The organism is Candidatus Nitrospira salsa (genome assembly GCF_965152625.1).
Genome location: NZ_CBCUCO010000002.1, coordinates 1,612,586 through 1,670,256 on the forward strand (window position 1 = coordinate 1,612,586; position 57,671 = coordinate 1,670,256).

A 57,671-nucleotide genomic window follows, 5' to 3' on the forward strand; every position below is an offset into this window, starting at 1 on the left:
CATACATGCTCCGTTTCTGATAAGCCTTTGTAGCGTACTCCGTATAGGCACTCGCCGATAACTGGCTAAAACCCTTGAAATATATAGCGACAGAGATGATGATTTCACGCATCTTTGACCTGTGAAGTGGCGTTAAAAACAAACAATCCATGGCTCAGAACTCAATGAATGAGCACAAAAGACTGTCCATGGTTTCTATATCAACACACAGCGAGAAGTGAAGACTAAAGAAGCGTGGGTGAGTTGCCAGTCATCAGTAAGCAGGAAGGTTACTGGCGAAATGTTTTAAAATTTCTCGAAGACAGACAAAAAGACAGTTGATGTTTTCTTTGCTGACCAATTTTCACTGCGGGATCTTAACAACAGAAATAGGGGATCCAGCCTTTAAGATGATGACTTCGAAGAAGATGAGGGTGGCGTGGGCGAAAAAGTATAATGAGATTCAATGGTCGATTTGATTTGCGCCAGGCTTTCAACAGCTCCCACGTCTTCAGCTGATTCAATTTTTTCGGCTTCCGCGGCAAGTTCATCGTCTTTAATACAATCCCTAAACCATGTGGAATAATCGTGCTGTTTCAGATGATAGTTCCACGTGTCGTGATCGATGCCTTCCGCTATCTGTAGAAAAAGCACAAGATTCTGGGCTCGTAGCTGTAGCTTGTTATCAGGCCCTTGAAAATAAAAGCTGTGTTCAGGGCTTAATTCCCCTTCTGCGTATTTTCGGCGATGACGTCGGCGCTCCCCTCGGTTCGACATGATCTCAAAATGTAAGGGCTCTAATCCATCATCACGATTCCAGTATAGAGCCTCACCCGGCGGAAGCGCGTCCGACCTGGTTGCCGGACAAGACTCTCCGACTAATTTAGTAAACGCCATTAACATTTCCGTCGGCGTCTTCCCAATAAAGACCACGGTATGCATCATCGAGAGTGCCTGCTGAGCCACTTGCTCCGGATGCACGGTAATCAGCAGCAATGAATATGGCAAAGGATTGAATAGTGTGGATGGGAGATCCCAATCCGCGGGCATTAAATGGTGAGCTTCATCCAGTACGATCCAATGAGGACGGCCCGTACGTGCACGATAGTCCTGAAGATCAGTATATATCTTATGAAAAAAATGGGGACGATCCTGAATCGGTAGACCGACAAGATTGATCACCACATTTGTTTCAGGATTCTCCAAAACCTGTATGACCTCTTTCACATTTGGTGTGTGCTCCATGTCTCCCAATATGACGGCTTGCTCCAACGATTCATAGTCGCCTTCTGGATCGATAATACAACATTGATAATGTTTATCTCCAAGACGTTCAATGATCCCTGTAGCAAGTGTGGATTTTCCACTTCCAGAGGTTCCAGCAATGAGCAGGTTGAGCCCATGTGGAGTAATCTGGATGTTCTCTCCCTGAGACGTACCTAGCAACACGTGATGCCGAGACAGTTGAGAATCGAGAGATAGTAAATCATCGTCCATGAGGCGTCTAATCAGTTCAGCAACGCCTTCTCCGCGCTTTCCCTCGGTCACAAAATCCGCTCGCTCTTTAATTGCAGGAAGGGCATTGCCCACAGCACTTGCGCATTCAACCATTGCTAAAAAGGCGAGGTCATTCTCCGCATCTCCGATTCCCACGATATTATGAGGAGATAGACCTGAGAATCTCAGCGCTTCTAGAAGTCCGGTTGCCTTATTACATCCGGCAGGCAACATCATGACGGCTTCTTTATTAAAAATAAGCTGTAAGTCTAATCCGAGATCACGGATAATCTCTAACACCGCAATTTCGTGTGGACGCACCGTGGACACAATGGTATGTCCAACCGAAATAGGGATCTGTCGGAAACGAAGCTGGGAAATAAACTCCTCGGATGGCGGATTTGCCAGTGTAATCGTTTCAGTCGATGCTGGTTTGTAGAGAAGAAGACCGTTTTCGGCGACTATCCATTCAAACAGGTGAGCATGAGGAAACACATGTAGCAAATCTTCTAATTCTCGACCCGTTACCAGAAATAATTTGCGGTGTGTTGCTAACAACCGTTCCAAAGCCCGTACTGTCTCTTCATAAACCTTACCATGATGAGCTAATGTCTCATCATAATCCGTAGCAAGCGCTAAAAATCGCATGCAACTCTCTTCTTCACTGGTTATAAAGGAATGTAGTACCGATAGCGTGCATGATAGCCGTCGCCCCTCAGCAAATCAGGAGACAACGCCCAATGAACATCTATGCGTGCAATTGGGGACGGTATGAGATGTATACCCAAAATATGGCTACTCTTTCATTCCATCGTCTGCGCGATCCCAAAACCGTAACTGACGGCAGATTTCTATAAATTTCGAGGCTGCTTTTGGCCCATCAATTTCGATAAATCCGCCGTCTTGATCCTCTTCATCAATCCCGGCCTTTCGCAAGAGAGGAGTCACCGCCTCGACATAGCCGATAAATTTCATATGCGCAAAGGCATCCGCGACAAAATCTCGCGCAGCTGCTTCTTTCATCAAAGACTTGGCTCCTTCCTCAGAAGGTAATAATGCGACGGCGTCATACAGAACGGATGGACCTCCATCAATTTTTTCATCCGCTTCTATCCACGTGCCGTCACTGGCTTTGACACCGCCGACCCCAGGAGCAACAATAGCCATGATTGCCCCTTCGGCCTTCACAGCAGCTTTCAGTGCTTTAAACACTGCCATATCAACCCCGTCAGTGATGAGAACGCCTAACTTACGACCTTTGAATGTTTCCAGACAATTGAGAAGAATACTAAGAGCTGGTGACGGTTCAAGATCGTCCCGTGTCGGTTTGGCCGCGTCAGCCGCTTCAGGCATCTTCTTGACTCGCAAGCCTTTCGCCACCTGTTCGGCCAACTCCTCATGGATATTCAGCAAATGAGAAACCATGCGAGTCCGAACTTCCAACCGCTCTACTTTGCTTAATTCAAAAATCAATGCCGCTGCGATATGACGTTGCTCGACGTCGGTCTGGCTGAGATAAAACTGACGGGCTTGACTATAGTGATCGGCGAAGGTCTCGGAGCGGATACGCAGTTTAGCGCCTTCTTCCACCGCAGGATACGAGTTAAATCCTTTCTCCGGCGATTCACGCGGTCCCCCAGCCTCACCTTCCCAAGAGTTCGGTTCATAGTTGGCTCGTCCTTGAGGATTATGCATAGCCATATGCCCGTCTTGTTGAAAATGACTGAAAGGACATTTGGGCGCGTTAATAGGGATATGGGTGAAATTCGGGCTGCCGAGCCGTTTGAGTTGAGTATCGAGATAGGAAAAGTTTCGTCCTTGAAGAAGCGGATCATTAGAAAAATCAATACCTGGCACTATGTTCTGTGTACAAAAAGCCACCTGTTCGGTCTCGGCAAAGAAATTGTCCACACAGCGATCAAGCACAAGCCGACCAACGCGTTGGACCGGCACTAGTTCCTCTGGAATAATTTTAGTGGCATCCAATACATCAAAATCGAATTGCTCGGCAAAATTATCGTCAAAGAGCTGAAAGCCTAGCTCCCATTCAGGGCTATCACCTTGTTGAATGGCATCCCATAGATCGCGTCGGTGGAAGTCCGGATCCGCGCCGTTAATCTTCACCGCTTCATTCCAGACGACAGATTGCAAACCCTGCTTGGGCTTCCAGTGAAATTTCACAAACGTGGACTTTCCCTCGACATTGATCAAGCGGAACGTATGCACGCCAAAACCTTCCATAAACCGAAATGAACGAGGAATCGCTCGATCCGACATGATCCACATGACCATATTCATGCTCTCGGGGGTCAAAGAAATAAAATCCCAGAAATTATCGTGTGCAGTTTGGGCCTGAGGAAATCCTCGATCCGGTTCAGCCTTGGCGGCATGGACAAGATCGGGAAATTTCATAGCATCCTGAATAAAAAAAACGGGGATATTGTTTCCGACAATGTCCCAATTTCCTTCTTTGGTGTACAGCTTGACGGCAAATCCCCGCACGTCCCGTGCCAAATCGAAGGATCCTTTATTGCCCGCGACAGTCGAAAATCGGACAAACGCGGGAGTCTTGTCGCCTGCACGCTGAAAAAGATCGGCTTGAGTGATATCCGCGAGCGATTTGTAATTTTCGAAATATCCATGTGCCCCAAAGCCTCGAGCATGAACGACTCGTTCGGGAATTCGTTCATGATCAAAATGAAAGATCTTTTCACGAAAGTGAAAATCTTCTAAAAGGGTCGGACCACGCGTTCCAATTTTCAGAGAGTTTTGATCATCCGAGACGGGAGTGCCCTGTTGGGTCGTTAATACGGGAGTCTTTTTGCCTGAGATCTGATGGGTTTCACCTCCCTCGCCGATGGGCACGGTCTGGTCTGAGAACTTTGCTGTGGAACGGTCCGTGGAATTGGATTGGGCGCGCTGTTTTTTTGCCATGTTTATTTCCTCATAATGATTAACAAGTATTAATTTCTGTTTAAATAAATTTTCAAAATGAAAACTGAGGCAACATATTCATCACCGTTAGTATACGCGATTTAAAAGGCACTCACACACTGGCAATAACCCTGGCGAGAATCACCGAAACTCATCATGTGAACAGGAAGGTATCGTGAAGGAAAAGGACTTCCGTCCTTTACTGACGAGAATAACCCGAGCTTTTAAGGCAGAAGGACGACTTTGATGCAGTCATTCTGATTATAGCGAAAGGCTTTGTACGCCTCGGGAGCTTCATCAAGACTGTAGCGGTGTGAGATGATGAAGGAAGGATCAATCTCCTCTTTTTCAATGCGCTTGAGTAGGGGGTTTAGATAATTATGGACATGTGTCTGCCCGCATCGAATCGTCACCCCCTTCCCAAAGATCGCCCCAATAGGAAATTTATCGGCAAAACCGCCATAAACTCCGGGTATAGAGATTATGCCATTTTTGCGTACAGCCCGTGCCGCTTGGCGGATGACGTGAATGCGGTCTGTCGCAAGCATACTGGCAACTTTAATCCGGTCATATAACGCGTCAAGAGTGGTTCCATGCGTTTCGAGACCTACTGCATCAATGCACGAATCTGGACCACGACCGCCAGTGGATTCCATAAGACGGTCGTAGACTTCCTCTTCATCAAAATTGATCGTCTCAACCCGTTCATCGTTTAGATGTTGCTCATTACCCTTCTGGCGAGAGAGGTCAAGCCGTCGCACATGATGATCAATGGCAAACACTTTCGCCGCTCCTAGCAGCAGCGCGCTACGAATGGCAAACTGTCCCACCGGACCACAGCCCCAGACGGCGACAGTATCACCTTCCTTGATCTGACAATTGTCGGCGGCTTGATAGCCTGTCGGAAAAATATCTGATAAGAAGAGTACGTCTTCATCCTTCAATCCGGCCGGAACCTTGAGGGGACCCGTATCGGCAAAGGGTATACGAACATACTCGGCTTGTCCGCCAGCATATCCCCCAAGCATATGAGAGTAGCCAAACAGCCCAGCGGGAGAATGTCCATATGCCTTTTCAGCCATCCATGCGTTGGGATTAGAATTATCACAACACGACCACATCTTCCCCTGGCAAAAGAAACATCGTCCACATGCAATGTTAAATGGGACAACGACCCGATCTCCTTTGCTCAGATTTTTTATACTAGAGCCGACTTCAACAACCTCTCCCATAAATTCATGGCCAAGAATGTCCCCAGACTTCATGGTCGGGATATATCCGTCGTATAAGTGGAGATCTGACCCACAAATAGCCGTGAGTGACACACGAACGATGGCATCGCGGGGATTAAGAATTTCAGGATCGGCTACATTTTCAACCCGGACATCATGTATTCCATTCCAACAAACTGCTCGCATAATATGAATTCCTTCTTCGCTTCATAGACTTATGAATATTGAAACTGAGCATATGAATCTTGGCTTCACTTCTCATTTTTCCCGTTAAACGCGATCTGACGTTTCAACTGGATAGGTTATGCCTAATTCATCGCTTACGCCTCGAGCCTGTTCTGCAATACGAGAGAATGTGCTCGCAGACGTGGTCTCATGATTCCGAGTAATTTCCCCCGTCTCAATCAATTGACGAAAACGACGAAGATCCTCCCCTACTTGTCGTGCGGGATCCTGAGGAAGAATCTTTGCTGCCGCTGCGCCGAATATCCCCCCAGGCGGAGACCATCGACAATTTAACTGAAGAATTGTCCCTCGATTACCAGGTGCTGGACGTAATGAAAAGGTCCCTTCATGTTCAAGATTGGACTCCGACTCTATCGTACGCCATTTAATCATTTCATTCTCGTGTTCTTCGACAATCTCGGCTTCCCAATAAAAATCTTTGTCCATTGGACCACGTGCCTGCCAACGCGAATGTCGTCTATCGAGCTCTTCGACCTTAATAATATTCTGCATGAACAGCGGCAAATTCTTAAAATCTCGCCAACATGCATAAATCTCTGCTGGGGAGCTATTGATAATGATTGAATCGCTAAAATGCACAGTTCTATTTAAAGGGTGTCTAATTGTGAAACCATGAGTCTCATCAATTCCCATTGCTTCATAGAGACGGCTGTGACTGGAAAGACCATGAATAAGTAACCCGCTGCCGACAAGAAACGAGACAGCTCCACTTTTCCGTCCTTGGGTGAGCCCAGATAGCATAAGGCCTCCTCCAATACAAACAGAAAGCAATTGTTCAATTGCTCCGACATTATTTTTCATCACGCTCCCCCTCTTCCAACCTCGGATCTTGTTATGGAAATTAATCTTTTCAATAAGTTTGTGATCCTGGGTTCAAGTTATCATCCTATCTCACTCACACAGCTTTCGGAACTAGCAGTATTCCTTATTCAGATCTATTGATACAAGATCATTTCATTAACGAAACACGATTAACCCCTCATTCCCACGCAGGTGAATGAATGCTTGCATATGTTCATCTTCTCTGTCCAAAAACGTCGAAAGACGCACACTGGCATGAAACGATGCGTCATGATCTAAGCATTGCGGCTCATTGCTAAAATTTAACAAAATAAGACAGTCTTCTCTCTCGTGCATGCGCCGATAGACGAGAAGAGGCCCTTGAATTGTGACCAGTTCGAGTTGACCAAGAATGGTCTCTCGTTGAAAGGTAAACAGTTTGCGATAAAGATTGAGCAGGGATCGTGGATTCGCACTTTGTACCGCGACATTCGCGGTGTGGAAGTCCTCAGCGATTGGCAACCACGGTTCATGCACGGAGAACCCGGCATGTTGTTCAGTGTTCCATTGCATCGGCGTTCGCTCCGGATCACGATTGCGTCCAACCCGACGCCCCTGAGGATCAATAGCCTGATCGGCCGGAATTGGCACACCTCGCATACCAATTTCTTCGCCAAAGTAATGAACTGGCGTTCCGGGTAGCGTGAACAAAAGCATGGCTGCGACACGCATTTGATCGCCGGGACATCGCATGGCCAGCCTCAAGCAGTCGTGAGTGCTGAGAAGCCACGACGGCCATCCGTTGGATGGCACATGATGAAGATAGGTTTTCAGGGAACTTCCTATTTCTTCAGCATTCCATGGAGTCCAGGAAAATTGCATATTAAGTGGAAGATGTAATTCAGGGGCCTCTCCACCATAATACGCCATGACTTTCTCAACTGATAAATAAAGTTCACCCGCCAGCAGTCTATCATCGCCGAACTCCTCAGCAACTCGTCGCATCGTAGCAATGATCTCATGGACCCCTTGCTGATCACGTGTGTAGTACGGCAATAATTGAGTGTCCGGCCCTTGTCCCTCCTGATACTCTGGATTGGATGGATTATTTCGAAACTGTTCATCTTTAAGCAATAAATCCAAAGCATCGATACGAAATCCATCCACTCCCCTGTTCAGCCAAAATCTCATAGTGTCAAACATCGCCGCTTGCACATCGGAATTCCGCCAATTCAAGTCCGGTTGTTTTTCATGAAAGGTATGCAGATAATATTGGTCGGTATTCGGATCCCATTGCCATACACTTCCACCAAAGACGCTAATCCAATTATTCGGAGGAGAACCGTCTGCGTTTGCATCGTGCCAAAGATACCAATCGCGTTTAGCACTTTCGCGATTCGAACGAGAATCAATAAACCAAGGGTGTTCATCCGATGTATGATTAGGCACCCAGTCCAATATGAGCTTCATATCACGTCGATGCACGTCGGCCAATAACTTATCAAAATCATTCAGAGACCCATATTGCGGTGCGATATGACAGTAATCCATCACATCGTACCCCAAATCGGCAAACGGTGACGGATAAATCGGAGATAACCAAATAGCCCGGGCGCCCAGCCATTGAAGATAGTCCAGACGCTCACTCAATCCAGATAAATCACCAATTCCGTCCCCATTGCTGTCGAGAAATGATGGAACTAAGACTTGATAAATGACACCCTCTTGCCACCAATGAAGAGCACGGGACATGGTCAGGATCTCCGACTTTGTACTGACTATCTGGAATGCATTTCACTATTACATGTGATTCTCTCATCATGTACCACCATCCAACGCTGAGAAGTTTCACCGTTCATAAATGAACACACTATCATAGGGGAAAACTTTCATCTCTCTACTAATTTCTCGCACCTATGACAAATTTATATCTTGAAAATGTCGATCCAGTTATGATTTTAAAGAAGGGACTTGAATAACGCTAAGTGTGAGATACAATGACCCACAGAGGTTACGAATGAAAGTGATAACTCGAAAAATTACACTGCAATCGAACAACGATTCGCCCCAACAATTCGCAACTCGTGAATGGCTAGTGACGAATGGGTTGGGGGGATATGCATCGGGTACGATAGCGGGGGTCGTAACGCGTCGGTATCATGGTCTCTTAATTTCCGGTTTGCCATCACCAATAGGAAGACAATTGATGTTTTCGCATTTGTCAGAACGCGTGCGATTAGCTGATAGGACCTTAGCCAAACTCAGCGATGAACAACCCCAAACCCACGACTCCTATCATGACGGCATACAATATCTGAGTGAGTTTCGTCTGGACATGGGATTGCCAGTCTGGCGCTATACCATCGACGGCACGATCATCGAAAAATGCATTATGATGCCCCATCACCACAATACCGTCATCATCATGTATCGATTACTCGAGGGCAAACCCGTACGGCTAAAGTTAATGCCATCGATTCACAACCGGTCGCATGATGCGCCGGTGAACACTCCTCTACCGGGTACTTTTCGATTAAGTGAAATCAATTCACGGTATGAATTATCCGTATCACCGGATCTTCCCACACTTCGAATGCTCGTGAATGGATCGAATCAGGCCTTTACGGTCCTCCGTCAAACCATCCCTGAAATTATGTACCCAATTGAAGAATACCGTGGATATGAACAAGTAGGGACGATGTGGAGCCCCGGTTATTTTCGTGTGGATTTATCGACATCTCAGTCCGTGTCGTTAGTAGCCTCTACCGAACCCTGGGACGACATCACGGCGCTGCAGATAGATGAGTCATTGGACATCGAACATGAACGCCGAAAGCGACAGCTGAGCATTGCACGTTCATCTGTTCGTACCGGAATCGCAGGCGAACTGGCGTTGGCAGCGGATCAATTTCTTATCAAGCCGGTTGGCCGTACTGAAGATGCAGCACGTATCCGTGCTGAAGGCCATGACATATGCACGGTCATTGCTGGCTATCATTGGTTTACTGACTGGGGTCGCGATACCATGATCAGTTTGGAAGGCCTGACCTTGACGACAGGTCGGTATGCCGATGCTGCGAATATCCTACGACTGTTTGCGCATTATATATGGGATGGCCTATTGCCGAACTTATTCCCGGAAGGTGGTAAAAAAGGGCTGTATCATACGGCCGACGCAACGCTGTGGTTTTTTCATGCCATAGACCGTTACGTGGAAATCACACACGACCTCTCGATGCTGAATGATCTGTTACCGCATCTTGTCAAAATCGCCGAACATCACCTTCGTGGGACTCATTTCGGGATTGGTGTTGATCCACAGGACCAATTATTAAGACAAGGAAAAGAAGGCTTTCAACTGACCTGGATGGATGCCAAAGTCGACGATTGGGTCGTGACGCCCAGACGAGGGAAGGCTGTCGAGATTAATGCGCTGTGGTACAACGCCTTGTGCTTACTGGCCGAATGGGTTCGGCAAATTCAAGGGTCCACCCATGCCGAGCCGTGGGAGACTCAGGCCAAACGAACACGAGCATCATTCAATTCCCGCTTTTGGTCCTCACGAAATGGTTATTTATTTGATGTGGTTGATGGAGAAGAGGGTGACGATCTGGCATGTCGGCCAAATCAATTATTTGCCATGTCGTTAAAATATCCAGTTCTTGACCAGGAATATTGGAAAGCCGTTCTCCAAACTGTTCAACAGCGCCTGTTGACACCGATTGGGTTGCGATCACTTTCAGCCGAACATCCTCACTATCACGAAAAATATTATGGTGACATCTATGCACGAGATGCGTCGTACCATCAAGGGACCGTGTGGGCCTGGCTTATCGGACCTTTTATTGACGCTTGGCTGAAAGTTTATCCTGATGATCTAGCGGGGGCGCGACAATTCCTTTCCGGATTCGAAGACCATCTTAACCAAGCGTGCATTGGGAGTATCAGTGAAATTTTCGATGCAGAATCGCCGTTCATCCCTCGCGGATGTGTTGCACAAGCCTGGAGTGTCGCCGAGGTTCTTCGTACCTGGGAAAAGACTGAACCGTCTGACCAGAACAATCCGGTTTCTAAATGATTGGCATCACAATAGCTTTGAGGTCCCACGAAATATCTGAAATTGGACATTTTCCTCTCTACACTTCCAATTTATCTAGATTTCTGCCAGACCTCTTTTTGCTATTCTTTTATATCTGTGACAGGCAGACCACGCTTGCCACCACATCTTTTCTTTTACTTTTATAAGATGGAGACTCGGTTGAAGCATCTCGTCGTGTCAATATTGTTGTTATGGTATGTCGTCTTTTTCTTTTTTATGGGAATGAATCCGGTTGATTCTCAAAATTGGATCTTCGCGAATATTCTTCCCATTCTTTTTGTTGGTTTTTTGACCATCACCTATCACGCTCTTCCTTTCTCGAGTACGTCGTATCTGTTAGTCTCGTTTTTTTTGACCTTGCACACCATCGGAGCTCATTATACGTACGCTCTAACACCTGTTGGAGAATGGATCGAAGACTTTCTCCATTTACCTCGGAATAATTTTGACCGTATTGTGCATTTCTGTTTCGGATTGCTCCTGGCTTATCCGTTCAATGAGCTGTTTGGAAAAATCAAAGGAATACCGTCCTGGCTTCGCACATATCTCGTCTTCATGACTTTAATCGGATTAGCCGGAATATGGGAAATTTTAGAATCCTGGTTTGCGCGAATCGTCCACCCCGATTTAGGACAAGCTTTTCTCGGAGCGCAGGGCGATATCTGGGATGCACAAAAAGATATGGCCGCAACCATGTATGGTGCCTTGCTCTGCTTATCATTCATGATTCTGATACGAAAGGTTCCAAAACCTTTATCGTGCTTTCGCACGGAGAGGCTTGTATAAGCAACCTATGCCCCTCACCACTGCAACGACTGCCACTAATCAAAGAGCCTTTCGAAATCATTACCTCCTTCATGGATTAATGACGTGGTTTGTCCTGATTTGGGGATTGCTCGCGATTGATCCGGTTGACCGCCATGATTGGGCTCTTGAAAACATTTTGGTCTGTGGCTTGATCATTTTCCTCATAGCGACATATCGGTGGTTTCCCTTATCCGATCTTTCCTATATTTTTATTGTCGTGTTTTTGACCCTTCATGCAATCGGAGCACATTACACTTATGCCAAGGTTCCTCTTGGTTTCTGGATCCAAGAGGTGTGGGAATTAGAACGTAATCCTTTCGATCGCATTGCTCACTTTTCATTTGGATTAATCTTGGCGTATCCGCTTCGTGAATTATTTCTACGTCGAGTTAAGGTCAAAGGATTTTGGGCCTACTATTTACCCATCAGTGGAATCTTAGCCCTTAGTGGACTTTTTGAGATTGGTGAATCTTGGATTGTTCGATTAGTCAATCCCGAATTGGGAGAAGCCTATCTGGGTACTCAGGGAGATGAATGGGATGCGCAGAAAGATATGACGGTCGCTGTTGTCGGTGCCCTACTAACGATGACCGCAACGTTTATACTTTCGTTGTTCTTCACACAGAAATCTCGCACGTTTTCATCGTAAAAACTTATTTTGTGACACGTATTACACAAAGACGCTCCTTCCATACTGTGCGTCCTCCCGCCTGGATGACGTTCAGTCATGCCTTCGTTCACGCTTCTCGAAAAATCTAGACAACACCACTCAACCTCACACTGAATACTCAGATGATCTCAGCCGTCACTCCACGACCTTAGGTCACTAGACAAATAATTAAAACAAATTTAAAAATTATTCATTGTTTTTAAAAATACTGACCTGAAACAATTAAGCAGAAAAGACAACACGGTATTCATGAGGACACGGGAAGCGAGTGAGACATCGACTTGGCCTCGTGACTCTTGATCAAGAATCGCAAGTGTTTTGTATTCACGCACCAGAACTGCATCGTAGGTGTGAGTTACATGCTGTCGATGAGTTTATAACTAATGAAGATCAAAAGCTGAAAGGAGAGCATGATGAAAAACCAACCATTTCTCACTGACATCAAGACGTTACGAAAGCGTGCACGAGAACATATTGAAAAAGGTGCGGTGACACCAGGCTATACGGCAGATCGTGATACCGTTATCAAGCTACTTAATGAAGCGCTCGCTACTGAAATCGTCTGTGTACTGCGGTATAAACGGCATTATTATATGGCCTCAGGTATCAATGCTCAAAGCGTCGCCGCAGAGTTTCTTCAACATGCCACTGAAGAACAAGGTCATGTCGATCAACTGGCACAGAGGATTGTCCAACTCGGAGGTGAGCCCAATCTCTCTCCCGATGGGTTACTAACCCGCAGCCATTCTGAATATGTCGAAGGCTCATCCTTGCTCGATATGATCAAAGAGGATTTGATCGCTGAGCGAATTGCCATCGATAGTTACCGGGAAGTCATCAATTACCTTGGCACTCAGGATTCGACGTCTCGCCGAATGCTGGAAGAAATTCTGGCCGTCGAAGAAGAGCACGCCGATGACCTCGTCTCGCTTCTGGAAGATATGGATTCATAAAGAATGCTTGAATGCAGAGATCGTGCGTTATTCAACCGTTACGACGACAACCATTGCCACAATTCATGATGACATATCGCTGTTTCTTCATACTTGGAGTACTTGGGATGTTGCTCGGGAGCATACACGTCCATGCCGAAACACCGGCTCCAAGTATTTATTGGGGTGGGCTTGCCTATCCTGATCAAAAATCGGCTTTGCTTACTGGTATCACGTTACTTCGCTTTACAGAGTTTGATGGCGATGATCGTCGCTATCCTTCTACGGTTGAGGAAACGATTGGACTCAATTTACTTTCTGCCTCTTGGACGGAACGGATTGGATCTTGGGGATTTAATCTCACCGGAGGTGCCGGGCCGACTCATAATCAACCGACGGAATTTCTGCAAAATGATTTCGTTCACAATTATGTGTTTGACTATGCGTCAGTTCCCGTCGGAGCTACTCGTGAGGCTGCCGACTTCATGCTCGGCGGTTCAATCACTCGATGGTTTAGTCTCTTTGAATCACGTGAAAACACATTTTGGGGAATCGGGGTCACATCTGGAACGCTCTATCATGAACCCTATGTTAGAGCTGGATTTCGACGCATCCCTTTTCCCAGCTCCACCTTCCTACGCTTATCGGCTCTGGGTCGCTATGGCCAACTCTATAATAGTTCGGCCTTTCCTTCGATTGCGCCTCAATCTTATCTCGGGCAAGCGTCCCTAAGCCTTGGCGATTACCGGGAGACGCCCGCACCACCATGGGAACTAGAATTTGGGATCACAATTCATTCCGGACTCTTCGTCACACGAACGGGAAATTCGCTTGAAGAAATACTTGGAACCGTAGCATTGAGTTTTCCGTACGGTCGAGTCGAAATGTGGAACGATTTAGTGAACTCCAAAGATCGAGGACCGTCATTTGGAGGAACGCTAATGATGGATGTCCTACCTTTCATTCGAGGCACGTAAAGGATGTGAATATCGTCACAATGGCAGGTAAGGTCTTGAAATCTTTCCAGACCTTCAACGTTGAATCCTCACTAGACCATCTGACATCTTCCTAGGAAATGTCCAGGTCCAAGCAATTAGTCAAATTATCTAACGTTAAACTCTTAGGATAAGAATAAAAATCCGCAGAATTCATGGACAGCATATTAAAGGAAGGACTAACAGCAATCGTCATGCGAGCCGCTACCTGATCACACGACCCCTCTCATAGATTCTTTACGTTTTGTTGTCGCGATAAACGTCACAAATGCCTCAATATAAGCTTGGAGTTTTTTCCGCATCGAATCTTCGATAAAATGACCATGCTCATCAAAGGCCTTGTGCGCGCGTGACACCAAAAATGGTGTTTCATCCGTCCACAACGACAACCCTAACGCGCGGATGGTTGGGAGCCAACCGGCCTGCGCCAATACCGTTCCAAAACTTCCCATACTCGCGCCCATCATGGCCAGGGGCTTACGAGCAAAAACTATGTCTATTTTTTCTGATGGGCGCGATAACCAGTCGATTGCGTTTTTCATCACACCTGGAACTCCATTATTGTATTCCGGTGAGGCGAGAATTAAACCATCAGCCTGTTCCAGCCTATCTTGCAACATCGTCACAGAACTTGGAGGACCTGTATTAGCTTCGATATCTCCGTTATAGAGAGGGATGTCAGCGATCGATGCCACTTCAATCGTGGCTGATTGACAAACGCTCACGGCTTCATGAATGAGCATCGTATTGAACGACGCTTTTCTGAGACTTCCAGAGATAGCTACAATGTTCATGGTTATCGTCCTTTCTTTTGCAAGGCTTTCTGCCCATACCTCTCACCCCACTCATGCATAGCCATTAACACGCCTTCAAGCGATTGGCCAAGAGTCGACAACCAATATTCCACGCGCGGAGGAATTTCTCGATAGTCTTTGCGCGTGACCAAACCCCAATTCGTCAAGCCGTCACTGACTTTAAAGCCGGACTCAAGGGGTCCAGGGCCGCCTGACTCGTCACAAAAGATGTGTAGGTCTGAAAATAATCTATTCATAACCTACATCAGACTCTCACACGCTTTCTTCTGACTGATTTTTCGTAGTCTCAACCGGATGGACTCTCGGCACGGATGAGGTTTGGCTTCTTAATTGGTGGACGATGCATGTGTTGTTTGAGATTCGGTCGACGCTTCCGTTCGATTTTTTTGAGTGTCATTGGCTTTCCTTTTTTGGCTGATTGATACAGAGCTTCAATGATCCGTACATCATGGAGCCCTTCATCACCTGCAGGTTCAGGGATTGTATCATGGAGAATCGCATCTGAAAATTTTAGGAGTTGAGGCGCAAATTGATCACGCGTAGCAAACGTTTTTGACTGTTTTTTCCCATGTATCGTCAGATGATAGGTAATGGGTGCCACATATTCATAGGCAGAAGTCAGTTGAAGTTGGCCCTTTGTTCCCACCACACGAAACTCCGACACATCAGTTGCGCCAAAACTACAAATAAAACTGGCCAATCGATTGTTGGAAAATCGTAAAATGACCGCACTCATTTCTTCCACTTCTTGAAATTTACCTGTTCCCTTGCCCATCGTGCTTGCAAAGACTTCGACCGGTTCCGCCCGAAACAGGTTTCGGGCTGCATTTAAACAATAAATACCGATGTCCCATAATGTTCCTCCACCGGTTTCCTGTCGTAACCGAATGTTCTTTTTGTTTTGAATGGGGAGACTAAACGCTGATTGAAAATAACGCGGCTCCCCAATTTTTCCAGAGTGAATCAGTTGCATGGCCTTGAGATTCGCCTCTTCGTAGTGAAGTCTGTAGGCCACCATGAGTTTAATCCGATGGTGATCGGCTGTCCGGATCATCCTTTCACATTCTGTGACGGACAGGGCCATCGGTTTTTCGCAAAGAACATGAACGCCAAGTTTGGCAGCACGAATGGCATATTCACAATGCAAGTGATTGGGGAGAGCGATATACACGGCATCGATCGCCTCATTTTTAAGACATTTTTCATAAGCATCATAAGAATACGTTCCTTCTACATGATATTTTTTACCTAATTCGCGTAATTTTTTTGAATCGTCCGATATCAGACCTGCCAATTCTGAATTCTTCTTGGCATGAACAAACGCTGGGAGGACAGCGATTTGAGCAATATACCCCAATCCAACAACCGCGTATCTAATTTTACGTGATGACCGAGGGCGTTTTTTAGCGATAGCCATACATGAATCCTTTCACATCATAATGATAAGACATGTTCAACTATCTAACAGATTTATTTTTTATCTGAACCTGGAAAGAACCCTTGATGAATGACCACAACGACGCAAAAATGAGTTTGAATATGGAAAGAGAAGGGAATACCCACATCAAGGGCTAGTATGCGTGTCACACCCCAGAAGACACGGATCGCCATTACTCATCATTCATAGTTCTGAGAAGTGCATCAACCTGCGCACGGGAGGGATAGGAAGGTTGAGATCCGTAGCCGGTGACAGCATGGGCTGACGCCGCGACAGCGAAACGCGTGGATTCGAACAGTGTGCGATTTTCCAAAAGTGCCACACTCAATGCGGCGGCAAAAGCATCTCCAGCACCAGTGGTATCAATAGTCTCCACAAGAGGGGGCGAAATGAAATATTGTTCGTTGGCTGACATCACGGCGCACCCACCCGACCCAAGTTTCACGAAAACCGCTTGCCCCCCTAATGAGACAAGACATTGAGCCGCCTCCATAGCTTGTTCTCGATTTTCTATGGTAGTGTCCGTTAAATGCTGCGCTTCAGACTGATTGGGTGTGAGAAAACAGCCTAATTCCAGCAATTCCTTATCGAGTCTCTGTGCTGGTGAAGGATCGAGTATCACCAGCATTCCGCGCTTGTTAGCCTCACTCACAGCATGTTTCACGAGAGGAACCGGTATTTCTAAATTGGTTGTGAGGATAGAGCCGGAAGGAGCATCTGTCAGGATATGACTCACGGCATCATAATCTTCTTTTCTCCATACTTCATTGGCATTCGCTGACAGAAGGATACCTTTCCGCCCGTCTTTGGGAACCACAATGAGTGAAACCCCGGTTGACTGCTTATCTATCTGAGAAACCGTGCATAAATTGACACCAATTTGTTGTAGAGGTTTCATCGCGATTTCCTGCAGTGAATCAGATCCGACATGAGCAACTAATTGCGCTTCTGCCCCCAAATTTCTCGCTAACCAGGCCACATTAGCCGATTTCCCCCCTCCTATCATCAGGAAATCCTGTCCCATGAGAGTTTCACCGGGTTCCGGCCATCGATCAGCTCTTAATTGAAAGTCTACATTAATGCTTCCCAAGGCAATAATTTGAGAAGTCATACGGTATATTCCTGTGTGCTGGCTTCATGGATGGTATACGTTCTATTTCGCACATGGATTTTCAAAGGGAAGTGAGGGCCAGCTGATATGTCGACATGAAGGGTTTTTTGAGAGATCAATACACAAATCTGATGGCCTCGATAATACATAGACGTCGCCACCTCATGTAATGATTCCGGTAAGCGTGGATTAATTATTAACATGTCATACTCCATATCTATTCCGCTATAGCAACGTTGAATCAAATCAACCGTTCCCGCCATGGCCCCAAGATGAATGCCCTGGCTGGTTGACCCGCCCTGAATTTCATGGACATCATTTCCTAAGGCTTCGACTAAACATTGCCACGACCCCTTCCTATTGGAACGCGCAAGAATCCATCCAAATACGATGCGACTGAGCGTTGACCCGTGAGTGGTTCGTGGTTGGTAATACTCAATATTTTTTTGTATCAGGTAAGGAGTGAAGAGATAGCCTAACTCAGAAAATATCGCTTCAAGTTCTTGCAACGGCAGGAGATAACACATCATCAATACGTCAGGTTGTTTTGAGACTTTGTAGCGATTCACGGTATCCCCTTCAGCTTCAAGGATTCGATCCATTCGACGAATGTCTCCATAACGGGTTCGATACTTGGGCCAATCCAACTCTTGAAGCTTTTCATATCCAGCAAATTGACTGATAATCTCCTTGTCCAAAAACGGCACATACATACGTCGAGCAATATCGGCCCAACGATCGAGAGTGTTTGGCTTGATCGATAATTCGTCCATTAATTGTTCTCGAGCATAATTGGGCAATTTCTGTATGAGGCGTGCGGCACAACGAAGCGTCCACACAGCCATAATATTAGTATAGGCATTATCGTCGAGACCGGGAGACGCGACATCTGGATAGCCGGTATGAAATTCATCAGGTCCCATGACGCCACGAATATGGTATCGACCGTCTTCTTCACTTTTTACGGCCATACTGGACCACAGTTGGGCAATTTCAAGAATTAGTTTTCCGCCGCAAGATTGTAAAAAATGGAAATCTCCAGTCGCTTGATAATATTTCCAGGCTTGATACACAATTGTTGCGTTGAGATGATATTGCAAGTACGTATAATCTTTGGTCCATTGCTGAGCGCGCGGATTCCATTGAAGACGAGGGGTTTGCTCTGATCCGTCACTCGCACTTCTCCAAGGGTAGAGCACACCGTCATATCCAAGCTGATCCGCACGGTTTCGAGCAATTAATTGTCGTCGCGTCCTATAGAGTACCAACGCGCGGGATACGTCTGGAATACGAAGAGTTAAAAAAGGGAAAGCAAAAACTTCATCCCAAAAGATATGCCCGTGATACATTTCGCCGGTCAGTCCACGAGCAGGTATCCCAGCATCACAATCCACAAGATGAGGCGATGCCGTTTGTAAGAGATGAAAAAGATGAAGACGTAACATTAATTGATCTTCCGGTCGACTGCGAATGCGAATATCGCCAATGTTCCACAATCGCCTCCACGCTTTCTCATGAGAATCCTGCAATAGCTCGCACGTCTTTGTAGAGGCCAAGGCTTGCTGCACGGCTTCAAGTGGTTCCGAAACGGCATGATCTCGTGAATGGCACATCGCAATAATTTTCTCAAATTTGACCGGCGAACGTGAGGAGACATCAATGAAAAATTCTTTCGCGACCATATTGAGGTTTTGTATGATGCCTTGATTGATAATCGGAGCCCCTGAACATTCTGCTCGAAAACTTTGAGCCGCTCGAATATGAGATTGTAAAGTCTCCGCGACCACGTAAGGGCCATACTCCTGAAAAAATCCTGATTTCACAATGTGAACATGTTTTCCATGCATCTCTTTATCGCGCTCCACATTCTTATTGATGATGCCAGTATCGATCCCTGCCCTGACTTGTAATTGCCCAGACCAGTTATGTGGAAAGATTTCCCACTTTACTGCCGCAAGATGTCGGAAACGCATGTGGAGAAAACGGGTGCTATGAAGCGTCGTCTCGCGCCCGGCAGGTTCAATAAAATGAATACGCCTGCTGAGGAGCCCTCGGTGAAGATCAAGTTCTTGGCAAAACTCCTGGACATGAACCTTTTCCAAGTCAAACCACGAGCCGGATTCCATTTTGAAGGACAGGAAAAGGCTATTGGGCCAATTCACCAGAGTTTCATGATTCACGATTTCGCCGGCAATGGTTTTCTCCAAACGGTTGTATACGCCAGACAAATAGGTACCAGGGTAATGACAGCCATGTTGGGTAGATTCTTCCGCCGCTCCCCGCATACTCCAATATCCATTTGTGAGAGTGCAAAGCGCCTCTCTGACCTGTTGAATTTCAGGGTCCCAACGATTAAATTGTAATTTCCATTCGTTCATAGAGTGTATATCAGGTGATGACAGAGATTTCTGAGAGTCAGCAATTCGCCCTCTCTACTCATGGACTTAAATCAGGTAAGGAAAACACGTCCCCCTATTTCATGCTCTCTGTATTGGCCTCAACCCGTCCTATGACATCGGGATAACATCGAGACTCGAAACACGTGGCCGATTAGATGAGTTGAGATTAACCGCAGACATTAAAAAAAAACATGCCGGATTCCATAATAACATTATGTGCCAATTCGCCTTTGGCATTTTCTTCACGTCATAATCGGAGATAATGTAGAAGCTTGGTCTCATTTTACGACGCTGACTACCCTAAAAAACCCTTGAATACGTTGTTTTTCTACTAGGGTTTTATCCAGTTATTTCCCATTGATAAATAGAGTATATATTTTTAGAAGAAATGATGATGCGAGAAATGCCTCCTGCAAATTTCGAAAAGGAGTTCCCTATGCAGATTCCACGCACAACAACACGAGTTGCCGAACATACCGATCCGCAAATCAATGAAGATATCCTTAACCGAACAAAACATAATATCGTTTTATATGCTTCTGCCGGACGTTCGTCCCTCGATCGTCGCTTGATGGAGCTTGATGAAGAATGGGATATAGAACGAGTGCTCGAAGCTAATGCGGCATCGTTTTCGCTTGTGGGATTGGTATTAGGGACGTTCGCTCATCGCCGATGGTTTCTTCTTCCTGCTGCTGTTTGTAGCTTTCTCCTGCAGCACTCCATTCAAGGCTGGTGTCCGCCTGTTCCACTTTTTCGACGATTGGGGGTACGAACATCAGCTGAGATTCAACAAGAACGTCATGCATTGAAGGCACTGAGAGGTGATTATCAAGATATTCAAGGTTTACCAGACCAAACAGATCATGCACATGCGCCGAAGGCATCCGCCGCATTTGAAGCTGCAGGGAACCATTCTTCGAACATGTAAAAATAAAATAGATACGTTGAAGTGATTGACAAGTAACAGGCTATAAGTCAGACGCCAATTCTTCAAACTTCCGCGGACGACTATATCGAAGAACTCACAGCATTCGTTGAAAAGGAACCTTTGATAAGAGAGCCCCAAGCAATAAGCTCAGCTCAATGAGAGGAAGAATCCATCACCACATCATACATCACCTTACTCAGCTCTACGAGTGTGTAAGGTTTGCTGACGACTCCCTGGAAACCATGAATTTGATAATTGGCCATGACCGGATCATGAGAGTAGCCGCTTGAAACGATGGCTTTCACGTCTGGATCAATCTGTTGCAATCGTCTCAACGTCTCTTTCCCACCAATGCTCCCCGGAATCGTCAAATCCAATATGACTACCGAAAAACGCTCTCCGCATCGCACCGCATGTTTATAGAGGGTGATGGCCTCGTAGCCGTCCTTGGCTAACTCGTAATGATACCCACAGTGAGTCAAAAGTTCTCCTGCGACCATTCGAACATGTTCATCATCATCCATCACCAACACTTTCCCACGGCCTTGCATTGGCTGAACAGCTGCCGCATTACTGGAAACGTGCGCGTGGGGGACCGCTGGAAAGAATAACGTAAACTCCGTACCAAAGCCGAGTTTGCTATCGACGGCAATCAACCCTTCATGCTTTTTCATAATCGAGTACGCTGAGGCCAACCCGAGACCATGCCCGTCAGTCTTCGTTGTATAATACGGATCAAAAATTCGCAACAAATGCTCATCAGGAATTCCAGGACCTTCGTCACGCAGAGACACCCTGAGATATGGACCTGGGGGCAATGGAATACTCCGGCCTAACTTTTTTGTGGGGAGAAGCATATTTTCAGCACGAATGATAATGGTGCCCCCATGAGACATCGCCTCCACCGCATTGATCACGAGATTATGGATGACTTGACTAATCTGTCCTGGATCCACATCCGTTGGCCAAAGATTTGGTTGAAACACATACTCACAGGCCACGGCTGACCCAGATAGTGAAAAACTTGAGCTTTCCTTAATCATCGTATCCATTGATATCAGTTGCTTAATGGGTTCCCCCCCTTTTGCAAACGTGAGAAGTTGCTGTGTCAAATCCTTTGCGCGTAATGTGGCTTGTTCAGCCTTGGTTAAGAATTCTGACCGTAACTCACTGGAAGTCGTGGTCTCCTTAGCGAGCACAATATTCCCCAAGACACTCGTCAAGAAATTATTAAAATCGTGAGCGATTCCACCTGCCAACGTACCGACTGCTTCGATTTTCTGAGAACGCAGAAGTTGCGTTTCAAGAGTTTGTTTTTCTTCATTCATTTTTCTTCGTTCAGTGACATCGCGAGTCATCCCCACCATGCCAATAGGCTGTCCCTGTTCATTACGCAAAACACTTCCCCTCACTTCCGCCCATACTGTCGATCCGTCTTTGCAGTAATGCTCCAACTCCAACAGACGCGATCTAAAACGGTCAGCATAACGAGACGGTTCAAGATTTAACTCTTCTTCAAGAACCGCTCTGGCTTTTTGAACAGAATCGGGCGTCAGCGTTTCTTCCAAGGAAAGAGCCATCGCTTCTTCAGGAGTATAGCCTCGGAACGACATGATTGAAGGACTGATGTAGGTAAAGTGACTTCCATCTGATGCCATCACCCAAATGACATCCGTCACATTGGTAGCCAAAAGCCGATAGCGGGATTCTGAGGTTTGCAATTCGGCGGTTCGAGCCTCCACAATCGATTCAAGATGATCTCGAGCCCTAGTGACTTGATCGAGAAGCTGAACATTCTCATGCTGCAACGTGATGCCCTTCGTGACCAGGAGATGATTCCGACGAGCAACCACCCCCATCATACTCATAAACAATAAGGACAATATTCCCATGGCCACATGCAGATCATCTCCCTGTTGAAAAAACTTGAACGTAAATGGCATCGCCGTAGGGACACTAAAGGCCCAAAAAGCTTTTGGTAGCGCCGAATGCATCGCCGTCGATCCAGCAACCATTCCTCCCAGCACGAAGATTAACCCGAATTCATGCGGTAGCGAGTCGGGAGGATACAAAAAGAACCCTGCTGCTCCCCAGACAATGCCTGTGGTCAGATTGCCTACGATAAACCAATCACACCAACGATGAGTGTCTTCTATCAACACAGTCGCGCGTCGATAGCGAAAAACAAGCCATCCCCTGATGAGATTAATCAGCGTCAGGCTAATCACCCACGCAATTAGCAGAACATGACCGATCACATTCCATAGAATGAACACAAGAATTAGAGCATTGAGACATGATGCCATAATTCCAATAGGCGCAAGTGCATACAGCTGAGCGACCTGTTCACGAAAGAGTTGCGTCTTCAGTGGAAGGTGAGAGGAAGAGGAAGGAGAGGAAGACGACATACGATCTGCAGTCGGTACCATGATCAAATTTTAGCTCGAGGTGATTCTGTATAGGATACGGGGTTTAGAATCTTTTTTCCATGCTTAATATCATTACTCCTTCAAAATATTTGTTAAGTGATGTCATAACCAAAGAAACAGACTTCCGTGTAGAACATTCTTCTTCAGCCATTCACGATTCATCTTTTTGTCATGTTAATCTATTTTTCTTTTTCACGGAATGCTAAGGTAGGAAAAATATACGATCGCGTCGTCGTGAGAGATATCCATTCGAATTCATTTAGGAGAAAGACTATGGCCGAACAATCTCGTGATCCGCAGCATATTCAAATCACCGAAGCCCTGATTCACGTCTATTTAATCCTGACTCAGTACCTTGACCATGTTGTGGATGAACGAAAAAGCCCTGAACTGTCGAATCAGGAAATTGAGACGCAATTGGAAGAGGCTCGCAGCAAGCTACAAGCTTTTCTAGCAGCCAATCCTGTTGTCCAAGCCAAAGTGGGAGAGGAGAGTGATCGAATCTTGTCAGAAGCGACTCAGGTCAGAAAAGAGGGACAGAGTACCAAGAATGTTGACATGCTGACATCTGAACGAAACCTCCTTCAAACGAAAATTGTGACACTAACTGATCTGATTGCGGTCTTTCGCGCACTCTAAACACGGCAGGCTCTGCATTCGACCGTACACGGCGCATGGCATGATCCAGGATTTATTCTGGAAGAACATGATGTTTGTTGAGCTGCATTTTTCTCATACGTGCCAATAAGGTTGTGGGTTTCATCCCCAACAATTCAGCTGCTCCACCAGCACCATACACTTTCCATCGTGTCTGCTTTAAGGCTGCGAGCGTATTCTGACGAATGACCTCTTGCACCTCTTCTTCAGATAAGACCACCGGAGACTTTAGATCTTCACCCACGTTTCCCGAAAGACGCCGCTTGGTTTTACTGGGCAACTCAAAGTAGAGCTCTCCAGAATTGGCCGTGATTAATGCGCGTTCGATAATATTTTGCAGCTCTCGAATATTCCCAGGCCAATCATACCCTCGCAAAAGACTGACATGTTTTTTGGTTAAGCGGGGGCGTATACAATGGAACTTCTTTGCTCCAATTGTGAGAAAATGATCTGTTAATAGTGGAATGTCTTCCTTACGGTCACGAAGCGGTGATATTTCCAATGGAAATACATTCAAACGATAATACAGGTCTTGTCGAAAGCGACCCAGTTCAACCTCTCGTTTGAGATCACGATTCGTTGCAGCCATGACCCGCACATTCACCTTGCGCGTGTATTCATCCCCGACCCGTTCATATTGCTGTTCTTGCAACACCCGCAAAAATTTACTTTGCAAATCCAGGGGAATTTCTCCTACTTCATCAAGAAATAAGGTTCCGCCATCTGCCGCCTCAAATCGACCAGCTCGATCTTTGACGGCTCCCGTAAAGGCGCCCTTCACATGACCGAAAAATTCACTTTCGTAGAGTTCCTTGGGAATTGACGCACAATTGACTCGAATGAGCGGACGCTCATGCCGGTGACTTCGTTTGTGTATTTCTCGAGCCACCAATTCTTTTCCAGTCCCAGACTCGCCAAGAATTAACACGGTCGCTTCGGTTGGAGCCACCAGATCAATCTGGCGAATCACATTTTCAAGCGCCGGACTTTGCCCCACAAGATCACCGAACGCGCAGGCTTCAATAACTTCTTCTTGTAAATACCAATTTTCCGCCTCGAGCCGAGTTTTTGTTTTTAATAACTCTTCGGCTTGCTTGCGTGCACTAATGTCTACTACAGACCCTTCGTACCATTGAGGAAGACCTTGAGCATCCTTAATGGCTCGAGCATTTTCGGAAATCCAGATAATCGTGCCGTCTTTTCGGTAAACCTGCGACTCGAATTCAGTCACGACATCGACTTCTTCCACGAGCTGACAAAATTGGCTTCGTCGCTCCGGCTCCACATAGAGTTGCACGCCAATTTCCTGGACCGTTTCGATGAGTGTTGATGACGAATCGTAGCCTAATAAATGACTCAGGGCCGGATTGGCATTGAGAAACATGCCGTTCAGGGTTGTTTGATAAATACCTTCAACGGCCTGATTAAATATGGCGCGATATTTTTCTTCTGATTGCCGAAGAGCTCCTTCCGCAGCTTTCCGTTGAGAAATGTCTCGAATGATTCCGCTAAAAAATTGTTGCTGATGCTCCATCCACGCAGACAGCGTCAGTTCCAAAGGAAACTCTTCCCCTGTTTTTCTAAGACCATGAAGCTCAAACGTCTTTCCAATGAGGTGCGCCTCACCTGTCCCACAAAATCGAGCCATCCCCCGCAGATGGGCAAGACGATAACGCTCAGGCATCAATAATGTCAGCGACTTCCCTACGACTTCGTCACTCTGGTAGCCAAAAATTGCTTGAGCTCCGCTATTCCAAAATAAAATGTTTCCGCCTTGATCCCCGATAATGATGGCGTCATTGGATGACTGAGCCACCGCTCGAAACCTCCTTTCGGCATCATAGATGTGTTGTTCTGCGTTCATGGGTATGAGGCTTTCACAATATGTATCTTCAAGAAAAATCTTGTTGATGGTCCATCAACACACTCAATGCCAACCGATAGCAAGAGGTGCAACAGATGATAGGGTAAACAAATTATTGCGTTTTTACAACATTATTTTGCTATTCATTAAAATAATGATTAATCATGAAATGGTTAAAGTTAAAAAAATCAAATAATATCAACAGCTTAAGAAAATTACATGATTGGCATATTTGATGCTATATCTGTTGGCATAATCAAGAGATTATTTGAATACACTCATTACTCATTAGCGCATTTATTAATCGAGGAGGAAGAATATGAATCGGACTCAGCTCACGTCAAAGCGCATACCTGGACTGGCAGCTCTAGCCGTGACAGGTGCTTTGCTCTGTACCTTTGGACAGGCGGAAGCCAAAACCGTCAACGTCGAAATGACCGCCGTGGAAACGGAAGTCGTAATTGACGGCAAAGGCACCAAAACCAAGGCTTGGACCTTTAATGGACAATTCCCGGGCCCAGTGGTTCGTGTCACCGAAGGCGATACCGTTCACTTCACGCTCATCAATTTACCAACTAATAGTCGGCCACATTCCATGGACTTTCATTCGGCCGAAACCAATTTCCTGGATAATTATTCAGAAGTGAATCCTGGAGAAACCAAGGAGTTTGACTGGGTTGCCAAACGCCCGGGAGTCTTTGCCTATCACTGCGGAGCCTTTCCGATGATTCAGCACATTGCCCGTGGCATGTTCGGAGCCGTGATCGTGGACCCGAAAGATGCCTCTGCCATGCCAAAAGCTGACAGAGAATATGTCTTGGTTCAATCTGAATTATTTTTAAAAGACCCGGATGATGTGCAAGGCATGTTTGACGAAAAATACGATCATGTGGTCTTTAATGGAGGCGTATTTAAGTATGACCCAGTCCATGCCACACAGGGCGGCGATTTTTTACAAGCCAAGCCAGGTGAACGCGTGCGGTTCTATTTCGTCAATATCGGGCCAAACCGATTTTCCGCTTTACATCCAATTGCAGAAATTTGGGATGACGTCTGGCCAACTGGAACGCCAGCCAACCGGATGCAAAGCGTCCAAACCCAAGTGGTTGGTCCAGCCGATGGGGCGATCCTTGACATGATTGTCGATGAAGAAAACATTATTCCAATTGTCACACATTCGCTCACCGATGCCCTTCGCGGCGCCATCGCGTTACTTGAAGTAAAGAAAGATGCAGAGCAATTACCACTCATGCCATTCGTGGCACCATCGGTGGCGAAGTCCCCCTCCGACGCCACACAGGAATCCCACCACTAAAAACGGGCGACGGTGTCACACCTCACGGAAGGTCAAGACTCTTGGCCTTCCGTGAAGAGACTAACGCAAATTATTCCCCACTGCTTCCTCTCTTCATCACATCACCTGAGACTCAACCAACCGTTCGAAATCACCATCTCGACATTTCGGCAGCCTCTTCTAGAAAGCTGCCCGATATGAATATTCACTCCTTGCGCTTCACATCGCACGTCCCCATACTGACATTGCACACACGGAGTCATCGGTCACCCCTAAAGAGCCCCTCGTTTCTGAGCACACAATCACACGAAAGCTAAAGCTCCACAACGATTGAAACCTGAGAACACTACGCCAAGGGCGGCTAAAAGCATTCGAGGCATGACTCACGCCAAAAATTCCATACGATGAAGTCATCTGCGTTCTTGCGGATGCAGGAATTAGGATCTCCGCTTACATCTTTTACTACGGTAGAGACGATTGAGGAAAATATTGAGGCAAACGGAATTTGAAAGAGGCAAAGAAGATACGTTAACGAATCCAATTAAATTCCAGTTTAAGAGAAGGGGAGACCTAGGCGACAGTTGCGATATACTTCACCAGAATTGAAGTGATTGCCAACAGTGAGACCTGCTTGTTACTGGAGAATTTGACTCCTTGACAACGCTTGCTCCATACACCTGTGCCATCCTGATGTTGAAAGCTGTACTGTTTCTAGGTGGCGGCTTTTAGAAATAATTACCGATTTAGTGAGATGAAATTCTCACTTATCCATCTAGTCAAAGTGATCTTTTCTCAGCACAAAAGCATCGATGACAAAAACGCTTCCAGAATGACGCTCCAGAAACGGCTTAAGCCCCGACAGTATGAGCTCGACCTTTCCCTCCGGCACCACGGTCAACACCATTTGCAGACTGCTTGTGTCATTAAACATCAAATGTCCTTCGTGGAACCCGCTATGTCCTTTTCCCGAAAGGTTGCTGAAAATCGTATAGCCACTGGCTTTGATTTGATCGAGCACGTCCGTCACGAAGTTAATGTGCTCGCCATCAATGATGACTTTGATTTCTTTCATCGGGTAAAGCTTGATGGTACTCATGATGTCCTCCTAGCCCTCCTCAATCTGATAGATTACTGAATACGTTGCCAATCGTTCCGCGAATCATGAATAAAGAATTCCCTGGAGGCCGGATCGAGAGCCACGAGATTGATCCAATGATTGCCGATGAGGCGTTGAAGAATATCATGCCGAGCAATGATCATACTAATTCGTTCACGCGGTGCCTCGATAATCACGAACAATCGCATCGGTTCGTGATAGGGTTTGTCTCCATCAAGAACTGTTTGGACTGGCAAGCCAACACAGATATCACTTTGGGATCCATACATGACCCCGACACGGCTGACCACATTGTGATAGACCTTGCTCCCGGCACCATACACGTATGGGTCCACCGTGGAAAAATAATGCTCCATGTTGATCCAATTGCCTACGATCATCGGCGCGGTCATGATGATTTCCAAATATTTTCCCGCCTCGTCTTGCGAATAATCGTACGAGTGTAAAAACGTTCGCCCTTCAAGATCAATCCCTTGCGTAAGAAGTCGTCTTCCCACAATAAATGTGGTATGTCGAGAAAGGCCCCACTCGGGCCGAACTTGAGACCAATCGATGCTGCGTTGTTTTGTCCGTTCAGCGGCCTCATCCAATGATTCGCAGCCTTTGTCGTCGGGCAAGCGAGTAAGCCGTTCCCGACTATTGCGGCGAGTGGCTTCCGACAGGTCGTGTTGCAATCTCAGTAAATCTTTGCGATGGGTGGCCGGGACATCTTCCAAGTCAAACAACTCAACTTCGTCTGTCGTGGTGTCGTGTTGACCAGGCAGGAAATGCGTATCAGGCGGAATATGAATGCCTTTTTGCGCCAGAATTTGTCGCACCTGTGCTTTATTGGCCATCGAGGCAAACGTGCGTGCATTGGAGACCCCGTGGTTTCCTCCACAGGCTCCACAATCTAACGCCGATTCAAATGGATTGTTATCTGAAATGCTGCCGTGACCGCATAAGAGAAAGAGTCTGGAGAATGTTTTTGTGGATCCAATAGCCCGAAGAGCGGTTTCCACAAAAAGCGCTTGTTCCGTGATGGTAAATCCCGTCTGCGTGATGCGATGCATCCGATTGGTAACGGCGCGGTCGTGTACACCATACTGGCTTCGCAAGTCTTCAATAAATTGCGTGTAGTCAGATTCCGTCCACTGGAGTCTGCTGAGTAATTCCTCGTCCTCGACCGGATCAAAGGCCATTTGGTCCAATGCTTGCTTGCGTAGTCGTTCGACTTGGTCATGAGAAACAGCCATTCCTGGTCGGCCGCATCGTTCGATGAGCATGCGATAGATCGCTGCGCGGTGCTCTGAGGCCACCATTTCCTCTGCTTCCTGGGCGGTCAACTTGTCAACAGTCAACGTCGTCCCTAGAGGAATGTCAAATCGCTCTGAAAACCAGGACGTGATCCGTTTAAACCACAAGGGGCTCAAGGTTTGACCAAACAGCCGAAATCCGAAAAACCAGCCAATGGCTTCGACCATGATATAGGGTGTGATGACATTCTCTTTTAAATCATGAAGCAGGGTATGCCCGGCTTTGGCTAATTGCTGTCGTTCCAAAAATTGCTGAGCCGCCTTGCCTTGATAGGCTCGAGGAATTTCTTTGATAACATGCTTGGGCTTAAGCAGCACCGGACATTGATCGGTTTCCAACTCGCTACCAAACCCCTGATAGGAAAGAGGAACGCCAAAAAATCCGGCAAATCCAAAAGTCTCATTCCCTCCGACCTCTTCGAAATGTCGACGAAAACCTTCGGACCGAACATCGATGCAGAAAACCCCTTGAGCCAACGGACGTGATTCAGCGGGTTCTTCCTCTGACTCATCGATTTTTGCGAGCTTCTCAAGATTCGGAGCAAACCCTGGGAGAAACCCTTTGATGAACGAGAGTTCAAAAGCATTTAGCCAAATTGGCCCATGGTGTAACTCTGGAAACTGCGACACCCATTCCAATAGTCCGACCAACGTTTCTTGAGGACTCGCGATTAATTCGTTGACAGAGAAGTCAAGGGATTTGGCGAGATGCAATGCAATTAAGGCCTTTTGGTGAATGTCTTGTTCTCGGCGAATGGACTGCCATGTTTCACTGATGCGGACGGCACTTTGATCCAATTCAGCAATCGGTAAGGGGTGTTGAACCAAATATGAAAGCCCAAGATCCTCGACAATCTTTTCCGGCAAACCTGTGAGCTTCCATTCCTTGTACAGTCCATATCCAGAGGGGTGGCTCTCGAGATAAGACTGAATGGCGGGGTAGGTTCCTGGAATGCCAAGCTTGTCTTGGCAAGCCAATGCGACCAGTTCTTTTTCGTAAAACAAGCGCACCGCGAGGTATTTAACCAGATCAATGCGATTGGCATTTTGCCATTGATAATCCAGTTGTTCAGAACGCCACTTGATGAATCCAGCCCATCCTGAAAGCTGGGCAAAATGCATGGTGAAATAATCCATCCACAATTCACGAGGGATGGCCATGGCCTCGAGGCATTCGATAATGGCATCTTCTGGACGATCCGGAAGATGTTGAACTTTTGACTGCCATTGTGCAATGCCTAACATCGAACCAGACTGATCTCTCTGGGCTAAGGCTTTCCATCCACCATAAAAAGCTTCTTCTCGAAAAGGCATAGACCAGGGAGCATGCCCTTCATCCAAAAAACCGCCACACCATTTGATGAGTTCATAGTTCGTGAGATCCTGAACCGTGGTGCCCAGTGTTTGATCGCACCAGGCGGAAAGGATGTAGGACGACCCAAGTTTCTTTCGCTCCGAAACGGCATGATCATTGAACGAAAACGTCGGTGGGTTAGCTTGGTACAGCACGTGGAGTCTCTCAATGAGCATCTTCACGTCCTTGTCGTCTTGATGCTCTTGCAGAAGGGCTGAGGCGACATCCGGAGCGGTGTATCCAGTTCCATTGATGAGAATAGAGCGCAATGCTTCGAGATGAGAAACCTTTCGATTGCTAATAGCGATGAGTTGATTGTCACTCTGATCTTTTAACGCTTCATCAATGGCATCTAAGGTAATGCGTCCTTGCTGGTAATAACTCCGATATTCGGTATTGGTGAGATATCCTTTGCCACCAAGAAATCTTGTTCCTTCCTTTATGGCCTCATCAAATGACAAGTGTTCTAATCCGTGCAGAGGATTGTGGTGAATGAAGGTTTGCATCGGCCAGTAGTGGGAAATGGGCTCTCCCGCTAATTTAACCAGCGAGAGAACTTCCGTTCGCTGTCCGCCTCTTGATTGTTCGATTTCTCTTACTTCAGCCACAATCAATACTCTTTAAAAAAATAGTCCTGTAAAACCGGCTGCAGCAATCAGCAGACTCAACGCGCTGATTTCCCCTGTGGTCAAATCCGTGTAGGGAATATCCGGTCTGGCTTTTCCAAAAGCCGTTTGATGCATTAAATGTGAAAAATACCAACTTCCCAACATCCACACGAAAAAGATGATGAAGCCAATGATGACAAGGGAAACATCTTGATGGTCCGTTGTCGGCAGGGAAGGCAAGCCTGACAATATCGGAACAATCGGAAGCACCACAGCGATGCTAATCAGAATTATCAACATCACTCCCAGTCGCGGCATGACTAAGGCCAAGCCTGGCAGGGTTCCGATGGTATGTGAGCCAAACCGTTGTTGAATGCAGTGATACGTGAATAGCAGACCCGTCATCACGAAGGCAATGGTCACCCCAAATGGTATGAGCCATTGGGAAAACGTCGAGAACACGGTAGACAGTCCCCACAACAAGGAGACTTGGGCGATGGTTGCATAGGTGAGCAATGGCCGAATTTGACTTTGCCCTAAGCACTTTATTGAGGAATACAGAGCACTGACTAAGGCTAACCAGGAAATCGTCGATAGCATGCCTTCAGACAGGGAAGTTTTGAGTTCCATGAGCTCAGCCAACCCGAGAGAAAGGAATACAGTCGTCCATAAACCGGACATGGCTCCAGGAGAAGAACTCACGAGTGAAGCGAACGAGACATGCAACGGAGGAAGAGGGATGAGTATCGCTGTGACAAACAGCCCGGCGACCATGGTCATAGAATCATCAGAGAAGGAAGCCACGAGGGTCAGAACAATCGCTAATGCAAATTGAACGAGACTGATCGTTTTGAACGAGGCGGTCTTGCGCGACTTCAAAAGAGAGTAGGCCGCAAACCCAAGAACCCCAACGAGACAATATCGATTGATGGGCAAGGGTGTCAGTAACGTTCCAACTCCAAGCCCCGACACCACAAGTATTTCAACTAGTGCCGTTGACGCATGTTTTGAACGATGTTGTCCGACGAAAGCACACAGCGCTGAAAGAAGAATCGCAACAGCTAATATACTGGTATCTTCAACGTTCATGACAGTCGCAAATGTTTTCTCTTCTTAAGCTTTAATACCGGTGGGCGATTTTTTGAGCCCATTGAAAGAGCGCGTTTCCCCACCTCATGTAAATGAAATCCACATACAGCCGGTTAATCAACAACACATACAATTTTTGCAGTATGGCTTGTCCCTTCTCTGCATTGAAAATCTTTTGTCCTTTGGCACCGGTGTAGGCATAAATCCACCCAACGAAAATTAAGACTGTGGATACGACAATGAGCATATCAAACACGATTGGATTCAAAGCCGCAGCAAGGAAGAAGCCATCTGCCACTCCCGGTTCGGGGTACAGAAAATGGGTAAACGCTTCCCCTGCCCATAAATAGGTAAATCCAATGAGAAATAACGCGGCAATCATCGCACTCGCCACTTTCCAGGAAGCCACGGCATGTAATCGATACAAACTGAAAATCGCTTGCGAGGCGGTCACCCAACTAAAAAAGAGAAAGATCACGGCCCCATGAGCATCTTCAAGCGGGACTTCCAATAGATCATGCGCCACCATCAAAATAATCAGCGGCATAATCAACGTCACGAGCATTCCCGTGATCCAAGTGGCTTGAGCAGGAAGTTTCGTTGGCGCATGACTGGAAGATTCAGGAAACTTCGGTTCGTGACGAGCGGCGTGAATAACATTGCCCGCACTGAGAAAGAGCGAGGCTTTGAAAAGCCCATGCGCAATCAGATGGAAAATAGCCAACGCAAAGGCACCAAGCCCACATTCCATGATCATATAGCCCATCTGGCCCATCGTGGAATACCCGAGCGTTTTCTTAATATCATTTTGGACGAGCATCATCGAGGCTCCCAAGACCACGGTCAGGGCGCCAATCACAAAGACGACATGAAGCGTGTTGGGTGAAAGCGCATAAAGCGGTGCAAGTCGATTGAGAAGGAATCCTCCTGCGTTGATGATCCCTGCATGCATCAGGGCTGAGACCGGAGTGGGAGAATCCATGGTATCCGGCAACCACACGTGCAGAGGAAATTGGGAAGATTTCGCTATGGCTCCAACAAAGATCAGCAACGTAATGATAGCGACGACATTTACGTCGAAGAGATTTCCTGGCAGCAATGAAATCATGTGAGATTGTTGTGTCGCCCGCTCAAAGAGTTCGTTAAATTCAAGCGTGCCGAAATATTTGTACGTCAGAAAAATCCCGCAAAGAAAAGCGACGTCTCCGATGCGATGCACCATCAATGTCTTAAACGCATTCTGGTAGGCGGGCACATGCTCATAATTAAACGCAAGAATCAGATACAGGGTCCAACTTAGGAGCTGCCAAAACACAAACAGCATTAATAGGTTGGGGCTGGAAACCAGCGCAAGAATGACAAAGGTCATGAGACCCAGTAAGGCAAAGAATCGAACATAGCCTGAATCGCCCTCCAGGTATCGAACAGAATACACATGAATCACAGTGCTGACGCTGGTGATGAGTACCATCATCACTGCTGTTAGTCGATCAACGAATATACCAACCCTGAACAAGTCGGAAGCTTGAGACTGAATGGGCCAGAGGGTCACATGAATGGGTTCGCCTGTCCCCACAATGTATAAGGTCACAATAGAGAGGAGACAGGCGACGCTCGTCGCCAAAATTCCGATGGTTGGCACATGGGATGTCAAACGTTTGCCGCCCACGCTAATCGCGAAGCCAGCCAGCAACGGAAGAAGTGGAATAAGGATAGCAATACTCATACGGGAATTGACTTACATTACCACATTACGATTTCATCGCAATCATGTTTCACAGGACAATTTCAGAGTTGTCGATTTACCCAACGGTCGCAGATGATGATATTTCAAACTACCCTACAGGCATAAGTCCAAGATTCTCAATTTATCAACCATAGCTGGTCCAGTTCGCAACTTGTTTTTGGACCTAGACAAAGAAAGAAGGTCGGAAATGGTAGGCAGGACCACTGAGCATGGAAGCTAAACAACTGAATGACGAGTTCAATAAATGAATAGTTCCTATGGGTCTTTCGCGTACAAGAAATGGCTGGAAGCATCAAAAAAGGAAAAAAGAATTTGATGCGTACCTAAACTCAATAGTTTTTTTGCGAGAGAGCGATTGCGTGTTGATAACGATGAAGACAAAATACAGTTTGCTAAATGATATATTTAAAAGCACCTATCAACGATTAGGACAAAGTGACGAGTGAACCAAATTATTGATACCTCATTGCCCCTATATTAGCAGGTCTTTCAGCCTATGCCACTCCTCTCACATTTCCACCCTTACAGTGCAGTTACCAGCCCCTTTAGAACTAGACGTGATAGAGCAAAAGCCCCAGATATGACAGCAACCTCGGGCCGTACTCAAGTACGAGTCCTACAATGATTCTTCTGTGATTGTCGCGTGGCGAATAACTTCCATCTATAACATTCCCCTGACAAAAGCTCATTTTTGTTGTTTTCACCTAATGATGATGGACTCCGGGGAGAGAAACTTAGAACGAGAGCAAATCCAACTACGTGCAAGTTAAGCAGTTGGAAAATGCCAAAGAGGCAGGAGTGTTTAAAATTTCAACGGAAACAGAAAAAGCCATCCTTGATGACTGCAGCAATATTCGGAGGTGAGGAAATCTGAGGGGTCTGAAATCTTACGCTCGCTGACGATGAATGACATGATTCAGATCACCGACCCTAAACCAGCGATACCCGTATGACTCGATCGGCATTTTATGAATGCCCGAATGAGGACTGCGACTTTCTTCCTCTGCCAGTAAGTTCACTAATCGTTCTTCCCCCTGAACGCCTGGACAAATTCGAACTTCGTGCGGCTTTTCATCGAAATTATGCAACACGACTAAGGAATTACCCCGCCAATCATACCGCATACCGAGCACCTTTGACGAGCCGGTGTGAAGTATTTTCCAACTGCCCCACCCAATCTCTGGGCATTCTTTACGCAAACGGATCATCCGTGCCGTCCAATTCAGTAGGGAGTCGGGATCTCGCCGTTGCGCTTCAACATTAATCTGCTTGTAATGATAGACACCGGAATCAATGACGGGATGAATGGTGGTCTCTGCCGTTGAAAAGCCTGCCTGCACTTCATCGGACCATTGCATGGGAGTACGGACAGCATCGCGCTCTTTTAACGTCAGATCATCACCCATGCCAATCTCATCGCCATATCGAATCACGGGCGTACCAGGAAGAGAAAAGATCAGACTGTAGGCCAACTCAATGTGCCGTCGATCTCCTAACATCGGCGCTAAACGCCGCCGGATACCCCGATCGTAAAGCTGCATACGCTTTTCAGGACCGAATCTCGCATAGACTTTATCTCTCTGAGCTGATGTCAGACGGCCGAGATCAAGTTCATCATGATTCCTGAGAAAGTGCCCCCATTGAGCAGTCGGGGGAAGATCCTTCGTCGCGTTCAACGCCTTCACCAAAGGGGCGATATCCGATGTGGCCAACGCATAAAACAGGTATTGATTCACGAAGAAATTGAACATCATGTGGATACCATCTTCATTTTTTCCGAAATATCGACGATTTTGCTTGGGTAAAACATTAGCCTCACCCAAAAGAATGGCATCGCCACGGCGCCACTGTAAAAATTTTCGCATCTCACCAAGATAGTGATACTGCATCACGGGCTTCTTTTTACCGGGTGCGGGTGTTTCAATAATGAAGGGCACAGCGTCCACACGAAATCCTGCCACTCCTAACTCCAACCAATAACCCATAATTCGCCTGATTTCCGTTCTCACTTCAGGGTTATCCATATTCAAATCTGGCTGAAAATTAAAAAAACGATGGAAGTAGAATTCACGAGCCTCCTTGTTATACGTCCATGTTCCTTTTTGAACACCAGGAAACACCATTCCCTGATTCCAGTCCGACGGACGCTTTTTCGACCACACATACCACGAGTAATGCGGTGAGTCTTTATCACGACAGGCATTCTGAAACCATTGATGTTGATTCGACGTATGGTTCACCACCAGGTCAATGATCACCTTGATGCCACGCCTCTTGGCTTGATGCATGAACTCCACAAAGTCCCCACTCGAACCATGACGAGGATCGACGCCGTAATAATCCGCAATATCATACCCATTGTCACGGTTTGGGGAAGGTTGAAACGGAGAGAGCCAGATTGTTTCAATTCCTAAAGCATGCAAGTAATCGAGCCGCCGTGTCAGTCCCTCAAAGTCCCCCACCCCATCCCCATTGGCATCCATGAAGGTTTCGAGGTCGAGACTATAAATCACACTATTTTTATACCAAAGATCTTCAATCATTTGAGTAATGACCTCCTTCTCTTGTGATGAGAAAATCATTGAATCATTCGAATATCGAATGTTCCGACCAGTCCATCGGTAATCTTGCCGGTTGGATCTTCGTGGTACTCAAGTATCAATTGTTCTTGTTCCTCACGGGACAACCGCGGGTCACGCAGAATAAAATCCTTCTCAAGCAAACTGTGGTTCACCTCATGGTCCATTTGAAGATTGGCTCCCTTAAAATAGGTTTGGGTCACCATCTGTGGATAGCCGGGGGCACTAATCATGAGATGTAAGTGGGCCGGACGGAATCCCCCGTACACCGGATAAAACGATGGAAGAATCGTCTTAAACGAATATTGTCCCTGCTCATCCGTGATCGCACGACCCCAGTACTGAAAATGTGGATCATGCTTACGGTCGACAGGTCTTTTTGTTCGCGGATGCGTATAGGTCTGATTGTCGATGTCGCCTTTGTGGTTGTAGCGCCCATACGTGTTGGTCTGCCATAAAAGAAGAGTGGCTCCTGCTAAAACTTCACATTTGCTCTCCAATTTCTCTCCCATCGGTCGCTGCCCTTGGAGTTGACCACGGAGATAAATGACCTGCCCTTGAGCTTTCCCTTTTCGCCCTTTGACAAACGTCAAATCATTATCGCTGCCTTCCACAATCGGTAAACTGAGGTCAGGGCTTTCCCGAATGGGATCCATGACATCCTCATCGTCAGGAAACATGGGACCTAACACCTGCCGTGTGGTCGCTTTCCCACCACAAACTTTTGAAATATCAATAATTTTGGCTAATGCTGGAGTCGCCAAGAGGACACCCGCTACCCCGAGGCCCATCTTAAACAGATGACGCCTGGATAAATTGGAATCGTTCGAGTTCATAAGTAACCTCCTACGTGAGAATGACGTTAGAAGAGTGATACACCCATAGTCTAGGGTATTTCCTCAATCATGGCCAACCGTCTCCCTTGCCATAAGGTATTAAGCATTTAAAAGTTGCAAGTTTTGGAAATGTACTGCAGGAACGATTAGTCTGGACGACCTCATTACTGCCTAGATACCGGCCTAAATCTCCTCCTGCTGCGGACAGTCATTCATGCGGGAGCGTCAGTTTATATGCGTCGTTACGCTAAAAGAAACAGAAGGTGGCACGAAATATGTCGCCCATGTCATGCATAGCACGCCGGACCAGATGAAGGCGCATAAGGAGCTGGGCTTCCACTAAGGTTGGAACACAACAATCACGCAACTCGAAGAATTGCTGAAGCAGGAAGAGGAATAAAAGATGTCGAAGCAGAAGCAAGCAGAAGCAAAAATGTCCGTGCGCGTGACTCGCTGCTTCAATTTTCCGGTAGAACAGGTTTTTGATACTTGGCTCGATCCGGACAAGGATGGTAAATTTTTCTTCAAACGCTGGATGGCGTAATGACGCGAGTGTAAATTAATACCTGCGTAGGCGGAAAATTTACCATTGCAGAAAATGGGAAGAAGGTGAGATAGATCATGTCGGTGAATATCTTGAAATCAACCGCCCACATCTTTTGTTTTTTACATTTGGCGTTCCCAGATATTTAGAAGAGATGGCCGTTGTAACGATTGACATTACCTCGGAGGGACACGGATGGGAGTTGAACCAGCTCCATGAGGACGTGCTGCCGGAATGGGCGGAACGCACACAAGAAGGATGGGGTAAAATCCTTCAAACACTGAATACGATCTTATAAGCCAGCTTTGAATAATGATTTACGTGTATGGAAAGGAAAATAAGATATGACCGAACTTGTCACCTGCCTGTGGTTTGACCACGGTGAAGCAAGCAAAGCGGCGGAATTCTACGCTGCTACGTTTCCCGATAGCTGTGTGAGACGGGTGAACACCGCGCCTTGCGATTTCCCCGGTGGACAGGAAGGTAATGAATTGACGGTTGAATTCACTGTACTTGGGCGGTCGTTCATCGGCTTGAATGGTGGGCCGAATTTTACGCCTGACCAAGCTGTAAGCTTTATGGTGCTGACCGACGATCAGGAAGAAACTAACCGCTACTGGAATGCAATTATAGAAAACGGCGGTAGCGAGAATGATTGCGGTTGGTGTCAAGACCGTTGGGGGTTCTTCTGGCAGATTACGCCAAAGTTGCTAATGAAACTGACGACAGGTTCAGACCGTGACAAAGCGAAGCGTGCTTTCGATGCGATGATGACAATGAAAAAAATAGATATTTCCAAGCTCGAAGCCGCAGCGATGGGAAAAAGTTAAAGAAAAATAGAAAGGGAGACTAAAATAATGACTTATGTAGACGGGTATGTGGCGGCCAGGCTAAATCTTTTAGTTTTTCAATACTTCGCAAACAAATCTGAGAATTTTTAGTTCCCAAGAGGGAATTTTTCATAGAGCATACGAGTTGGTTTCTAAACAAGGAAAAGAGATATGGCTAGTGACAGCGATAATCCTGACCGGGATTTAGAAAATATGGACAGGCAGGAACTGATTGCCGAAATCAAAAAAATGCGCGCGGGCATCCGTACCCACCGTGATAGCAGTGGGCATGATCTCTGCTGGCACCATCCAAAATTGTGGGGCTTGTTGCCTGAAAAAATAAACTCGGCCATAGCGGTACCTCCCTGGCCACAATTTCTCAGAGGTTGCGTAAAATATCGCGAATCACTGGAAATAGAACGTCCCGATGCACCTGTCCATAACAAGGAATTCGATGAATGACAAACAACAAAAAGACTGAAGAATACGAGTTGCGGCTGGAGCGTCTGCTGGACAGAGCCTAAATTACTGGAGCAATGGTTCGGCCCCCCATCCTGGAGAACTGTAGTTAAAGCTTTAGATCAACGCTCCGGTGGAACGTCTCATATCATCATGTGCCGCCCGGACGTTGAGGGTTCCGACGGGGAAGGCGTGTTTTTGGAAGCCGTTCCGCAGCAGCAGCTTGTTTTCACCATCGCCTTTACTACCGCCTGGAACCCCTTTCACCAACTCGTGGTCTTCCCTTTCATGGTTACTGTTATAGAGGTATCCGATGAAGGCGGCTAAACTCGTATGTCGTGCGTCCACTGCACTGGACCGAGGAGGCGCTAAAACAACATGAAGAAATGGGTTTTCTTGATGGCTGGGAACAGATGGCCGGTCAATTTGAAAACCTCGCCCGGACACTCTGAATGGAATCCGGATGAGATCACCTGAAAGATTTACTGGAGAATATTAACAAAGGGAAGGAACCGAAAAATGACATATGTAGAAGGATTTGTGTTGCCGGGGCCGAAAGGCAAGTTGGAGGCTTACCGCGGGATGGCGGAAAAAGCCGGAAAAATCTGGATGGAGCACGGAGCGCTTTCCTATAAGGAGTGTGTACTGGAAGACGGCGAACCTGAAATGCCGGAAGACGCGCCTGAAACATGCAAGATAACGCCCTTTACTGATCTAGCGAGAAAAAGGGGACATTTTCCTTTTTGAACAGCAAATTGGTGTCAGGATCAGACCTTCCGAGGTTGTCCACAAGGTCAGGTTCGCCGCAAATCCCAACTGCGTAACTGTCCGTTATGTCCATTCCTTCCGCCCAAACGGCATGTCACGATTGAGCACATGATCGCAGAGGCCTCCAATAGGTGAACGGGAACTTTATAAAACTAGTCTTGACCCCTATTATTGGCGTATGTCCTTGTCACAAACACAAATCATTACCGCACCACAATCTGGGCACTCATACTTACGAATTAGCTCAAACTGGTTGATACAGCGAACCTTTTTATGATGGCACTTTGACAAAGAGATCTCCTCGCCTTCTAGGTAAATATTAAGTGGACATCACTGAAGCGGTCATTAGAGAAGCACCGAACGAAGACTAATCTTTGATCTCATATCGCACCAGAATTTTTTTCAGTTATTGAAGCTCTTAAATATTCATCAGAAAGATTGATCATTGGAAATCTCGATCATTTGCTGCATCAGGCAGGTACCGATCCAGCGTCGCAAACACTCCCGCCGACTTCCAAAGATCACGATTACCAATCACATACATTGAGTCCTTTGCTCTTGTGACAGCAACATTCACAAGATTTGGCCGGCCACCAGCCCAAGTACGTGCTCCATTCTGAGATGACATTTGCGCGCCAAGCACGATAAATACGATCCCGGCCTCGCGGCCCTGGACAGTATGAACAGTACCAACATGTTCCCAGACCCATGAGTTTGCGTTCCCCACCCAATTATCCAGAACACGGCTGTTCAAGATTTCTCTTCTCAGATTATCCTGAACAATCACAAACGGCGTTACTACATAGAGGTCAGGCTCAGCGCCACCATCTTTCAGCTTACGTAGCATCTCGATCAAAACAACAGCTTCAACTGCACACCACTTGTCTGGTCCTGGTTTCCCGACAATATCGACCCAAGATGATGGGCCGAGGATCGGGTTAATTGGCGAAGATTTCTTCGCCTGAACCATTAGATTGGAGTAGGCAATCTCGTTCGAAATATCGAACATCGGATTATTGCAGCGCCTATGTACGAGAAGCGGCGCACCTACGTTGCGATGTCCGCTACCAATGGGGAACTGAGCGCAATACGTACTGGCAGCGTCAGCAACCGTTTGGACTGATGCTTCAGGGGCGTTGTATTTGAACGGGTCAATTCCGAAGAAGGCACAGACCTCTTCAGTCAGGCTATTTGGCAACGTTACAACGGGTTCAATTTGTAACGGGTCGCCGACAACAACTGAGTGTTTGGTTCTTATCATTGCGCCGACACAAGCCTGCGGAACAGCTTGTCCAGCTTCATCAACAAGCAACCAACCAAGAGCTTCAGGCGCAAGGCGTGAGAACATTCGGTGCACGGAGGCAAAGGTCGTAGAAACCACTGGCACAACAAGAAAGAACGACGCCCATAGGTCAGCTATGAGTGAATCTTTTTGAAGCGTTCCAAGCGAACGCGTACCGAAAGACTCAATGAATATAGAAAGATTTTGACGTAATGGGTCCGCCGCACAATCGATGAAGGCACGATGTAGCTTCATTGCTGCCTCAAAAACATCATCTCTCATACGGCTGGCAGCAGCATCTAGCCATACGCTTGAGATTTGCATCTCTTCATGCGGCATTGCGAAGAAATCAGCATCAGGAATGGATGCGCCAAGATCTTCCTTTAGGTTCTTGGTCTCAGCCTTAAGCTGAACTTGTTCTTGCTCCAAGGTTACAATCTTCGTCTTCAATTGCTCGATCTGCTTCTTCTTAGTGGTGAGCAACGTATGCAGATCATCATAGCCTTTCTTGGCTTTTTCAAAGGCACGTTCAGCTTGTTGAGTGGTTTTTTCAAACGCCTGTTGTTCCGATAACCATTGATGATATCTTCGGCGTTGGAAAATCCTTGAAAAGAAACCAGGACGTGAAGCGGCATGAGTATCCTTTGACTGACGAGTTGATACCTGCAGTGTCTCAGTTCCCTGCACTGGTGCTTGAGCCAGGCCAAGTTGTTCTTCCAGAAGTATAAATTCTTCCGCCAGCAAAGGCTGCTGTGATACCAGATCGTTAATTTCACCAGCAACAGAGACAAGCCGTACGATTTGCACATGTATATGTTGAAGCTCCTCTTGTTTCTCTGCTGATAAGCGCTGCGCCTGCAAAAACTGAGACCGAGCTTTCTCCCAACGTGCAGAAGCCTCACGGGGATTAGACGGCGGATTTTCAGAGTCGATTATCTTCCTGTTTCGCCTAATAGGAGCGCCGCCTTCTTGTGGCTCAGATACAATCTGCGGGATACCGCTTACATGGTTCAGATACGCTGATAGGCCATTCTCATCGTCGCGCCAGAAGCTTTCTGAGAAGGTGTAGCGGTTGCTGGAATTCCCTAGGACGGCAGCAATCGTCCCCCAAGTCTTGCGGTCAAGAACGTTATCCGAGATCGCCTTAAAGTATCTAAGTTCCGGTGCATCATCAGCTATAGCATCTAAGGCAGGCAATTCAGCACTAACATTCTCTACGGCCTTATTGTTAGATGAAGTCACAATCATCTCAAAGCCTTTGAGACGATCATCGAGTTTGTGGAGCGTGATCTTCGCCCCGCTTCTTTGAAGCGTTTGCGATGTTGAGGTGAAAGCATCGGCGGGCTTTTGATACGAACTCATGACAATTGCACGCTCAATGATGCGCGCGGCAACCACATCTCTCAGGAGGGTTGTCTTACCTGTTCCAGGCGGCCCATTCACAGCAAGGACGCCCGTTTTCATCCGACTTGGATGAGTAGCATTCACCGATGCCTGTTGAAGAAGAGCAAGCGGAAATCGTCCGTTTCCGGGCCAACGCCCAACTGATGTTAGCGCTGGTTGTAGGAGGTCCTGAAGACCGACATCATCCTTTAACAGGTCAGTTTTTCGAGCAGGTTTCTCCACACTCAAATAGTGCTTTAGTGCGTTTGGAAGTCGCCCTTCTTTTGCCAGCTCTCTTGCAGTGGCAAGATCCTGCATGAAGAAGGAATTCAGCAAACCTGGTTCTGGCGGCGTTTTGCTGGCAAAAAACTCATAGCGTCGTATAGCGAAATATGGCGGTTTCAATTCCAACGCGCCCAAGTCCATTATTTTTACCAGAACTTCAAACAGTTCGCTGATGCGCGTTTTGTTCAAGGGAAGAATGTCACCTTGATGATCTTTTTTCACAAGAGGTTTCTTCAAGGCCTCTTTCAAAGCTCTTTCGTGATCGGGCCAATCCGCCAAGGCTTTCAGGTCACCTTTCAGCGCAATCGGCACACCCCAAGCAAAACTTGAGATCGCAAAAGTGCTATCCTCATCTAAGGGACGTCCTTCCTTATCAATTAGGATACTGGCAACAGGACTATATCCGCCAACACTAGGCTGATCAGGTCGCTTGTCGGCATAAACTTTGAGAAGGCTTTCAACGGCAGGGCTTAGTACGACAGCACCTAAGATCAGTTCATAATAAAGACGTTTATTCTTACGGGATTTTTCACCCCGTTCCCAAGGAAGCTGTTTCTCATCGAGTTGCGCAATTTTATACTTATCGCCAGCGACCAAATCGGTTTCACGACGATAGGCCTGGGTCGATAAAACTTCGAGCGCTGTCCAAGAACGCAAAATATTTTGTGGGTCATTGGTAATGGCGGGTTTAGGACCGACTTCAACTTTGGGCGGAGGCATATAGACTTGTGGTTCTTCAACCACGATAGGAATAACTTCATCTTCGTTCGGCATTTCCAACGCTTCAGCACTCTTCTTCGGTAACTTTCGTGGAGTGACTTCACGAGGCACCTCGTTTCTAGCGACAATCTTGTTTTTTAGATTCTGCGCACGCTTCGTGCTCCGATGCGTAAGTTCATACAATAGCTTCTGACAGAAAGCTGGATCAGCGAGGTTGTTCTGATATGCTATTTCCAGATCAGAAATAGATTTATTGAAAAATGGCCTGCTCATTATCACATATCATCTGGGCATATAAGAACGTGAGTATTAACACATTTCCCTTTTGCCGTTCCTATACTTAGTCGCATTTCAACATTTGGAAATATAAGATCACATTCTTCTAAACGCCCTGCTAGTTTTGCGTCAAAAACAGCTCTATAGGTCGAAAGACTATAATAATCTGTTATACCGAACGCTTTAACAGTCGGAACAGCAGCCTCAAGCCCTCTTAAACATTCATCAAAGGGGGTTTCTCTAGAAAATTGGTCATTCAATAATGTGCCGGAGGCATTGAAATGAGGATCCCACCTAAGCCACAACGAACCAGCACTCAATAATTGGCTATCTCGAATATCTTCTGAGGTACTTCGTTGTTCAGATAATTTCACAAAGCATATCCTTACTTCCAGTCATTGAATGTCCACTATGGGTCGTAAAGCGGGCATCCCCTCTTTTTAAACAATAATGGTTATCCGACAAAATCATAGTCTTTATCGCTAATCAACTCAACGGTGAATCACCATAGGCTAGAGGGATGCAACGGGAGAGCGCAGCGTCTCCCTTGCCAAGATGTGTTGTAGTACAACACACATCTTGCCGTAATCCTTAACGATAAGGCTTTCACACAGATGTAATACAGTTAGTGTGCTGAAGATGAGCCAACATGAACCGCAGCCGACCTTCCTTCAGACGCCACTGCCTTGTAATGTAGGTGTTTAGTAGAATTGCAAAACGAGGGCAGAAGTTTTTAATGCGAGGTTAGAGACTCCTCAACGGCCTTGCGGATATATTTCTGGTAGGAAATGCCTTCCTGCTCTGCCTTCTGCCGGACTGCCGAAAGTAATTGCTCCGAAAACCGGAGATTAACCTGCTTGTCTTTCGGGAGCATCTCAAAATTGACCGAGGTAAAATTCTTCAGATTGATGTAATCCGTCAAATCCTGGTCCAGGAACTTTTCGACTTCTTTATCGCTTTTCAATTTTGGCACTTTCTTCTTCATATCGTTTTGCCTCTTTCTCATGCATATAACGGGCGCTAATGGATCGGATTAGTCTCTCTCCATTCACATCCCGCAGGGTAAACACCACAAACATTGGTTTGTGCTTTTTCGAGCGCCCAATGGCCAGAAAACGCTCTTCTTCATCGGAATGTTTGGGATCGGGGGTAACATAGACCTATGTTACTGAAAGAAATGTTCAATCTACTTCTAGGAAAGCCCATGCTTTTGACATTTCCCACGATTACCCTCATCCCAATCAAAACCGTCTACCTATATATGTATCAGATCATGAAAGCATACATTTGTCTATACAAATGTCAATCTCTTTTATTCTTCCATTTTTGACTCGGCAAATGAGCACGCCTAACAAATCATTTACCGCATGCAAGCTCAAATGATGAGCGGCTATTGGGTCTTTTCCCTCTGATCGGATATCGCTATGAGCGCGTCAGCGGCCACGGCAAGATGTTGTAACGGGATGAACCGCTGGCTACCATCATCACAGAAACGTTAAAAGGCTATTCGCGTGGACAATTTGAGGCAGAATCGGAAGACTGGCGTTCTCTGGGGAATTTCCCTATGGCCGAAATGAAGGGTTTAGAAGCGCCCTACCCGCGCTCTGCTTTAGATTTATAGTAAGGCAGGAATGATTTGGTGGAGGGCACGGGAGTTGAACCCGCGACCTCAACGTTGCGAACGTTGCGCTCTCCCAACTGAGCTAGCCCCCCACGTATTTGAAAGGATCAGATGCTTGGGATTGTCTCGATTAAGACAGGATTATACAATACTCATTGATTACATGCTACTCAACACAATTCGTGAAGCGTATCTCGTCGTTCGTATCTCGTAAAAGAGTTCCTTTCCGCAGACACACGTCTCACGCTTCACGCTTCACGCTTTCCACAATTCGAGTTCGCCGTCCGTCTATAGCAAGACGACCTTCTGCATACAACTGAATCGCCTCAGGATATATTCGATGTTCATGCTCAAGGATTCTTACTGAAAGCGTTTCAACCGTATCATCTTCAAGGATCGGAACAGATGCTTGCAGAATAATAGGCCCTTCATCGACGCCTTCTGTCACAAAATGAACCGTACACCCACTGACTTTTGCCCCCCAATCCAAGGCTTGCCGCTGCGCAGCTAACCCCGGAAACGATGGTAACAATGATGGATGAATATTCATCGTCCGCCCTTCATAAGCATCAATAAGCACGGAAGTCACAATCTTCATATATCCGGCTAAAATGACCAACTCAACGCCATGAACTTGAAGCACGTCCAAGACAGCACGGTCATAGGCTTCTCGAGGATTCGATTGGTCTTTATACGACTTCGGATCGAGAAAAACTGTTTTGATCCCATGCGATCTCGCTCGGTCTAATCCAAACGCATCTCGCTTATTGCTCACCACCACCGCGATATAAGCATCCAAGCGGTCAGACTCAATCGCATCAATAATTGATTGCAGATTTGAACCTCGTCCCGAGACCAGCACACCTAACACAACCGGAGCCATACGCTCATCCTTTACTCATCATACCGAACAGGCAATTCGGGAGAATGACGTTGACGAATCTCTCCAATCACATGCGCCGCGTCACCCAAGGTTTGCATATGATCTAGTACTCGATTGACGTCTTGTGGCGGAACAATCACCACCATACCAATGCCCATATTAAAAACCTGATACATTTCTTCTTGGTCAACCTGTCCCGCCCGTTGAATCACATCAAAAATATGAGGGATTAGCCATGATCCTCGTTTAATGAGCATGTCACAATGCTCAGGGAGAACTCGAGGCACGTTACCCGTTAGCCCTCCTCCAGTAATGTGCGCGACACCATGAATGTCACAATCCGTCAGCAGTGCTCGTATGTGCTTAGCATAAATCCTGGTTGGCTCCAGCAAGACATCGCCCAACGGCCGATCAAGTTCTGATAATTCCGTCGCTCCTGTCCAGCCTGCCTGTTCAAACAAGACTTGTCGAGCCAAGGTAAATCCATTGCTATGTAACCCCGTTGAACTCAACCCAATCGCGACATCACCCGGGGCAACTTTCTTGCCATCAATGATTTTCTCACGCTCGACGACTCCAACGACGAATCCAGCTAAATCATATTCGTGGTCGGGGTAGCATGACGGCATTTCAGCCGTTTCTCCACCAATCAACGCACACCCCGCCTCTCGACATCCCGTTACAATTCCACTGACAATAGACTCCGCTTTTCCGACATCAAGTTTTCCTGTTGCTAAATAATCTAAAAAAAAGAGCGGCTCCGCTCCGCTCACCACGACATCATTCGCACACATCGCCACTAAATCAATGCCAATCGTATCGTGACGATCCATGAGAGCCGCGACTTTCAACTTCGTTCCGACCCCATCGGTACCTGACACTAAAATCGGATCTTGATATTGGGTCGAGGGAAAACGAAAGAGACCGCCAAAACCACCAAGATCACTGACGACTTCCGGGCGAAACGTTGTCCTGACTAGCGATTTAATTCGTTGCACAAACTGATCACCAGCTTGAATATCCACACCTGCGTCACGATACGTTGTCATAGTATTCCAATCACAAAAAGAAAATAGACGACCCTCACGTCGTCATATCTGAAACGGCTAACTCAACTAGGGTTTCGATATGCGCGGTCTGTGGAAACATGTCAAACGGTTGAACGCGAATCACACGATACCCAAAGGTTGCCAGTCGAGCAAGATCCCGAGCAAGCGTGGCAACATCGCATGATACATAGAAGAGTCGCGCGGCTCTGATTCGTCCCAACTCCTGAAGTACAACCGGACTCAGCCCCGTTCGAGGTGGATCGACCAGAATAAGGTCATATTCGCGAGAGTTCACAAAAGGCAAAAATTTCTCTCCAGCTTGCCGTTTAAATTTGCAGCGTGCCACTCGACTCAGCGCTGCAGACTTTCTCGCATCCGCAATGGCTAGCGCATTAGATTCGACCAACGTCACAAAGGCTCCATGTCGAGCCAAACTCATGCCGAACGCTCCAGTGCCTGCATACATTTCCAACACCTGCAGGCCGTCTGGGTGACCGATCCAGTCATTCAGCGTGTTCCCAATTGCTTCAAACACTGGCCAATTCGTTTGCGTAAAAGAATGAAACCCAATCTGAAGGGTCAGATCTCCGAATCGTTCGGTCACAGAATCCTGTCCGACCACAAGCGCTGCACGCTGTATCCGATCATCCTTCGGACCTGGTCGTTGCACAACACATCCAACCACACCTGGCATTGGCAGGAATGATTCAAGAAATGCCTGCACACGCTCCGCTTTTTTGTATGTCCCATGAAACACAAGCAAGATGTCGCTCGTGGTGGTTGAAGAACGACACTCGAAGTGCTCTAAAAACATTGGAATCGATGAAGATGTTGTAAAGCGTTGAGTCACCAATGCAGCGACATGCTGTAACCGTTCTGGAATAAGTAAACAGGTGTGGGCGTCAACAGGAATGTGCGTTCCTGCTTGATAAAAGCCAAGCTGGAGATGTGTTGATCCTTTGAAAACCACAAACCGAACCGTATTGCGATATCCCAAAGACTGAGGTGACGGCACAACGACTCCAACTTCAGGAATGTCAATTTTCCCAATACGCTGAAGCGCATCCGTGAGCATGGCACGTTTCTCTCGGAGTTGCCCCTCATACTGAAGATGCTGCAGTTGGCACCCGCCACACACCCCATAGATCGAACAGGGTGGCTCCACTCGATCATGGGAGGCTTGAAGAATCTTGATAATGTCCCCAGAATGAACGCCGCGAAGCTTTGCACCAACCTGAATCTTGAGCGTTTCACCCGGCAGCCCGCCTTTGACAAAGATCACCTGAGGGCCGATGCGGCCCAACCCATTCCCACCCGGCACGAGTTTTTCTATGAGAATCTCCGAAGAAGGAGAATCACTTGGAGAAGGCACGACAAGTTGATGATTCATGACAGCAGGAGAATGATTAACTTTCAGAACGGAGTTCAACATTCAGTAACTTAATTTTTCGATGGAGGTGGCTGCGTTCAATTTTCAAATCATCTGCGGTTTTTGACACATTCCAATTGTTCTCTCGCAATTTATTGGATATAAGTTCACGTTCAAAAGCATTGCGGGCATCTCTCAATGACGCAAAGTCTTTCCCGGAAGCAAAGGCCTGATTGGCCCCTCCACTTCGTACCTGGAGGAACAATTCAATGTCCTTCGCATCGATCAGCGGACGTGGAACCATAATAAGCAGGCGTTCAATCAAATTCCGTAATTCACGAATATTGCCAGGCCAATCGTGTTGACGCAGCATTTCCATGGCCTCTTTCGTCAGTTCTTTGAATTTCAAGCCTTGCTCTTCCGCATGCAGTTTGAGAAAGTGTTGCGCTAACTCCGGGATATCATCCCGACGCTCCCGAAGAGTCGGCACCATAATCGGCAAGACATTTAAGCGGTAATACAAATCTTCACGAAACAGACCTTTTTCTATTTCTTCCACTAAGTCTTTGTTTGACGCGGCAATTACTCGAACCTGTACATTTAAAAGTTTCCCACCGCCGACTCGCGTAAATTGCTGCTCTTGCAACACACGCAAGACTTTCGCTTGTGTGGCTAAACTCATATCACCAATTTCATCGAGAAAGAGGGTGCCTCCATCAGCGAGTTCAAATTTCCCACGCTTCATCGAGGTCGCCCCGCTAAACGACCCCCGTTCATGGCCAAACAATTCACTTTCAATCAGCGTCTCAGGAATCGCGGCACAGTTCACTTCGACAAAGGGACGACTGTGGCGAGGGCTGTGAAGATGAATGGCACGTGCGACCAACTCCTTGCCGGTGCCATTCGCCCCGGAAATCAGCACGCGACTATTCGTCGGAGCCGCCATGGTAATCAGTTCACGAAGCCGGTGCATGGCCGGAGAGGTTCCGACTAGCTCAAATCGTCGTTCCACTTGAATCCGAAGATTCAAGTTCTCTTCTTCAAGTTTCCGCTGATGGAGCGCATTTCTGACCAGAATCGTGACTTTTTCTAGATCTAAGGGCTTCTCTAAGTAATCGTAGGCTCCCAACTTTGTGGCCTTGATGGCCGTTTCAATCGAACCATGCCCTGACATCATAATGACGAGGAGTGCTGGGAATTGCTGTCTCAATCGTTTCAAGGTCTCCAACCCATCAATCTCCGGCATCCAAATATCAAGAATAATCAAATCCGGTGGTTCACTCCGAACCATTTTCAGCACTTCCGTACCGCTTTTGGCCACAGAAATTTGATACCCTTCATCTTCTAATATACTGCTCAGCGTATTCAGGATCGCTGGCTCGTCATCAACAATGCAAATACTCTCGGCCACAACGTTATCTCCTCAGAAAATTACCTACGGCCTCTGTTGCGTTGCATAGATCATTGAGAGTCATCATACGCAAACACTCACGAAATGCCATAGCTTAGATTGGCAGATCAAACGTAAACACGGCACCTTTGGGTTGATTATTCTCTGCTCGAATCGAACCATTATGGTCGGTGATAATACGATGAACAATGGCAAGTCCTAACCCAGTTCCCGTCCGCTTTCTGGAAAAATACGGGACAAATAACTTCTCTTGGTCTTCGGGTTGAATCCCTGCCCCTTCATCAGCTATGCGCACGATAACACGATGACGTCTTCGATCGCACTCCGTCGAGACCCAAATTCGTCCCCGGCTATTCATGGCTTGAACCGCATTGTCAAAGAGATTCACAAACACCCGACGGATTTGTTCCACATCACAACTAATCTCCGGAAGCGAATCATCTAGATTCACCATCAATTCCACATCACGATGGGCTCCGGCATAGAGAGACACGACCTTTTCGATGATGTCGCCTAACGATTCACGAGTCATGTGTGGAGCTGGCATTCTGGCAAATTTAGAAAATTCATCCACCATCCGCTTCAAACTACTGACTTCTCCAACAATCACATTCGTCGACTGATCGAAAATCTTTTCAAAATCTGGCGACTTTTCAAAAAACTTTTTCCGTAGACGTTGCGCGGACAATTGAATGGGTGTGAGAGGATTCTTAATTTCATGTGCGATACGCTGAGCCACTTCCTGCCACGCCGCGGTTTTTTGCGCCTTAATCAATTCCGTTCGATCCTCAAAGACGAACACAAAACCCAAGTCATGACCGGCTTCATTACGCATACGCGAGACATTCAATCCAATGGTCAATAACATCCCATGCGCTTCCATTTGACCAGCCGACGAATAGCCCTCACGTCCATCAACAAGCATCTGATCATAGGCCGATTGAAATAATGTCAACTGAAACTCTTTAAAGGCCTCCGTGACCGGCCTTCCACGAAATTGTTCTCCACTGATGCCTAAAATTCGTTCAGCTGATGGATTAAATGTCGTAATCTTGGCATCAGCTGAGATGGACAAGACACCGGAAGCAATGGTTTCAACGACGGTTTCCGTGTATGCACGACGCTGATCAATTTCGGCATTCGACTGGAGCAAAGAATAATTTGCTTCTTCTAGTCTCGATTTACTTTGTCGTAAATCTGAAGTCATCCGATTAAACGATTCGACCAACGTTCCGATTTCATCGGTGGCCTTCACTTCAATTTTTACATCAAGATCACCTTTAGCGACTGCCTCGGTCCCCTCAGCAAGCCGTTGAATAGGAACGGTTATACCGCGAGCCACGTAAAACCCAAACCAGGTCGCGCCAAACAGAATCAGCACCGTCACCACCGCGACAAATAAGTAGGCGCCAACTTTAATCGGCGCTTTCATTTCTTTCATTTGCCGGTAATCATTAAATTGCTTGGCAATGACATCCATCTTGACCAGCAACGATTCGGGCACATAGGCCGAGACCACAACCACACCACTGACCTTGTCCGGAGTGGCACTCGACAAAATCGGAGTGGCTGCACGGACTAGTCTGCCAACGGGAGCTTCTTGTACCGAGTTGAGTTCCTCACGCGTATCGAGCACTTGCAACACCAATTGCCCGACAGGAAGACTTAACACGGCATCTGTCAGATCTGGATGAACCACCCGCGCTAACGTTTCCATTCTGGGGGAAAAAACCTCGACGCCGGCAAGATTATATTCCATTCGCTTTCGACCCATCGCTGAAATCAGCAATTCTCGATGTTCAGGACTTAAAATATCTTCTCGAAAAATCTCTTGGCTAATCGCCCGAGCACTGTTCACGGCAAGGTCCACTCGATCTTCATGGTAGAATTGCGCCAATTCTTCAGAATCGTTTAAGACTTGCATAATTTGGTCATTAAACCACACTTCAATCACTTCGCTAATCACGCCACTCGCCACCGTCGCTAACATGACCGTCGGAATCAACGCAAATCCAATAAATGCCGCAATCAGTTTCGCACGAAACCCCGATCCAATAAGACGATGCCGTTTCTCAAAATACGCCCGAATGAGATTGCGCGACAACAACAGAGACAACACCACCAATCCCACACTATCCAGATACACTAAAAACATCACAACTGCGTAACTGGGACTGGGAAGAATAGAGTCTGGTTTGGTGGTATTGGTAATTCCGTATCTGGCATAAATAGCCGTGAGGACTAGACACGGAATGAGCAGCAACAACACAATGGCCACAGGCCTAAAATGCCGTGCCTTCTGTTGGCTGTCTGACTCTCTTTCTGAATATTGAGGATCGGGCGTTGACGGGGAAAGGTCCCGACGGGGAAATTTGGGCGGACGCGGGTTATTGGAAAACAGATTCATCGACGATCTCAATCAGCTATACAGTCATCGGTCAAGGCTCAATACTCACAATCATGTTTGTTCATGCTACAGAATTTTGTCGCCAGCCCTATCACTCCCCAAAAAGGGAACACAGTCGCAGCCTAGTACGCCATCAACACGAGAGATTCCATGGCCACCGAAACGAGACATGAATCAAGAACCGCCGTCCTATCGACTGAATATGCGGATCACCGATAACCGAGAACGTCAGATTTTTCGAGTATTTGAAGCAAATGGTGGTGCTCTCTCATGAATATATCATGAAAAGGACCGGAAGCTTTTGCAAGAACATCAGTGACTCGTAGCCGATGACTCTTCCCGTGGATATCTTCCTAAGAAGATGGAGAGCCCGGGTTCGCAGATGTCAGGGCAACATATTTCATTCGAAGCGTGTAGAGCATATCTCCAAGCACTGAGGATTCGTCTGGTGAGAGATTCCCTTTCGTTTTTTCATCCAGCATGGAGAGAATATCCACAACTTCTTTGGCCTGCGGGAGATTCACTGGCACCGAGGGTTGTTGAGTGTCAAGAGACTCTCCCATCAACATCAAGGCTGACGTTCCGAGAGAAAAAACAAATGAGGAAAACGTAATAGGCGGTCCTGATTCTTGAGGCTCAGAAGACTTGGCTGAGCTGGTTGGAGAAGGGGTAGGTTCCGAGATTGGCTCTGCAGTCGAAGCTGGAGATGGGTCTGGCTCTGTACTACGCCCACGTTTATCTCGAATAATAAAGCCTTGTTCTTCCTCGCTCATCAGGGCATCCTCCTTTTATAATCTATCAAAACCGTAACATTATTATACGGTTTCTCGCAAGAAACCACGAGATTGCACCAGGCAGAGAAAGCGGTATAATAGCCGCCTATCAGAGGCCGCCCTTCATATCCCACTTCTTTCGTCCACAATGGAGAATTTTTGATGAACGACGTACCGAGCACATCGATAACTTTGGATGAGCGTGCCTGTGCTCAACACCTCACATCATGAGTGCAAAAATCTCAGAACTTGTCGCACTCCTGGCTCAATTGCGATCCCCAGAGGGCTGCCCATGGGATCGTCAACAAACACACGAAACGCTGAAACCCTACCTCCTGGAAGAATCCTACGAAGCGCTGGAAGCCATTGACAATCAGGATGCATCAGCGTTGAAAGAAGAACTGGGCGATGTGTTATTGCAAGTGATCTTCCATGCACAAATTGCCGAGGAACACTCAGAATTCACACTTGATGATATCGCCTCGCATCTCAGTAAAAAACTGATCCGTCGACATCCTCATGTATTTGCTCCGGAGCAGCACACGGAAGTAAAATCCGCCAATGATGTGGCACAAAAATGGGAAACGATCAAGAAGCAGGAACGCCAACACGACACCACTTCGCCATCTGCATTAGATGGAATTCCCAAGATCGCCCCGGCTCTTCAACGAGCGTATCAAGTACAAAAACGTGCGTCAAAAGCCGGTTTTGATTGGACTAGCTCTGAACCGGTATTGGAAAAATTACGTGAAGAAGGCCAGGAACTGTACACCGCCATGGCTGATTTGCAAAAGCAGCAATCCGCATCACCTTCGCGCGAGACGTTGGCGTCTTATGAGTCAAGAGTCGAAGCCGAGTTCGGGGATGTGTTATTTTCTTTTGTCAATATGGCTCGTTTTCTGAAAATCAATCCAGAAGAATCTCTGAGAAAAGCCACCAACCGTTTTGCTTCACGATTCCAATACGTGGAAGCGAAAGCCTTGGAAACGGACCGCACTATCGGGCAATGCACTGAAGAGGAACTTGATCAATGGTGGGAAGACGTCAAAGCAAGCGAAAGTCAGGAAACCGATAGACACACCTCATCATGACACTATAAAGAGCTTGGAAATTTAAAGATGGAAGAACACGACAGCAAGTCAACCGAGGGGAAACGAGTTGGGCTCCATCCGGCCATTGTCTTATTCGGCGTCATTGTTGGACTGTGGCTCTTTATTACGTTAATTATCCCGAAATCCAAAAACACCAAACATCAAGACGGGATGCCTCCCGAATCAGCAGAGACCAGTCCTGCAACTTCGTTTTCAAGTGACGTCGTTCCTGTCTTCAACACAACGTCCACCATCACTGAAATGAACATCATCAATGTCACCGTGCCTCCGGCCACCACCGACAGTCAAGTTGTCGCACTCCTCCTTCACATGAAAACAGCCCGTCTCGACGGCACACTCTCCACCTTACTCCCTCCAACAACTCCAGGAGACGATCTGGGAGAATTTTCGATTGCTGAGATCTATATATTTTCTGAACCAGAATATGCCGTCCCCGAGGCCACTGAAGTCCTGAGTCGCGGAGCCCACGCACCCGGCACTCTCTACCCCAGTTCAATCCCATTCGAAGTGGCCATGGAACATGTACGCGGTCATTACGCCATTAACCTTCACAACCGTACCACTCCGGAAACAGGATCGCTTGGGTTTGGCGAAGACGAAACCGGGGTGTATTCAAAACACTATCAAAAGGTTTTTTGAAGAATCTGGCAGGCTCATGGTGCAAGACAAAATGAAAATTGAAAAATTATAGGAGGGAGAACCCTTCACCGATTTCCAGACCCCACATTTTGCAATTTTCAGTTTTCACTTTGCATGAAGAGCGTATCTCTAAATCCCAACTTGTTCTTGAATCTCTTTTCGAATTCGATCTTTTTCTGTCTGCATCCACCCTTCAAGTAATGGGGACAAATGCTGAAGGTCATCGTCAAATAGCCCGATCATCACATCACGGCGTTCAGTAAACAACCCATCCTGATTTCCCAATTCGAGCTTTTGATCCGCAATATGGCGGCAAAGCATTTGATTGGCCCGCAACTGTTGTCCACTCGTCCCTCCCGTCACGCCTAATACATTTTCCTTAAAGTACTCGAGTTCCGGCTTGATGAACACCTTTACACGAACGCCTTGCGGCGTCCCCCAATGAGGGCGTTGAACAGAGTAGTCATACGAAAAAGCCGGTTCGCGCGGTTCGCGATAGGGGCCCATCACATTCAGAACCGTATATTCATCAGTTGTGTGTTCATCACTCATCGTCATATTCCATTGAATTCAGACACGCTGGCCTTTGACTGAATTTGTATTAAGTTAACTGGCGGCTCGCCTTCGAGCACTCCTGTCCAACGCTGGAGTCCATCAGACAGATGATACAGATTGAGATAACCCTGCCGGCTTAAGTAATCACAGGCTAATCGACTGCGTTCACCATTGTCACAGTACACCACTACAGCATAATCGGTCTTGGAAATTTCTGCCCCACAACGCTGCTCTAATTCTTCAAGAGGAATCAGCATCGCACCGGCTAAATGTCCACGTTCGTATTCTTGAGCCGTACGAACATCAAGGCGGATCATTTCCCGTTGCCCATCCCCACCATTGCCCATCTGTCGATGCCCTTCCTCTTCAGCTGAAACTTTTCGATAGAGACGGCCTTCTCGAATAAGTTCACTGGGTACAATTTCTCCCGTGGCAACAGCCGCAAGTTGAAGGCGAAGTGGTTCAACTAGGCTCCGACCTTCCTGTAATTGTGCCTTGAGTTTGAGTTCAATTGCGGACTGAGCACGTTTAAGCTGCTCTACCTGTTTACCCAACTTTCGAGCATACATCCACACCCCAGCAGCAAAGAGACACCCAACAACGGCAATTCCTGAGATAATTGCATCCATGATCCATTACGCACGAAAATTGGAAGAGACGGACTATAGCGAATTTAAAGAAGTTCCAGTCGAGCCGGCCTGACTCATCCAGCGGAGTTCACGACTTCAATCATTGGAAATTCATTGAATCGGCTATAGGCACACCATCGCGTTATGAACAACGCGAGAGTGGAGAAGTTGGTCGGGGCGAGAGGATTTGAACCTCCGACCCCCGCGTCCCGAACGCGGTGCGCTACCGGTCTGCGCTACGCCCCGATCTCTATCAGAAGAGTCCGACCAGCTACTGATCGTCAAAGAGGGTCAAAAGGGATTCCATGAGATTCAGCCACCGCACGACACGTGACTCGACCTCCACTCACGTTGACCCCACGAGCGAGACCCATTTCGGTCTTCAGAGCCTCCTCCACTCCTTGATTCACCAACCGGACTATAAAAGGTAACGTCGCGTTGGTCAAGGCCACCGTCGAGGTTCGAGGAACAATGCCGGGAATATTGGTGACAGCATAGTGGAGCACATGATCAACTACATAGACTGGATCTGAATGCGTGGTCGGATGAGTCGTCTCGGCGCAGCCACCCTGATCCACGGCCACATCGACAAAGACCGCGCCGCGTTTCATATGACGGATAAGTTCACGCGAGATCAACTTGGGAGCTTTAGCTCCAGGAATCATCACCGCACCAATGACAAGGTCTGCCTCTTTAACCGCATCATCCAACACCTGAGGCCGTGAAACCAACGTCGTGACTCGTCCGGCATAGAGGTCATCCAAATGGCGAAGCTGACCGACATCGATACTTAAGACCGTCACGCGAGCGCCCATTCCCACGGCAACTTTTGTCGCCGAAGCCCCAACGACTCCCGAACCAATTATGACCACATGCCCTGGGGTGACACCGGGAATTCCACCAAGAAGGACACCTCGACCGCCTTGATGACGTTCTAAAAAATGC

General features: G+C 47.0%; 47 protein-coding genes and 2 tRNA genes (1 of these 49 cut by a window edge). 16 read left to right on the forward strand and 33 right to left on the reverse strand.

Annotated features, from left to right (window positions below):
* Positions 1-384: 384 nt before the first annotated feature.
* The 5 genes from ACWQXP_RS09250 to ACWQXP_RS09270 all read right to left on the reverse strand — a co-directional run bounded on the left by ACWQXP_RS09250 (position 385) and on the right by ACWQXP_RS09270 (position 8,420).
* Complete coding sequence (locus ACWQXP_RS09250) at positions 385-2,124, reverse strand: HAD-IIB family hydrolase (RefSeq protein ID WP_454062534.1); 1,740 nt, start codon at positions 2,122-2,124, stop codon at positions 385-387.
* 147 nt (positions 2,125-2,271) lie between these two features.
* Entirely contained in the window at positions 2,272-4,410 is a 2,139-nt protein-coding gene (gene katE / locus ACWQXP_RS09255; protein WP_454062535.1) for a catalase, read from the reverse strand.
* 224 nt (positions 4,411-4,634) lie between these two features.
* Entirely contained in the window at positions 4,635-5,828 is a 1,194-nt protein-coding gene (locus ACWQXP_RS09260) for a zinc-dependent alcohol dehydrogenase (RefSeq protein WP_454062536.1), read from the reverse strand.
* Between the two features lie 84 nt (positions 5,829-5,912).
* Positions 5,913-6,689, reverse strand: a complete 777-nt coding sequence (locus ACWQXP_RS09265) for an SRPBCC family protein (protein ID WP_454062537.1) — start codon at positions 6,687-6,689, stop codon at positions 5,913-5,915.
* Positions 6,690-6,845: 156 nt separating this feature from the next.
* The gene (locus tag ACWQXP_RS09270; RefSeq protein ID WP_454062538.1) at positions 6,846-8,420 is read right to left on the reverse strand and encodes an alpha-amylase family glycosyl hydrolase; all 1,575 of its coding nucleotides are present in this window, start codon (positions 8,418-8,420) and stop codon (positions 6,846-6,848) included.
* A gap of 265 nt (positions 8,421-8,685) precedes the next feature.
* Here ACWQXP_RS09270 and ACWQXP_RS09275 point away from each other — a divergent pair, with 265 nt between their 5' ends.
* The 5 genes from ACWQXP_RS09275 (at position 8,686) to ACWQXP_RS09295 (ending at position 14,153) form a co-directional block, all read left to right on the forward strand.
* Positions 8,686-10,746 (forward strand): amylo-alpha-1,6-glucosidase, encoded by a 2,061-nt coding sequence (locus ACWQXP_RS09275; protein ID WP_454062539.1) that lies wholly within the window; start codon positions 8,686-8,688, stop codon positions 10,744-10,746.
* Positions 10,747-10,926: 180 nt separating this feature from the next.
* Positions 10,927-11,553, forward strand: a complete 627-nt coding sequence (locus ACWQXP_RS09280; protein ID WP_454062540.1) for a DUF2238 domain-containing protein — start codon at positions 10,927-10,929, stop codon at positions 11,551-11,553.
* Positions 11,546-12,223 (forward strand): DUF2238 domain-containing protein, encoded by a 678-nt coding sequence (locus ACWQXP_RS09285; protein WP_454062541.1) that lies wholly within the window; start codon positions 11,546-11,548, stop codon positions 12,221-12,223. Before ACWQXP_RS09280 ends, ACWQXP_RS09285 begins: the two co-directional genes overlap by 8 nt.
* Positions 12,224-12,657: 434 nt before the next feature.
* Positions 12,658-13,197: a ferritin-like domain-containing protein gene (locus ACWQXP_RS09290; RefSeq protein WP_454063014.1), complete on the forward strand. Its 540-nt coding sequence runs from the start codon at positions 12,658-12,660 to the stop codon at positions 13,195-13,197.
* An 11-nt stretch (positions 13,198-13,208) separates the two neighbouring features.
* Positions 13,209-14,153, forward strand: a complete 945-nt coding sequence (locus ACWQXP_RS09295; protein ID WP_454062542.1) for a hypothetical protein — start codon at positions 13,209-13,211, stop codon at positions 14,151-14,153.
* 230 nt (positions 14,154-14,383) lie between these two features.
* Here the strand turns inward: ACWQXP_RS09295 and ACWQXP_RS09300 are convergent, their stop codons facing one another.
* The 5 genes from ACWQXP_RS09300 to ACWQXP_RS09320 form a co-directional block, all read right to left on the reverse strand.
* On the reverse strand, positions 14,384-14,965 hold the full coding sequence (locus ACWQXP_RS09300; RefSeq protein WP_454062543.1) for an NADPH-dependent FMN reductase: 582 nt from the start codon (positions 14,963-14,965) through the stop codon (positions 14,384-14,386).
* A 2-nt stretch (positions 14,966-14,967) separates the two neighbouring features.
* A complete protein-coding gene (locus ACWQXP_RS09305; protein WP_454062544.1) occupies positions 14,968-15,222 on the reverse strand; it encodes a winged helix-turn-helix transcriptional regulator in 255 nt (84 codons plus the stop codon).
* Positions 15,223-15,272: 50 nt separating this feature from the next.
* On the reverse strand, positions 15,273-16,403 hold the full coding sequence (locus ACWQXP_RS09310; protein ID WP_454062545.1) for a Gfo/Idh/MocA family protein: 1,131 nt from the start codon (positions 16,401-16,403) through the stop codon (positions 15,273-15,275).
* Positions 16,404-16,596: 193 nt separating this feature from the next.
* Positions 16,597-17,535, reverse strand: a complete 939-nt coding sequence (locus tag ACWQXP_RS09315) for a PfkB family carbohydrate kinase (RefSeq protein ID WP_454062546.1) — start codon at positions 17,533-17,535, stop codon at positions 16,597-16,599.
* Positions 17,532-19,913, reverse strand: a complete 2,382-nt coding sequence (locus ACWQXP_RS09320; RefSeq protein ID WP_454062547.1) for a glycoside hydrolase family 65 protein — start codon at positions 19,911-19,913, stop codon at positions 17,532-17,534. The genes ACWQXP_RS09315 and ACWQXP_RS09320 overlap by 4 nt, the downstream gene beginning before the upstream one ends.
* A gap of 457 nt (positions 19,914-20,370) precedes the next feature.
* Here ACWQXP_RS09320 and ACWQXP_RS09325 point away from each other — a divergent pair, with 457 nt between their 5' ends.
* On the forward strand, positions 20,371-20,862 hold the full coding sequence (locus ACWQXP_RS09325; protein ID WP_454062548.1) for a YgaP family membrane protein: 492 nt from the start codon (positions 20,371-20,373) through the stop codon (positions 20,860-20,862).
* Between the two features lie 152 nt (positions 20,863-21,014).
* Here ACWQXP_RS09325 and ACWQXP_RS09330 read toward each other — a convergent pair whose 3' ends face one another.
* Positions 21,015-23,291 (reverse strand): hybrid sensor histidine kinase/response regulator, encoded by a 2,277-nt coding sequence (locus tag ACWQXP_RS09330; protein WP_454062549.1) that lies wholly within the window; start codon positions 23,289-23,291, stop codon positions 21,015-21,017.
* Positions 23,292-23,564: 273 nt separating this feature from the next.
* Here ACWQXP_RS09330 and ACWQXP_RS09335 point away from each other — a divergent pair, with 273 nt between their 5' ends.
* The gene (locus tag ACWQXP_RS09335; RefSeq protein WP_454062550.1) at positions 23,565-23,930 is read left to right on the forward strand and encodes a hypothetical protein; all 366 of its coding nucleotides are present in this window, start codon (positions 23,565-23,567) and stop codon (positions 23,928-23,930) included.
* Between the two features lie 52 nt (positions 23,931-23,982).
* Here ACWQXP_RS09335 and ACWQXP_RS09340 read toward each other — a convergent pair whose 3' ends face one another.
* Positions 23,983-25,812, reverse strand: coding sequence for a sigma 54-interacting transcriptional regulator (locus tag ACWQXP_RS09340; RefSeq protein ID WP_454062551.1), 1,830 nt, complete (start codon positions 25,810-25,812; stop codon positions 23,983-23,985).
* 319 nt (positions 25,813-26,131) lie between these two features.
* Here ACWQXP_RS09340 and ACWQXP_RS09345 point away from each other — a divergent pair, with 319 nt between their 5' ends.
* On the forward strand, positions 26,132-27,127 hold the full coding sequence (locus tag ACWQXP_RS09345; RefSeq protein ID WP_454062552.1) for a multicopper oxidase domain-containing protein: 996 nt from the start codon (positions 26,132-26,134) through the stop codon (positions 27,125-27,127).
* Between the two features lie 751 nt (positions 27,128-27,878).
* On the opposite strand, the gene ACWQXP_RS09350 is transcribed toward ACWQXP_RS09345, so the two are convergent.
* From ACWQXP_RS09350 to ACWQXP_RS09375, 6 genes are all read right to left on the reverse strand, one after another.
* Positions 27,879-28,202, reverse strand: a complete 324-nt coding sequence (locus tag ACWQXP_RS09350) for a P-II family nitrogen regulator (RefSeq protein WP_454062553.1) — start codon at positions 28,200-28,202, stop codon at positions 27,879-27,881.
* Between the two features lie 32 nt (positions 28,203-28,234).
* A complete protein-coding gene (locus tag ACWQXP_RS09355; protein ID WP_454062554.1) occupies positions 28,235-31,480 on the reverse strand; it encodes a DUF2309 domain-containing protein in 3,246 nt (1,081 codons plus the stop codon).
* A 12-nt stretch (positions 31,481-31,492) separates the two neighbouring features.
* Positions 31,493-32,569 (reverse strand): proton-conducting transporter transmembrane domain-containing protein, encoded by a 1,077-nt coding sequence (locus ACWQXP_RS09360; protein ID WP_454062555.1) that lies wholly within the window; start codon positions 32,567-32,569, stop codon positions 31,493-31,495.
* A 31-nt stretch (positions 32,570-32,600) separates the two neighbouring features.
* On the reverse strand, positions 32,601-34,295 hold the full coding sequence (locus ACWQXP_RS09365) for an NADH-quinone oxidoreductase subunit 5 family protein (RefSeq protein ID WP_454062556.1): 1,695 nt from the start codon (positions 34,293-34,295) through the stop codon (positions 32,601-32,603).
* A 908-nt stretch (positions 34,296-35,203) separates the two neighbouring features.
* The gene (locus tag ACWQXP_RS09370; protein WP_454062557.1) at positions 35,204-36,859 is read right to left on the reverse strand and encodes an alpha-amylase family protein; all 1,656 of its coding nucleotides are present in this window, start codon (positions 36,857-36,859) and stop codon (positions 35,204-35,206) included.
* Positions 36,860-36,894: 35 nt separating this feature from the next.
* Positions 36,895-37,731 carry a dioxygenase family protein gene (locus ACWQXP_RS09375; protein WP_454062558.1) on the reverse strand — a complete coding sequence of 279 codons (837 nt, stop codon included), beginning with the start codon at positions 37,729-37,731 and terminating at the stop codon, positions 36,895-36,897.
* A gap of 403 nt (positions 37,732-38,134) precedes the next feature.
* On the opposite strand from ACWQXP_RS09375, the gene ACWQXP_RS09380 reads away from it, so the two are divergent.
* From ACWQXP_RS09380 to ACWQXP_RS09405, 6 genes are all read left to right on the forward strand, one after another.
* Complete coding sequence (locus ACWQXP_RS09380) at positions 38,135-38,275, forward strand: hypothetical protein (protein ID WP_454062559.1); 141 nt, start codon at positions 38,135-38,137, stop codon at positions 38,273-38,275.
* Positions 38,276-38,312: 37 nt separating this feature from the next.
* Positions 38,313-38,573, forward strand: coding sequence for an SRPBCC family protein (locus ACWQXP_RS09385; RefSeq protein WP_454063015.1), 261 nt, complete (start codon positions 38,313-38,315; stop codon positions 38,571-38,573).
* A gap of 46 nt (positions 38,574-38,619) precedes the next feature.
* On the forward strand, positions 38,620-39,105 hold the full coding sequence (locus tag ACWQXP_RS09390) for a VOC family protein (protein WP_454062560.1): 486 nt from the start codon (positions 38,620-38,622) through the stop codon (positions 39,103-39,105).
* Between the two features lie 171 nt (positions 39,106-39,276).
* Positions 39,277-39,567, forward strand: a complete 291-nt coding sequence (locus ACWQXP_RS09395) for a hypothetical protein (protein WP_454062561.1) — start codon at positions 39,277-39,279, stop codon at positions 39,565-39,567.
* Positions 39,568-39,633: 66 nt separating this feature from the next.
* On the forward strand, positions 39,634-39,891 hold the full coding sequence (locus ACWQXP_RS09400) for an SRPBCC domain-containing protein (protein ID WP_454063016.1): 258 nt from the start codon (positions 39,634-39,636) through the stop codon (positions 39,889-39,891).
* Between the two features lie 192 nt (positions 39,892-40,083).
* Positions 40,084-40,311, forward strand: coding sequence for a DUF1428 family protein (locus ACWQXP_RS09405; RefSeq protein ID WP_454062562.1), 228 nt, complete (start codon positions 40,084-40,086; stop codon positions 40,309-40,311).
* Between the two features lie 463 nt (positions 40,312-40,774).
* Here ACWQXP_RS09405 and ACWQXP_RS09410 read toward each other — a convergent pair whose 3' ends face one another.
* The 11 genes from ACWQXP_RS09410 to ACWQXP_RS09460 form a co-directional block, all read right to left on the reverse strand.
* Entirely contained in the window at positions 40,775-44,275 is a 3,501-nt protein-coding gene (locus tag ACWQXP_RS09410; RefSeq protein WP_454062563.1) for a DEAD/DEAH box helicase, read from the reverse strand.
* 2 nt (positions 44,276-44,277) lie between these two features.
* Entirely contained in the window at positions 44,278-44,652 is a 375-nt protein-coding gene (locus ACWQXP_RS09415) for a hypothetical protein (RefSeq protein ID WP_454062564.1), read from the reverse strand.
* A gap of 359 nt (positions 44,653-45,011) precedes the next feature.
* Complete coding sequence (locus tag ACWQXP_RS09420) at positions 45,012-45,263, reverse strand: CopG family antitoxin (RefSeq protein ID WP_454062565.1); 252 nt, start codon at positions 45,261-45,263, stop codon at positions 45,012-45,014.
* Positions 45,229-45,390, reverse strand: a complete 162-nt coding sequence (locus ACWQXP_RS09425) for a hypothetical protein (protein ID WP_454063017.1) — start codon at positions 45,388-45,390, stop codon at positions 45,229-45,231. Before ACWQXP_RS09425 ends, ACWQXP_RS09420 begins: the two co-directional genes overlap by 35 nt.
* Before the next feature lie 525 nt (positions 45,391-45,915).
* Positions 45,916-45,991 (reverse strand) — tRNA-Ala (locus tag ACWQXP_RS09430).
* Between the two features lie 149 nt (positions 45,992-46,140).
* Positions 46,141-46,782 (reverse strand): phosphoribosylglycinamide formyltransferase, encoded by a 642-nt coding sequence (purN, locus tag ACWQXP_RS09435; protein ID WP_454062566.1) that lies wholly within the window; start codon positions 46,780-46,782, stop codon positions 46,141-46,143.
* Positions 46,783-46,793: 11 nt separating this feature from the next.
* Positions 46,794-47,831: a phosphoribosylformylglycinamidine cyclo-ligase gene (purM, locus tag ACWQXP_RS09440; protein ID WP_454062567.1), complete on the reverse strand. Its 1,038-nt coding sequence runs from the start codon at positions 47,829-47,831 to the stop codon at positions 46,794-46,796.
* 34 nt (positions 47,832-47,865) lie between these two features.
* Positions 47,866-49,263, reverse strand: a complete 1,398-nt coding sequence (gene rlmD / locus ACWQXP_RS09445) for a 23S rRNA (uracil(1939)-C(5))-methyltransferase RlmD (protein ID WP_454062568.1) — start codon at positions 49,261-49,263, stop codon at positions 47,866-47,868.
* Positions 49,238-50,611 (reverse strand): sigma-54-dependent transcriptional regulator, encoded by a 1,374-nt coding sequence (locus ACWQXP_RS09450; RefSeq protein WP_454062569.1) that lies wholly within the window; start codon positions 50,609-50,611, stop codon positions 49,238-49,240. Before ACWQXP_RS09450 ends, rlmD begins: the two co-directional genes overlap by 26 nt.
* A gap of 94 nt (positions 50,612-50,705) precedes the next feature.
* Positions 50,706-53,018, reverse strand: a complete 2,313-nt coding sequence (locus tag ACWQXP_RS09455; protein WP_454062570.1) for an ATP-binding protein — start codon at positions 53,016-53,018, stop codon at positions 50,706-50,708.
* Positions 53,019-53,371: 353 nt separating this feature from the next.
* Positions 53,372-53,791, reverse strand: a complete 420-nt coding sequence (locus ACWQXP_RS09460; RefSeq protein ID WP_454062571.1) for a DUF1844 domain-containing protein — start codon at positions 53,789-53,791, stop codon at positions 53,372-53,374.
* 227 nt (positions 53,792-54,018) lie between these two features.
* Here ACWQXP_RS09460 and mazG point away from each other — a divergent pair, with 227 nt between their 5' ends.
* Positions 54,019-54,882, forward strand: coding sequence for a nucleoside triphosphate pyrophosphohydrolase (gene mazG / locus ACWQXP_RS09465; RefSeq protein WP_454062572.1), 864 nt, complete (start codon positions 54,019-54,021; stop codon positions 54,880-54,882).
* A gap of 27 nt (positions 54,883-54,909) precedes the next feature.
* Positions 54,910-55,542, forward strand: coding sequence for a hypothetical protein (locus ACWQXP_RS09470; protein WP_454062573.1), 633 nt, complete (start codon positions 54,910-54,912; stop codon positions 55,540-55,542).
* 129 nt (positions 55,543-55,671) lie between these two features.
* On the opposite strand, the gene ACWQXP_RS09475 is transcribed toward ACWQXP_RS09470, so the two are convergent.
* The 4 genes from ACWQXP_RS09475 to ald all read right to left on the reverse strand — a co-directional run.
* The gene (locus tag ACWQXP_RS09475) at positions 55,672-56,094 is read right to left on the reverse strand and encodes a hypothetical protein (RefSeq protein WP_454062574.1); all 423 of its coding nucleotides are present in this window, start codon (positions 56,092-56,094) and stop codon (positions 55,672-55,674) included.
* A 2-nt stretch (positions 56,095-56,096) separates the two neighbouring features.
* Entirely contained in the window at positions 56,097-56,726 is a 630-nt protein-coding gene (locus ACWQXP_RS09480) for a rhodanese-like domain-containing protein (RefSeq protein WP_454062575.1), read from the reverse strand.
* Between the two features lie 169 nt (positions 56,727-56,895).
* Positions 56,896-56,972 (reverse strand) — tRNA-Pro (locus tag ACWQXP_RS09485).
* Between the two features lie 35 nt (positions 56,973-57,007).
* A protein-coding gene (gene ald / locus ACWQXP_RS09490; protein WP_454062576.1) for an alanine dehydrogenase crosses the window boundary here: on the reverse strand, positions 57,008-57,671 show its 3' portion. The gene runs 437 nt beyond the window's last position; 664 of the gene's 1,101 nt are visible here — the last part of the coding sequence; its start codon lies beyond the right edge, outside the window; it ends in the stop codon at positions 57,008-57,010.

Coding starts and splice junctions, on each gene's coding strand:
- ACWQXP_RS09250 (WP_454062534.1), bottom strand. CDS start 2,124: ATGCGATTTTTAGCGCTTGCTACGGATTATGATGAGACATTAGCTCAT.
- katE (WP_454062535.1), bottom strand. CDS start 4,410: ATGGCAAAAAAACAGCGCGCCCAATCCAATTCCACGGACCGTTCCACA.
- ACWQXP_RS09260 (WP_454062536.1), bottom strand. CDS start 5,828: ATGCGAGCAGTTTGTTGGAATGGAATACATGATGTCCGGGTTGAAAAT.
- ACWQXP_RS09265 (WP_454062537.1), bottom strand. CDS start 6,689: ATGAAAAATAATGTCGGAGCAATTGAACAATTGCTTTCTGTTTGTATT.
- ACWQXP_RS09270 (WP_454062538.1), bottom strand. CDS start 8,420: ATGTCCCGTGCTCTTCATTGGTGGCAAGAGGGTGTCATTTATCAAGTC.
- ACWQXP_RS09275 (WP_454062539.1), top strand. CDS start 8,686: ATGAAAGTGATAACTCGAAAAATTACACTGCAATCGAACAACGATTCG.
- ACWQXP_RS09290 (WP_454063014.1), top strand. CDS start 12,658: ATGAAAAACCAACCATTTCTCACTGACATCAAGACGTTACGAAAGCGT.
- ACWQXP_RS09295 (WP_454062542.1), top strand. CDS start 13,209: ATGCAGAGATCGTGCGTTATTCAACCGTTACGACGACAACCATTGCCA.
- ACWQXP_RS09300 (WP_454062543.1), bottom strand. CDS start 14,965: ATGAACATTGTAGCTATCTCTGGAAGTCTCAGAAAAGCGTCGTTCAAT.
- ACWQXP_RS09305 (WP_454062544.1), bottom strand. CDS start 15,222: ATGAATAGATTATTTTCAGACCTACACATCTTTTGTGACGAGTCAGGC.
- ACWQXP_RS09310 (WP_454062545.1), bottom strand. CDS start 16,403: ATGGCTATCGCTAAAAAACGCCCTCGGTCATCACGTAAAATTAGATAC.
- ACWQXP_RS09315 (WP_454062546.1), bottom strand. CDS start 17,535: ATGACTTCTCAAATTATTGCCTTGGGAAGCATTAATGTAGACTTTCAA.
- ACWQXP_RS09320 (WP_454062547.1), bottom strand. CDS start 19,913: ATGAACGAATGGAAATTACAATTTAATCGTTGGGACCCTGAAATTCAA.
- ACWQXP_RS09325 (WP_454062548.1), top strand. CDS start 20,371: ATGCAGATTCCACGCACAACAACACGAGTTGCCGAACATACCGATCCG.
- ACWQXP_RS09330 (WP_454062549.1), bottom strand. CDS start 23,291: ATGGTACCGACTGCAGATCGTATGTCGTCTTCCTCTCCTTCCTCTTCC.
- ACWQXP_RS09335 (WP_454062550.1), top strand. CDS start 23,565: ATGGCCGAACAATCTCGTGATCCGCAGCATATTCAAATCACCGAAGCC.
- ACWQXP_RS09340 (WP_454062551.1), bottom strand. CDS start 25,812: ATGAACGCAGAACAACACATCTATGATGCCGAAAGGAGGTTTCGAGCG.
- ACWQXP_RS09345 (WP_454062552.1), top strand. CDS start 26,132: ATGAATCGGACTCAGCTCACGTCAAAGCGCATACCTGGACTGGCAGCT.
- ACWQXP_RS09350 (WP_454062553.1), bottom strand. CDS start 28,202: ATGAGTACCATCAAGCTTTACCCGATGAAAGAAATCAAAGTCATCATT.
- ACWQXP_RS09360 (WP_454062555.1), bottom strand. CDS start 32,569: ATGAACGTTGAAGATACCAGTATATTAGCTGTTGCGATTCTTCTTTCA.
- ACWQXP_RS09365 (WP_454062556.1), bottom strand. CDS start 34,295: ATGAGTATTGCTATCCTTATTCCACTTCTTCCGTTGCTGGCTGGCTTC.
- ACWQXP_RS09370 (WP_454062557.1), bottom strand. CDS start 36,859: ATGATTGAAGATCTTTGGTATAAAAATAGTGTGATTTATAGTCTCGAC.
- ACWQXP_RS09375 (WP_454062558.1), bottom strand. CDS start 37,731: ATGAACTCGAACGATTCCAATTTATCCAGGCGTCATCTGTTTAAGATG.
- ACWQXP_RS09380 (WP_454062559.1), top strand. CDS start 38,135: ATGTCGAAGCAGAAGCAAGCAGAAGCAAAAATGTCCGTGCGCGTGACT.
- ACWQXP_RS09390 (WP_454062560.1), top strand. CDS start 38,620: ATGACCGAACTTGTCACCTGCCTGTGGTTTGACCACGGTGAAGCAAGC.
- ACWQXP_RS09395 (WP_454062561.1), top strand. CDS start 39,277: ATGGCTAGTGACAGCGATAATCCTGACCGGGATTTAGAAAATATGGAC.
- ACWQXP_RS09405 (WP_454062562.1), top strand. CDS start 40,084: ATGACATATGTAGAAGGATTTGTGTTGCCGGGGCCGAAAGGCAAGTTG.
- ACWQXP_RS09410 (WP_454062563.1), bottom strand. CDS start 44,275: ATGAGCAGGCCATTTTTCAATAAATCTATTTCTGATCTGGAAATAGCA.
- ACWQXP_RS09420 (WP_454062565.1), bottom strand. CDS start 45,263: ATGAAGAAGAAAGTGCCAAAATTGAAAAGCGATAAAGAAGTCGAAAAG.
- purN (WP_454062566.1), bottom strand. CDS start 46,782: ATGGCTCCGGTTGTGTTAGGTGTGCTGGTCTCGGGACGAGGTTCAAAT.
- purM (WP_454062567.1), bottom strand. CDS start 47,831: ATGACAACGTATCGTGACGCAGGTGTGGATATTCAAGCTGGTGATCAG.
- rlmD (WP_454062568.1), bottom strand. CDS start 49,263: ATGTTGAACTCCGTTCTGAAAGTTAATCATTCTCCTGCTGTCATGAAT.
- ACWQXP_RS09455 (WP_454062570.1), bottom strand. CDS start 53,018: ATGAATCTGTTTTCCAATAACCCGCGTCCGCCCAAATTTCCCCGTCGG.
- ACWQXP_RS09460 (WP_454062571.1), bottom strand. CDS start 53,791: ATGAGCGAGGAAGAACAAGGCTTTATTATTCGAGATAAACGTGGGCGT.
- mazG (WP_454062572.1), top strand. CDS start 54,019: ATGAGTGCAAAAATCTCAGAACTTGTCGCACTCCTGGCTCAATTGCGA.
- ACWQXP_RS09470 (WP_454062573.1), top strand. CDS start 54,910: ATGGAAGAACACGACAGCAAGTCAACCGAGGGGAAACGAGTTGGGCTC.
- ACWQXP_RS09475 (WP_454062574.1), bottom strand. CDS start 56,094: ATGAGTGATGAACACACAACTGATGAATATACGGTTCTGAATGTGATG.
- ACWQXP_RS09480 (WP_454062575.1), bottom strand. CDS start 56,726: ATGGATGCAATTATCTCAGGAATTGCCGTTGTTGGGTGTCTCTTTGCT.